General features: G+C 70.5%; 58 protein-coding genes (2 of these 58 only partly in view). 24 read left to right on the forward strand and 34 right to left on the reverse strand.

What is annotated here, in order from left to right; genetic code table 11:
• The 3 genes from ACYBYQ_RS10215 to ACYBYQ_RS10225 form a co-directional block, all read left to right on the forward strand.
• Window positions 1–239, forward strand: partial view of a Bug family tripartite tricarboxylate transporter substrate binding protein gene (locus ACYBYQ_RS10215; RefSeq protein ID WP_459618630.1) — the 3' end only. Its footprint begins 721 nt before the window's first position; the window shows 239 of its 960 coding nt (coding positions 722–960); its start codon lies off the left edge, out of view; it ends in the stop codon at window positions 237–239.
• On the forward strand, window positions 223–1,233 hold the full coding sequence (locus ACYBYQ_RS10220) for an NAD(P)-dependent oxidoreductase (protein WP_459618631.1): 1,011 nt from the start codon (window positions 223–225) through the stop codon (window positions 1,231–1,233). Before ACYBYQ_RS10215 ends, ACYBYQ_RS10220 begins: the two co-directional genes overlap by 17 nt.
• A gap of 148 nt (window positions 1,234–1,381) precedes the next feature.
• Window positions 1,382–1,858, forward strand: a complete 477-nt coding sequence (locus tag ACYBYQ_RS10225) for an ureidoglycolate lyase (RefSeq protein ID WP_459618632.1) — start codon at window positions 1,382–1,384, stop codon at window positions 1,856–1,858.
• A 31-nt stretch (window positions 1,859–1,889) separates the two neighbouring features.
• Here ACYBYQ_RS10225 and ACYBYQ_RS10230 read toward each other — a convergent pair whose 3' ends face one another.
• From ACYBYQ_RS10230 to ACYBYQ_RS10250, 5 genes are all read right to left on the reverse strand, one after another.
• Window positions 1,890–2,357 carry a DUF6644 family protein gene (locus ACYBYQ_RS10230; protein ID WP_459618633.1) on the reverse strand — a complete coding sequence of 156 codons (468 nt, stop codon included), beginning with the start codon at window positions 2,355–2,357 and terminating at the stop codon, window positions 1,890–1,892.
• 5 nt (window positions 2,358–2,362) lie between these two features.
• On the reverse strand, window positions 2,363–2,743 hold the full coding sequence (locus ACYBYQ_RS10235) for a DUF6152 family protein (RefSeq protein WP_459618634.1): 381 nt from the start codon (window positions 2,741–2,743) through the stop codon (window positions 2,363–2,365).
• Window positions 2,744–2,873: 130 nt separating this feature from the next.
• Window positions 2,874–4,967 carry an acetate--CoA ligase family protein gene (locus ACYBYQ_RS10240; protein WP_459618635.1) on the reverse strand — a complete coding sequence of 698 codons (2,094 nt, stop codon included), beginning with the start codon at window positions 4,965–4,967 and terminating at the stop codon, window positions 2,874–2,876.
• Entirely contained in the window at window positions 4,964–5,782 is an 819-nt protein-coding gene (locus ACYBYQ_RS10245) for an enoyl-CoA hydratase/isomerase family protein (RefSeq protein WP_459618636.1), read from the reverse strand. The genes ACYBYQ_RS10240 and ACYBYQ_RS10245 overlap by 4 nt, the downstream gene beginning before the upstream one ends.
• 20 nt (window positions 5,783–5,802) lie before the next feature.
• A complete protein-coding gene (locus tag ACYBYQ_RS10250) occupies window positions 5,803–6,729 on the reverse strand; it encodes a tripartite tricarboxylate transporter substrate binding protein (protein WP_459618751.1) in 927 nt (308 codons plus the stop codon).
• 181 nt (window positions 6,730–6,910) lie between these two features.
• On the opposite strand from ACYBYQ_RS10250, the gene ACYBYQ_RS10255 reads away from it, so the two are divergent.
• The 3 genes from ACYBYQ_RS10255 (at window position 6,911) to ACYBYQ_RS10265 (ending at window position 9,205) form a co-directional block, all read left to right on the forward strand.
• Window positions 6,911–7,684: an IclR family transcriptional regulator gene (locus ACYBYQ_RS10255; protein ID WP_459618637.1), complete on the forward strand. Its 774-nt coding sequence runs from the start codon at window positions 6,911–6,913 to the stop codon at window positions 7,682–7,684.
• A gap of 124 nt (window positions 7,685–7,808) precedes the next feature.
• Window positions 7,809–8,234, forward strand: coding sequence for a universal stress protein (locus ACYBYQ_RS10260; protein WP_459618638.1), 426 nt, complete (start codon window positions 7,809–7,811; stop codon window positions 8,232–8,234).
• Window positions 8,234–9,205, forward strand: coding sequence for an aldo/keto reductase (locus tag ACYBYQ_RS10265; RefSeq protein WP_459618639.1), 972 nt, complete (start codon window positions 8,234–8,236; stop codon window positions 9,203–9,205). Before ACYBYQ_RS10260 ends, ACYBYQ_RS10265 begins: the two co-directional genes overlap by 1 nt.
• Here the strand turns inward: ACYBYQ_RS10265 and ACYBYQ_RS10270 are convergent.
• Window positions 9,202–9,516 carry a protealysin inhibitor emfourin gene (locus ACYBYQ_RS10270; RefSeq protein ID WP_459618640.1) on the reverse strand — a complete coding sequence of 105 codons (315 nt, stop codon included), beginning with the start codon at window positions 9,514–9,516 and terminating at the stop codon, window positions 9,202–9,204. The genes ACYBYQ_RS10265 and ACYBYQ_RS10270 overlap by 4 nt on opposite strands.
• Window positions 9,513–10,529, reverse strand: coding sequence for a M4 family metallopeptidase (locus tag ACYBYQ_RS10275; protein WP_459618641.1), 1,017 nt, complete (start codon window positions 10,527–10,529; stop codon window positions 9,513–9,515). The genes ACYBYQ_RS10270 and ACYBYQ_RS10275 overlap by 4 nt, the downstream gene beginning before the upstream one ends.
• A 170-nt stretch (window positions 10,530–10,699) precedes the next feature.
• On the opposite strand from ACYBYQ_RS10275, the gene ACYBYQ_RS10280 reads away from it, so the two are divergent.
• The gene (locus ACYBYQ_RS10280; RefSeq protein WP_459618642.1) at window positions 10,700–11,101 is read left to right on the forward strand and encodes a DoxX family protein; all 402 of its coding nucleotides are present in this window, start codon (window positions 10,700–10,702) and stop codon (window positions 11,099–11,101) included.
• A 74-nt stretch (window positions 11,102–11,175) separates the two neighbouring features.
• On the opposite strand, the gene ACYBYQ_RS10285 is transcribed toward ACYBYQ_RS10280, so the two are convergent.
• Window positions 11,176–11,562, reverse strand: coding sequence for a hypothetical protein (locus tag ACYBYQ_RS10285; RefSeq protein WP_459618643.1), 387 nt, complete (start codon window positions 11,560–11,562; stop codon window positions 11,176–11,178).
• 175 nt (window positions 11,563–11,737) lie between these two features.
• Here ACYBYQ_RS10285 and ACYBYQ_RS10290 point away from each other — a divergent pair, with 175 nt between their 5' ends.
• Window positions 11,738–12,277, forward strand: coding sequence for a peroxiredoxin (locus ACYBYQ_RS10290; RefSeq protein WP_459618644.1), 540 nt, complete (start codon window positions 11,738–11,740; stop codon window positions 12,275–12,277).
• 33 nt (window positions 12,278–12,310) lie between these two features.
• Here the strand turns inward: ACYBYQ_RS10290 and arsC are convergent, their stop codons facing one another.
• From arsC to ACYBYQ_RS10305, 3 genes are all read right to left on the reverse strand, one after another.
• The gene (gene arsC / locus ACYBYQ_RS10295) at window positions 12,311–12,679 is read right to left on the reverse strand and encodes an arsenate reductase (glutaredoxin) (protein ID WP_459618645.1); all 369 of its coding nucleotides are present in this window, start codon (window positions 12,677–12,679) and stop codon (window positions 12,311–12,313) included.
• A gap of 58 nt (window positions 12,680–12,737) precedes the next feature.
• On the reverse strand, window positions 12,738–14,165 hold the full coding sequence (locus tag ACYBYQ_RS10300; RefSeq protein WP_459618646.1) for a CoA transferase: 1,428 nt from the start codon (window positions 14,163–14,165) through the stop codon (window positions 12,738–12,740).
• Window positions 14,166–14,252: 87 nt separating this feature from the next.
• Complete coding sequence (locus ACYBYQ_RS10305; protein WP_459618647.1) at window positions 14,253–14,576, reverse strand: tetratricopeptide repeat protein; 324 nt, start codon at window positions 14,574–14,576, stop codon at window positions 14,253–14,255.
• A 202-nt stretch (window positions 14,577–14,778) separates the two neighbouring features.
• On the opposite strand from ACYBYQ_RS10305, the gene ACYBYQ_RS10310 reads away from it, so the two are divergent.
• On the forward strand, window positions 14,779–15,954 hold the full coding sequence (locus tag ACYBYQ_RS10310; protein ID WP_459618648.1) for an MFS transporter: 1,176 nt from the start codon (window positions 14,779–14,781) through the stop codon (window positions 15,952–15,954).
• A gap of 31 nt (window positions 15,955–15,985) precedes the next feature.
• Entirely contained in the window at window positions 15,986–16,492 is a 507-nt protein-coding gene (locus tag ACYBYQ_RS10315) for a glutathione peroxidase (RefSeq protein ID WP_459618649.1), read from the forward strand.
• A 13-nt stretch (window positions 16,493–16,505) separates the two neighbouring features.
• On the opposite strand, the gene ACYBYQ_RS10320 is transcribed toward ACYBYQ_RS10315, so the two are convergent.
• On the reverse strand, window positions 16,506–16,979 hold the full coding sequence (locus tag ACYBYQ_RS10320; protein ID WP_459618650.1) for an Lrp/AsnC family transcriptional regulator: 474 nt from the start codon (window positions 16,977–16,979) through the stop codon (window positions 16,506–16,508).
• Window positions 16,980–17,102: 123 nt separating this feature from the next.
• Here ACYBYQ_RS10320 and ACYBYQ_RS10325 point away from each other — a divergent pair, with 123 nt between their 5' ends.
• The 6 genes from ACYBYQ_RS10325 to ACYBYQ_RS10350 are packed head-to-tail and all read left to right on the forward strand — an operon-like array spanning window position 17,103 to window position 21,133.
• The gene (locus ACYBYQ_RS10325) at window positions 17,103–18,077 is read left to right on the forward strand and encodes a DMT family transporter (protein WP_459618651.1); all 975 of its coding nucleotides are present in this window, start codon (window positions 17,103–17,105) and stop codon (window positions 18,075–18,077) included.
• A complete protein-coding gene (locus ACYBYQ_RS10330) occupies window positions 18,074–18,778 on the forward strand; it encodes a glutathione binding-like protein (RefSeq protein WP_459618652.1) in 705 nt (234 codons plus the stop codon). Before ACYBYQ_RS10325 ends, ACYBYQ_RS10330 begins: the two co-directional genes overlap by 4 nt.
• A 3-nt stretch (window positions 18,779–18,781) precedes the next feature.
• Window positions 18,782–19,261, forward strand: a complete 480-nt coding sequence (locus ACYBYQ_RS10335) for a GNAT family N-acetyltransferase (protein ID WP_459618653.1) — start codon at window positions 18,782–18,784, stop codon at window positions 19,259–19,261.
• Window positions 19,262–19,263: 2 nt separating this feature from the next.
• Complete coding sequence (lplB, locus tag ACYBYQ_RS10340) at window positions 19,264–19,539, forward strand: lipoate-protein ligase small subunit (protein ID WP_459618752.1); 276 nt, start codon at window positions 19,264–19,266, stop codon at window positions 19,537–19,539.
• Entirely contained in the window at window positions 19,536–20,312 is a 777-nt protein-coding gene (locus ACYBYQ_RS10345) for a lipoate--protein ligase family protein (RefSeq protein ID WP_459618654.1), read from the forward strand. Before lplB ends, ACYBYQ_RS10345 begins: the two co-directional genes overlap by 4 nt.
• A 20-nt stretch (window positions 20,313–20,332) precedes the next feature.
• On the forward strand, window positions 20,333–21,133 hold the full coding sequence (locus ACYBYQ_RS10350; protein WP_459618655.1) for an RsiV family protein: 801 nt from the start codon (window positions 20,333–20,335) through the stop codon (window positions 21,131–21,133).
• A 95-nt stretch (window positions 21,134–21,228) separates the two neighbouring features.
• Here the strand turns inward: ACYBYQ_RS10350 and ACYBYQ_RS10355 are convergent, their stop codons facing one another.
• From ACYBYQ_RS10355 to mltG, 6 genes are all read right to left on the reverse strand, one after another.
• Window positions 21,229–22,518: a Glu/Leu/Phe/Val family dehydrogenase gene (locus ACYBYQ_RS10355; protein ID WP_459618656.1), complete on the reverse strand. Its 1,290-nt coding sequence runs from the start codon at window positions 22,516–22,518 to the stop codon at window positions 21,229–21,231.
• A gap of 233 nt (window positions 22,519–22,751) precedes the next feature.
• Window positions 22,752–23,594 (reverse strand): ankyrin repeat domain-containing protein, encoded by an 843-nt coding sequence (locus tag ACYBYQ_RS10360; RefSeq protein ID WP_459618657.1) that lies wholly within the window; start codon window positions 23,592–23,594, stop codon window positions 22,752–22,754.
• A 75-nt stretch (window positions 23,595–23,669) separates the two neighbouring features.
• Entirely contained in the window at window positions 23,670–24,440 is a 771-nt protein-coding gene (locus ACYBYQ_RS10365; protein ID WP_459618658.1) for a TatD family hydrolase, read from the reverse strand.
• Window positions 24,441–24,492: 52 nt separating this feature from the next.
• Window positions 24,493–25,548 (reverse strand): DNA polymerase III subunit delta', encoded by a 1,056-nt coding sequence (gene holB, locus ACYBYQ_RS10370; protein ID WP_459618659.1) that lies wholly within the window; start codon window positions 25,546–25,548, stop codon window positions 24,493–24,495.
• Entirely contained in the window at window positions 25,545–26,177 is a 633-nt protein-coding gene (gene tmk, locus ACYBYQ_RS10375) for a dTMP kinase (RefSeq protein ID WP_459618660.1), read from the reverse strand. Before tmk ends, holB begins: the two co-directional genes overlap by 4 nt.
• Window positions 26,174–27,187, reverse strand: a complete 1,014-nt coding sequence (gene mltG / locus ACYBYQ_RS10380; RefSeq protein WP_459618661.1) for an endolytic transglycosylase MltG — start codon at window positions 27,185–27,187, stop codon at window positions 26,174–26,176. Before mltG ends, tmk begins: the two co-directional genes overlap by 4 nt.
• A gap of 119 nt (window positions 27,188–27,306) precedes the next feature.
• Between mltG and ygfZ the strand changes: the two genes are divergently transcribed.
• Complete coding sequence (gene ygfZ, locus ACYBYQ_RS10385; RefSeq protein ID WP_459618753.1) at window positions 27,307–28,320, forward strand: CAF17-like 4Fe-4S cluster assembly/insertion protein YgfZ; 1,014 nt, start codon at window positions 27,307–27,309, stop codon at window positions 28,318–28,320.
• A 74-nt stretch (window positions 28,321–28,394) separates the two neighbouring features.
• Here ygfZ and ACYBYQ_RS10390 read toward each other — a convergent pair whose 3' ends face one another.
• The 13 genes from ACYBYQ_RS10390 to ACYBYQ_RS10450 all read right to left on the reverse strand — a co-directional run bounded on the left by ACYBYQ_RS10390 (window position 28,395) and on the right by ACYBYQ_RS10450 (window position 42,795).
• Entirely contained in the window at window positions 28,395–29,084 is a 690-nt protein-coding gene (locus ACYBYQ_RS10390; RefSeq protein WP_459618662.1) for a VIT1/CCC1 transporter family protein, read from the reverse strand.
• A 71-nt stretch (window positions 29,085–29,155) separates the two neighbouring features.
• The gene (locus ACYBYQ_RS10395; protein WP_459618663.1) at window positions 29,156–29,617 is read right to left on the reverse strand and encodes a PaaI family thioesterase; all 462 of its coding nucleotides are present in this window, start codon (window positions 29,615–29,617) and stop codon (window positions 29,156–29,158) included.
• A 498-nt stretch (window positions 29,618–30,115) separates the two neighbouring features.
• Entirely contained in the window at window positions 30,116–31,003 is an 888-nt protein-coding gene (gene mmsB / locus ACYBYQ_RS10400) for a 3-hydroxyisobutyrate dehydrogenase (RefSeq protein WP_459618664.1), read from the reverse strand.
• A gap of 48 nt (window positions 31,004–31,051) precedes the next feature.
• The gene (locus ACYBYQ_RS10405) at window positions 31,052–32,218 is read right to left on the reverse strand and encodes an enoyl-CoA hydratase/isomerase family protein (RefSeq protein ID WP_459618665.1); all 1,167 of its coding nucleotides are present in this window, start codon (window positions 32,216–32,218) and stop codon (window positions 31,052–31,054) included.
• The gene (locus ACYBYQ_RS10410; protein WP_459618666.1) at window positions 32,215–33,369 is read right to left on the reverse strand and encodes an acyl-CoA dehydrogenase family protein; all 1,155 of its coding nucleotides are present in this window, start codon (window positions 33,367–33,369) and stop codon (window positions 32,215–32,217) included. Before ACYBYQ_RS10410 ends, ACYBYQ_RS10405 begins: the two co-directional genes overlap by 4 nt.
• A gap of 203 nt (window positions 33,370–33,572) precedes the next feature.
• Window positions 33,573–35,093 (reverse strand): LTA synthase family protein, encoded by a 1,521-nt coding sequence (locus tag ACYBYQ_RS10415; RefSeq protein ID WP_459614041.1) that lies wholly within the window; start codon window positions 35,091–35,093, stop codon window positions 33,573–33,575.
• Complete coding sequence (locus tag ACYBYQ_RS10420) at window positions 35,086–35,871, reverse strand: SDR family NAD(P)-dependent oxidoreductase (RefSeq protein WP_459614043.1); 786 nt, start codon at window positions 35,869–35,871, stop codon at window positions 35,086–35,088. Before ACYBYQ_RS10420 ends, ACYBYQ_RS10415 begins: the two co-directional genes overlap by 8 nt.
• 80 nt (window positions 35,872–35,951) lie before the next feature.
• Window positions 35,952–36,449, reverse strand: coding sequence for a Dps family protein (locus ACYBYQ_RS10425; protein ID WP_459614045.1), 498 nt, complete (start codon window positions 36,447–36,449; stop codon window positions 35,952–35,954).
• A 226-nt stretch (window positions 36,450–36,675) separates the two neighbouring features.
• A complete protein-coding gene (locus tag ACYBYQ_RS10430) occupies window positions 36,676–37,833 on the reverse strand; it encodes a porin (RefSeq protein WP_459614047.1) in 1,158 nt (385 codons plus the stop codon).
• A 361-nt stretch (window positions 37,834–38,194) separates the two neighbouring features.
• Window positions 38,195–39,145: a LysR substrate-binding domain-containing protein gene (locus tag ACYBYQ_RS10435; protein WP_459614049.1), complete on the reverse strand. Its 951-nt coding sequence runs from the start codon at window positions 39,143–39,145 to the stop codon at window positions 38,195–38,197.
• A 58-nt stretch (window positions 39,146–39,203) separates the two neighbouring features.
• Window positions 39,204–41,195, reverse strand: coding sequence for an ATP-dependent DNA helicase RecG (recG, locus tag ACYBYQ_RS10440; protein WP_459618754.1), 1,992 nt, complete (start codon window positions 41,193–41,195; stop codon window positions 39,204–39,206).
• A gap of 125 nt (window positions 41,196–41,320) precedes the next feature.
• Complete coding sequence (locus ACYBYQ_RS10445; RefSeq protein ID WP_459614051.1) at window positions 41,321–41,707, reverse strand: Rid family detoxifying hydrolase; 387 nt, start codon at window positions 41,705–41,707, stop codon at window positions 41,321–41,323.
• A gap of 197 nt (window positions 41,708–41,904) precedes the next feature.
• Window positions 41,905–42,795 (reverse strand): LysR family transcriptional regulator, encoded by an 891-nt coding sequence (locus tag ACYBYQ_RS10450; protein ID WP_459614053.1) that lies wholly within the window; start codon window positions 42,793–42,795, stop codon window positions 41,905–41,907.
• Window positions 42,796–42,903: 108 nt separating this feature from the next.
• On the opposite strand from ACYBYQ_RS10450, the gene ACYBYQ_RS10455 reads away from it, so the two are divergent.
• The 3 genes from ACYBYQ_RS10455 to ACYBYQ_RS10465 are packed head-to-tail and all read left to right on the forward strand — an operon-like array spanning window position 42,904 to window position 45,632.
• A complete protein-coding gene (locus ACYBYQ_RS10455) occupies window positions 42,904–44,262 on the forward strand; it encodes an acyclic terpene utilization AtuA family protein (protein ID WP_459614055.1) in 1,359 nt (452 codons plus the stop codon).
• Window positions 44,262–44,624, forward strand: coding sequence for an AtuA-related protein (locus ACYBYQ_RS10460; protein ID WP_459614057.1), 363 nt, complete (start codon window positions 44,262–44,264; stop codon window positions 44,622–44,624). The genes ACYBYQ_RS10455 and ACYBYQ_RS10460 overlap by 1 nt, the downstream gene beginning before the upstream one ends.
• 39 nt (window positions 44,625–44,663) lie before the next feature.
• Window positions 44,664–45,632, forward strand: a complete 969-nt coding sequence (locus tag ACYBYQ_RS10465; protein ID WP_459614059.1) for a Bug family tripartite tricarboxylate transporter substrate binding protein — start codon at window positions 44,664–44,666, stop codon at window positions 45,630–45,632.
• Window positions 45,633–45,741: 109 nt separating this feature from the next.
• On the opposite strand, the gene ACYBYQ_RS10470 is transcribed toward ACYBYQ_RS10465, so the two are convergent.
• A complete protein-coding gene (locus ACYBYQ_RS10470) occupies window positions 45,742–46,518 on the reverse strand; it encodes a ferredoxin--NADP reductase (RefSeq protein ID WP_459614061.1) in 777 nt (258 codons plus the stop codon).
• A gap of 292 nt (window positions 46,519–46,810) precedes the next feature.
• On the opposite strand from ACYBYQ_RS10470, the gene ACYBYQ_RS10475 reads away from it, so the two are divergent.
• From ACYBYQ_RS10475 to ACYBYQ_RS10490, 4 genes are all read left to right on the forward strand, one after another.
• Window positions 46,811–47,857: a Fe(3+) ABC transporter substrate-binding protein gene (locus ACYBYQ_RS10475; protein ID WP_459614063.1), complete on the forward strand. Its 1,047-nt coding sequence runs from the start codon at window positions 46,811–46,813 to the stop codon at window positions 47,855–47,857.
• 103 nt (window positions 47,858–47,960) lie between these two features.
• The gene (locus tag ACYBYQ_RS10480; RefSeq protein WP_459614065.1) at window positions 47,961–49,631 is read left to right on the forward strand and encodes an ABC transporter permease; all 1,671 of its coding nucleotides are present in this window, start codon (window positions 47,961–47,963) and stop codon (window positions 49,629–49,631) included.
• A gap of 5 nt (window positions 49,632–49,636) precedes the next feature.
• Window positions 49,637–50,413 carry an ABC transporter ATP-binding protein gene (locus ACYBYQ_RS10485; protein ID WP_459614067.1) on the forward strand — a complete coding sequence of 259 codons (777 nt, stop codon included), beginning with the start codon at window positions 49,637–49,639 and terminating at the stop codon, window positions 50,411–50,413.
• Window positions 50,414–50,507: 94 nt separating this feature from the next.
• Window positions 50,508–51,530 carry an alpha/beta fold hydrolase gene (locus ACYBYQ_RS10490; RefSeq protein WP_459614068.1) on the forward strand — a complete coding sequence of 341 codons (1,023 nt, stop codon included), beginning with the start codon at window positions 50,508–50,510 and terminating at the stop codon, window positions 51,528–51,530.
• Window positions 51,531–51,533: 3 nt separating this feature from the next.
• Here ACYBYQ_RS10490 and ACYBYQ_RS10495 read toward each other — a convergent pair whose 3' ends face one another.
• Window positions 51,534–52,445: a pirin family protein gene (locus ACYBYQ_RS10495; RefSeq protein WP_459614070.1), complete on the reverse strand. Its 912-nt coding sequence runs from the start codon at window positions 52,443–52,445 to the stop codon at window positions 51,534–51,536.
• 117 nt (window positions 52,446–52,562) lie between these two features.
• Window positions 52,563–52,896 carry the final stretch of a pirin family protein gene (locus ACYBYQ_RS10500; RefSeq protein WP_459614072.1) on the reverse strand. 374 nt of this gene lie beyond the right edge of the window, so 334 of the gene's 708 nt are visible here — the last part of the coding sequence; its start codon lies beyond the right edge, outside the window — the gene reads right to left on this strand; its stop codon occupies window positions 52,563–52,565.

Genomic DNA, 52,896 nt, shown 5'->3' on the forward strand with positions numbered 1-52,896 from the left:
TCCCGGGGTTCGACGCCGGATCCTGGTTCGGCTTCTTCGCGCCCAAGGGCACGCCGCCCGGCGTGGTCGACGCGGTGAACCGCGAAGTCAACGCCGCGCTGCCGGCGCTCAAGGAGCAGATGATCCGTGAAGGCGCCGAGCCCGTGGGGGGATCCCCGGAGGACTTCGGCAAGTTCATCCAGGCCGAATACGAGAAGTGGGCCGTACTGGTGAAGAAATTCGATGCCCAAGCTGAATGACCCCCTGAATGATCCCCTGCGCGTGATGTGCTCGCCTGCCGAGGCCCCGGCCCTGCGGCAGGCCCTGGAGGCCGAGCCCGGGCTGCCCCGCTGGACGCTGTGCCATCCGCAGGCCGGCGAGCCGCTGGCCGCCGACGTGGCCTTCGTGTCGCGCGACATCACCGGGCGCTCGACCAAGTTCGCCATCACGCCCGAGACGGCGCTGTACTACGAAGCCATGCGGCATTCGCCCACCCTGGCCTGGGTGCACGTGCATTCGGCCGGCGCCGACCGCGAGATCTACCAGAGCCTGCATGCGCGCGGGGTGGCCGTCACCACCTCGCAGGGCGCCAGCGACGCGGTGGTGGCCCACGCGGCGCTGGCCGGCCTGCTGGCGCTCGCGCGCCGCCTGCCGCTGCTGGCCGAGGCGCAGCGTGCGCGCACATGGAAGCCGCTGCTCGACGAACTGCTGCCGCGCGACCTCACCGGCCAGCATGCCGTGATCGTGGGCTGGGGCGGCATCGGCCAGCAGATCGGCACGCTGTTGCGCGCGCTGGGCATGAAGCTGTCGGTGGTGCGCCATACCGCCACGCCGGTGGAAGGCGCGCTGCGTACCGGCAGCTATGGCGAACTGGCAAGCCTGCTGCCGGATGCCGACTGGCTGGTGCTGGCCTGTCCGCTCACTTCCGTCACGCAAGGCCTGGTGGACCGCCAGGCTCTGGACGCGCTGCCGGCCCGCGCCATGCTGGTCAACGTGGCCCGCGGCCACGTGATCGACGAAGCCGCCCTGGTCGAACGGCTGGCGTCGGGCCGCCTGGCTGGCGCCTACCTGGACGTGTTCCAGCAGGAGCCGCTGCCGCCGGACTCGCCGCTCTGGGGCCTGCCCAACGTCATCGTCACCCCGCACAGCGCCGGCTTCTCCGACGGCAACGCACCCAGGGTGCGGCGCCTGTTCGTGGAGAACCTCAAGCGCTGGGCGGCGGGGACGGAACTGGCCAACAGGTTGAAAAGCTAGCGGCTGAAAGACCGGCCGCAGCACCGGAGGCCCCGCATGCCGGCATGCCGGGGCGTCTGGCTGCGATGGCCGGCCATGCCCGCTTCTGCCTACAATGCCGGCGGGTCGCAGCGCATGGGCGCTGCGCGCACGGATGCGGAGAAGACGCATGCTCCCCACGATACTGGCCCGGCCCCTGACAGCCAGCGCTTTTGCGCCGTACGGCGAGGTGCTCGAGATCCCGCGCACGCCAGGGCGGCGTTATTTCGACGACACCCTGGCCAACCTGCGCGAGCAGGCGCGGGCCAGCCTGTCGCTCATCCATTGCGAGCCGACCCCGCTGCCGCTGCGCGTGACGGCGCTCGAGCGGCACCGGTACTCGTCGCAGAGCTTCGTGCCGCTGGCCGTGGACCGCTGGCTGATCGTGGTTGCGCCCCATGCCCCGGACGGCGGGCCCGACGCGGCGCGGGCGCAGGCCTTCGTGGGCGGGCCCGGCCAGGGCATCACCTACAGGGCCGATACCTGGCATCACGGTCTCACGGTGCTGGGGCAGCCCGCGGATTTCGCGATCTTCATGTGGCGCGACGGCAGCGAGGGCGACGAGGAATTCGCCGCCGTGACGCCTTTCGCGGCAACGCCGGCCTGAGCCCTGCGCGGGCGTCGCTGCTACAGGAATGCTAAAGGAACCCGATCCAGCGCCCCGCCACGATGGCGCAAGGCCACAGCGCCAATGATGCCAGGGCATGCGCGCGCGCCGCAGCCGGCACGCCATCGCCGTGCAGCGCGCCGCGCCAGTGGCGGCCGGCGTGCAGCCACAGCGCATTCAGCACGCCCAGCCCCACCAGCCCCAGCTTCGCCAGGAACGCCGCATTGCCGGCATATTCGCCGGGCCGCACCGAGAACAGCCAGACGCCCGACAGCACCGCCGCGGCCAGGCCGCAGGCGGCCAGCCGCGAAAGAAACGGGCCCAGGGCGGCCAGCGGCACGGCGCGGGCCGCGCCGAGCAGGCGCAGATCCAGCGCGACGATGGCGCCGAGCAGCACGCCCAGCGAGGCTATGTGCAGCGCGTTGACCAGCAGGTAGGCGGTGCCCGAGTGCCGCAGCAGCACGGCGGGCGGCAGGCCGCCCAGCCATTCCAGCACCATGGAGGCTATTTCCGGATCCGGTCGGGATAGATGTCGTAGGTCTTGTCGCCCACGGTGATCTGCACGGCCTTCATGCGCTTCTCGGCGTGGTCCGAGGCACGGTTGCCGGTGGCCACGATGGCATCGCCGGGCTTGGCCGAGCCTTCGGTGAAGCCGGCGCGGCTGGTCTGCGTGGGGTTGCCCAGCTCCACGCGCCACGTGCCGTCGTCGGTCTGGACGTCCAGCCAGGGATGGGGCGGCGCGATCTGCACCTTGGCGACGGTGCCGCGCAGCTGGATCTGCTCCGCGTCGGCCCAGGACCATCCGTGGTGCGCCGACGCAACGGGCGCCAAGGGCCCGGCAAGGGCCAGCCCGAGCACGCCGGCGGCCAGGGTTCGATAGGACATGATGACACCTCCCGCACGATGTGGAATCGATCGTCCTGCCCGGCCGGACGGTGCGTCGCGGCCGGGCCTGCAGGCCACTATACCCCGGGCGCGGCGCAGGATACAGGCGCCGGCGGATACAGGCGCCGGCTCAGGCCAGCACGGCCACGGCATCCACTGCGCGCACGCCCTGCCCCGCCTCCAGCACGAAGAGCGGATTGATCTCGGCCTCCACCAGCCGGTCGCCCAGGGCCTGCGCCAGCTGCGCAAAGCGCAGCACGGCCTCGACCAGGGCCGGCACGTCGGCGCGCGGCCGGCCGCGATAGCCGTCCAGCAGCGGCCAGGCACGCAAGGCCTGCAGCATTTCCAGCACTGTGTCGCGATCCACCGGCAGCAGCCGCAGGCTGGTGTCGCGGAACAGCTCGGCGGTCACGCCGCCGAAGCCCAGCAGCAGGCTGGTGCCCAGCGCGGCGTCGCGCCGCAGGCCGAGGATGATCTCCACGCCGTCCTGCACGCGCTCCTGGATCAGGAAGCCCTCGGGCGCCACGCCGGCGCGCTCGCGCACACGCCGGTCCATGGCCTGGATCTCTCCCGCCACGCGCTCGGGCGGCACGTCCAGCGCCACCCCGCCGGCCTCGGTCTTGTGCGTGATGTGGGGCGACACGACCTTGACGACGACCGGCTGGCCGAGTTCCCGGGCGTAGCGCGCGCCGTCTTCCGGCCCATGCACCACGGCCTCCCTGGGCCCCGCGATGCCGCAGCTCGCGAACAGCGCCCGCGCGCGCACTTCGTCGAGGCTGCCGCGCCATTGTGCGGGCGGCGCCGGTACGTCGCCCGGAATGGGCTGCGGGGCGGCAACCGGGGCCCTGCCTGCCTGGTGCAGGGCGTGGAGCACCGTCCCTATGCTCTCCGGCGCGGCCAAGGCAGGCACGGCAATGCGGTTCAGGTGGGCCAGCACTTCCGGCGCGTGCGGGCTCACATAGGCCAGCAGGGGCTTGCCGGTATGGGGCAGGCAGGCGGCAATGGCGTCCGCCGCCAGTCGCGGCCGGCCCAGCGCCGAGGAGCCCACCACCGTGACCACGGCATCGTAGTCGTCGCTCGCGGCCAGCGTGGCCACGGCCCGTGCGAGCAGGTCGGGCTGCAGGCCGGCCAGCGTGACGTCGATCGGGTTGCGGTCCAGCACCATCTGCGCATCGTCGTGCAGCGCGCGCAGGGCCTGCGCGGTGTCCGGGCCGGGAGGCGGCGCGTCGAAGCCGGCCGCGCCCAGGCTGTCGGCCACCAGCGTGCCGGCCCCGCCCGTGGACGTCAGGATGGCCACCCGGCGGCCGGCGGGCCGGCGGCGGGCCGCCAGCGCATTGGCGATGTCGAGCAGGTCTGCGTAGCGTTGCGCGCGGATGGCGCCCACCTGCCGGAACAGGGCCTCGTACATGGCGTCGCCGCCGGCCAGCGCGCCGGTATGCGAGGCGGCGGCGCGGGCGCCGGCCTCGGACCGGCCCACCTTGTAGACGACCACGGGCTTGCCCTGGCTGCTGGCCTGCCGGACGGCCTGCCGGAAGTTCTCCGGGTGCCGCAGCGTTTCCAGGTACAGCGCGATCACGGCGGTGTGCGGATCGCGCGCGAAATGCGCCACGAAGTCGGCAACCTCGAGGTCAGCCTCGTTGCTGGTCGAGACCAGGGCCGAGAAGCCGATGCCTGCCGCGGCGCCGCGCGACAGCGTGGCCCCCAGGATGCCGCCGCTCTGCGACACCAGCGCGATGTTGCCGGCCGGCAGCTCGGCCATTTCCAGGGCGCCGCTGGCGCTGAGCACGATGCGGTCGCGCAGATTCACCAGCCCTATGGTGTTGGGGCCGAGGAGGCGCATCGCGCCGGCGGCCCGCTTCAGTTCTTCCTGGCGCTGCGCGCCCTCGCCGCCCACCTCGGCGTAGCCGCTGGCCAGCACGATGGCTGCCGCCGTGCCGCGTTCCGCGAGTTGCGCCACGGCTTCGGTGGCGCGGCCGGCCCCGAGCAGCACCAGCGCCACGTCGGGCGCCTCGGGCAGCGCGGCGATGTCCGGATAGCAGCGCAGGCCGCCGACTTCGTCCGCGCGCGGGTTCACGGGGTAGATCGCGCCCGCATAACCATGGCGCTGCAGGTAGGCCACCGGCCGGCCGGCGGTCTTGGACGGGTCCGCCGAGGCGCCCACGACGGCGACGCTGCGCGGGCGCAGCAGGCGTTCGATGGGGTTCTGTGCGATGGGATCGTTCATGCCTGCCCCTTGCGCGAACGCGCCTGCAGGAATGCTTCGACACTGGCGCGGTGCGCGTCGGTGCTGTAGCAGATGGCCTGGGCCTGGCTGCCCAGCGCGAAGATCTGTTCCACGCTGGACTCGAACGTGCGGTCCAGGATGGACTTGCTCAGGGCGAGCGCGGCAGCCGAGCCGCCGGAAAGCGAGCGGGCCCAGTCGAGCGCCGTGTCGAGCAGCGCTTCGGGCGGCGCAAGCCGATCCGCCATGCCCAGGCCCAGCGCTTCCTGCGCCGCCACGGTGCGGCCGGAGTAGATGAGCTCCTTGGCCCGCGGCAGGCCCACGCGGCGCGGCAGGAAATACATGCCTCCGCCGTCGGGTATCAGGCCGCGCAGCACATAGGTCATGGCGAACGTGGCCGTGTCGGACGCCAGCACGAAATCGCAGCAGAACGCCAGGTCGGCCCCCAGGCCGGTTGCCGGCCCGTTGACCGCGGCGATGACGGGCTTGGGCAGCTGGTGCAAGGCAAGCACGGCGTGGTGCGTCCGCTGCTGGCGGCTCCATCCATTGAAGGCGACTTCTCCCGGTGGCGCCTGCATGCGCTCCTGCATGCCACGTACGTCGCCGCCGGCGCAGAACGCCTTGCCGGCGCCCGTCAGCACCACGGCGCGCACCGCCGGGTCGCGGCCGGCGCGATCCAGGATGTCGACCAGCACCTGGCGCGTGGCGTCGTCCAGCGCATTGCGCACGGCGGGCCGGTTCAGTGTGATGAGCCCCGTGCCATCGCGGACTTCGTACAGCACGGGAGCTTCTGCATTCGTGTCGGGTTTTTCGCGCATCTTGTTTTCCTGGTGGGGTATCACTGGTCCTGGATGCCGGTGCGGGAGATCAGGTCGCGCCAGCGCTGCGCTTCCTCCTGCACGTAGCGGCTCAGCTGCGCAGGCGGGCCGGCGTCGACCACCAGCCCTTCCTGCTCGACGTTGCGGCGGAATGCGGGCGCCTGCACCGCTTCGCGCAGGGCCGCATTCAGGCGGTCGACGATATCGGGCGGCGTGCCGGCGGGCACGAACAATCCGTACCAGCTGTCCACGCGATAGCCGGCCACGCCGGCTTCCGCCACCGTGGGCAGGTCGGGCTGCGCCGGCGAGCGTTCGGCCGTGGTCACGGCCAGCCCTCGCAGCTGCCCGCTCTTGATGTGCTGCGCCACGCTGGCCATGGTGGAGAACATCATGTCGATCTGTCCGCCCAGCAGGTCATTGAGCGCCGGGCCCGAGCCGCGATACGGCACATGGGTGATATCGACCTGGGCCATTGTCTTGAACATCTCGCCGGCAAGATGCGCCGACGTGCCGTTGCCGTACGAACCGAAATTGAGCTCGCCGGGGTGGGCGCGCGCGTAGTCGATCAGCTCCTGCAGGTTGCGGAATGGCCGCTTGGGCGAGACCACCAGCACATTGGGCGAGCGCCCCACCAGCGCCACGGGGGCGAAGTCGCGGTCCGTGTCGTACGGCAGCTTGCCAGGCCGCAAGGCCGGGTTCACTGCATGCGCGAACGTGGCCAGCACCAGCGTGTAGCCGTCCGGCTTGCTGCGCGCCACGGCCTCGGTGCCTATGATGGTGCTGGCGCCGCCGCGGTTCTCCACCACCACCGGCTGGCCGAGCGAACGCGCCATGCCTTCTGCCAGCTGGCGCCCTATCAGGTCGGTGCCGCCGCCCGGCGGGAACGGCACCACCAGCGTCACGGGGCGTTCGGGATAGGCGGCAGCAGCCGCGGCGCCGGCCAGCATCGGGATAGTTGCCAGTGCCGCGATCGCGGCGCGGCGCAGTTTGCGCAGGCTATGCACGATTGTCTCCTTCTGCGGTCATGGCCGCATTCGTTGTATTTGCATGGACACGGCCAGTTTAGGACGGCGCGCCGCCGGAACGGCGCTACCATTTCCATCTGGTGGAAATGACGGGAGCATCGGCATGGAACGCACGGCAACGCGCCGCGGGGCTGCATCGCCCACGAATCGTTCGCTGGAACGCGGCATCGCCATCCTGCGCGCGTTCCGGCCGGGCTCGGAACTGCTGGGCAATGGCGAACTTGCCGAACGCACCGGCCTGTCGCGCGCAACGGTGAGCCGCCTGACGCAGACCCTCGTGAAGACCGGGTTCCTGCAGCATGAACCTGCGCTGCGCGCATACCGGCTGGGAGCGCCGGTGCTGAGCCTGGGACATGCCATGCGCAGCAGTTCGCCGGTGCTGCGCATTGCCGCGCCCATGATGCAGGCGCTGGCGCAATCGCGGCGCATCAACGTGGGCCTGGCGGTGCCCGATGGCGAAGACATGGTCTATCTGGAATCCGTGCGCTATGCGCGGCGGGCCTCGCTGCGCACCGTCGTCGCCGGCCAGCGCGTGCCGATCGCCTTGACGTCGCTGGGACGGGCCTATCTCGCCACCCTCGACGACGCAGCGCGCGAACGCCTGCTGGCCCCGATGTATGCCCGCAAGCCGTCGGCCGGCCGCCGGCTGCGGCGCGAGATCGCCGCGGCCGTGGCAGACGTGCGGCGCCAGGGATGGTGCCTGGCCAGCTGGCAGCCCGAGGTGGTGGCGCTGGCCACACCCCTGGCGCTGGGCGGCGGACCGGTGCACGTGCTCAACGTCAGCACGTCCGGCCTGGCCGAGCCGCTGCGGGCCGCGCCCGACCTGGCCCAGGCGCTGCTGGAGCTGGCCCGGCGCATCGAGCGCGCGGCGGCGTGAGGCGCACCCGCCGCACGCCGCACGCCAGGTTGCGCAATTTCATATGTGCTTGCGATCTATCAATGCGCTGCGCAAGCCGTTGGCCTATGCTGTCGGTACGCCTTCCCCACTCAAGGAGATGATCATGCTGAAGATACTCGTCCCGGTCGATGGATCCGAATGCGCGGTGCGGGCGCTGCATGAGGCCATCCGCATGGCCAAGCTGGTGGGCGATGCGGAACTGCATGTGCTGAACGTGCAGATACCCATCGTGTCGGGCCATGCGCGCATGTTCCTCAACAAGGAAGACGTGGATGCGTACTACGAGTCCGAGCACAAGGCCGCGCTGGACTCGGCTCTGCCGCCGCTCGAGCAGGCCGGCGTGCGCTACCTGCTCGCCAAGCGCCTGGGCCAGTACGACGAAGAAATCGTCGAGTACGCGCGCTCGGAGAAATGCGACCATATCTACATGGGCACGCGCGGCCTGGGTGCGGTGAGCGGCCTGCTGCTGGGTTCGGTCACGCGCAAGGTGATCCACCAGGCCGAGGTTCCCATCACGCTGGTGAAGTGATGCCGCGTCCGCCCGCCACGTCCGGGTCCGGCGGCGCGCCCGCCGATGCCGGCCGGGCAAGGCTGCTGCGCGCCGGGGCGGCGGCGGCCGCGTGGGCCTGCCTGCCCGCGATGGCGCAGGCCGCCGGCAGCGCACAGCGCGCCGCGCCCCGCATGGGAACCCGTCCCATCCTGTCCAGCGGCGAAGCGCTGCCCATGGTGGGCTGCGGCACGTACATCGGTTTCGACGTCGCGCCAGACGGGCCCGAATACGCGGCCCTGGCGGGGGTGCTGCGCGAGCTGCAGGCGGCTGGCGGCAGCGTGCTGGACTCCTCCCCCATGTACGGCCGCGCGGAAGAGATCACGGGCAGGCTGCTGGCCGACAGCGGCACGCGGGCGCAGGCCTTCCTGGCCACGAAGGTCTGGACCCGCGGACGGCAGGCGGGGCTGGCGCAGATGGCCGAATCCATGCGCCGCCTGCGCACCGACCGCATCGACCTGCTGCAGGTGCACAATCTGCTCGACTGGCGCACGCAGCTGGCCTCGATACGCGCGCTGCAGGCCGAGGGCCGCGTGCGCTACGCGGGCATCACGCACTACACGTCATCGGCCTACGATGACGTCGAGGCGGTGCTGCGCGCCGAGCGGCTGGACTTCCTGCAAATCAACTACGCCTTCGACGACCGCGATGCGGCGCTGCGGCTGCTGCCGCTGGCCGCCGACCGCGGCGTGGCCGTGCTGGTGAACCGGCCGTTCGGCGGCGGCGGCCTGCTGCGCCGTCTTTCCGATCGGCCGCTGCCCGCCTGGGCCGGCGAGATCGGGGCGCGCACCTGGGCCCAGGTGCTGCTGAAATTCGTGCTGAGCCATCCGGCGGTCACGTGCGTGATTCCGGGCACGCGGCGCCCCGAGCACATGCGCGACAACGCCGCTGCCGCCATGGGCCCGCTGCCGGATGCCGCGTACTGGCGCGACAAGCCGGTCGAGCTGGCCTAATGTCCTGTCTTCCAGAGCTGCACCAGGGCCTTGGGCATGCGGGTTTCCGGGATCCGGAAGGTCACCTGCTGCGGCCCGGCCTGCGGATCGAACAGGATCTCGACATGGTAGTAACGCTGGTCGGCGCCGCCGCCCGGCCCGGCACGGCCGGCAGCTTCGGCCAGCGCATCGCACACGGCGCGGCGCTGCGGCTCGGGGCAGCTGCGCAGGTCGAGTTCGCGCGGCAAGGCGCGCGTGGGCAGGTGCACCAGGCCGCCCTCGCGACGGATGCATACGCGCAATGCGGCGTCCAGGGGCGGCAGCGTGATCACGCCAGCACCCCGACTTCCTGCCAGGCCCGCCTGGCGGCATCGCGCAATTCGGCCTCGCTGGCGGCCGCCAGCGTCAGGCCGGCGAATTCCGCGAAGTCCATGTCCGGCCGCAGCCGCCCGCCGGTGAGCGCGCCGTACCACAGCCGCCCGGCATGCTCCCACGCATGGCCGCCCAGCGCGCTGGCTGCCAGATAGAAGGCGCGGTTGGGTATGCCGGAATTGATGTGGACGCCGCCGTTGTCCTGCGCGGTGACCACGAAGTCGCGCATGTGGGCCGGTTGCGGGTCGCGCCCCAGTGCGGGGTCGTCGTAGGCCGTGCCGGGCTGCGCCATCGAGCGCAGCGCGCGGGCATTGACCGCATCGGTGAACAGGCCCTGGCCCACCAGCCAGTCGGCCTCGTCGACGCGCTGGCCTGCGGCGTGCTGCTTCACGAGCGAGCCGAACACGTCGCAAAGCGATTCATTCAGCGCGCCCGACTGGCCCTGGTAATGAAGGCCGCCCGCCCGGTCTATCACGCCGTGCGCCAGCTCATGGCCCACGATGTCCACGGCCACCGTGAAACGGTTGAAGATCCCGCCGTCGCCATCGCCGAAGACCATCTGCGCGCCGTTCCAGAAGGCGTTTTCGTAGTCTTCTCCGTAGTGCACCGTGGCCACCAGCGGCATGCCCGCGCCGTCGATGGAGTCGCGCCCATGGACGGTCCAGAAATACGCGTGCACGGCGCCGAGGTGCGCATAGGCTTCGTCGACGGCCGGATCGCCCCGCGGCCCCTGCCCTTCGCTGCGCACCAGCTCGCCGGGCAGGTCGGTGCCGTTGGCGGCGTCGTGCACCTGCCGCGTCGGGCGTCCGGGCGTATGCCCGGGGTCCGGCAGCGGCGCGGCAGGCGCCGTTGCCGCGAGGGCGCGGCGCTGCTCGAGCTGCAGCGTGTAGGCGGCGCGGGCGGCGGCATGGCCACGCCGGCTGGCCAGGTGGTCCAGCAGGTACGGAGGAATCAGGGTGCGCGGCGCGGACATGGTCGATCTCCTTGCACAGGCGGGAACGTGCTGTACGGCTTGCAGGCGGGCGGCTGTACCGGGGCGTCGGTATTTGCCATAATGGCGCGGCCCCGCGGCACTCGCGCCCGGGGCAGGAGCCTGCGCAGCGCGCGGGCGTTCATCCCCGCATCCCAACGAGAACACCAACGATGAAATCCGACGACACTGGCAAGCTGATCCTGCGCCTCAGCCTCGGGATCATGATCCTCCTGCATGGCCTGGCCAAGCTCAACGGGGGCGTCGGCGGCATCGCCGGCATGCTGTCCTCGCACGGCCTGCCCGGCTTCCTGGCCTATTTCGTGTACGTGGGCGAGATCATCGGCCCGCTGCTGGTGATCCTGGGCATCTACGCCCGCCTGGGCGCCCTGCTCATCGCCGGCAACATGGTGGTGGCCACGCTGCTGGTCCACATGGGCGAGATCGCCAGCCGCAACAACACGGGCGGCTGGGCCCTGGAGCTGCAGGGCATGTTCCTGTTCGGCGCGCTGGCCGTGTTCTTCCTGGGCGCGGGCCGCTTCAGCCTCGCGGGTTCCGGTGGCCGCTGGAACTGACGCCACCCCACCACGTCGCTCCGGGGGCCGCGCAAGCGGCCCTCGCCACATCCGGGCTGCGTTGCGGCCGGTGTTCATCGCAGCAGCCCGCCCCGCGACGGCGCGGTAGGGCCGGGCCGGGTGCCCGGCTGGCGCACCGGCGGCACGGCGCCGCGCGGCGCGGCAGGCTCGGGCGGCGAGATCCTGGGCATGGCCGGGGCCGGCGTCACCGGCTGCGGCTGCGGCCGCGGCATGGGCGGCACGGCCGGCCGCGTGGGTTGCGGCATGGGCGGCAGCGCCCGGTTGGCCCCGGGCGGCGCCGTATACGAAGGCATGACCGGACGCTCGGGAGGCGTTGCCGGCCGCGCCGGCAGGATGCCTTCCTGGGCCGTGGCGGGCGCCGCCAGGGCTGCGGCGCACAGCGCCAGGGCCCGCAAGGCCGGCATGCCGCGACGGCGGCTCGGCGCAAGATACTCGGACAAGTTCCGCTCCTGATGGGATGGGCATGCATCGTCCCGCATGCCCTTAGGCTCGTCCAAACCGCCGCCGGCCGTCAACCGGCAGCAGTAAGCAAATGTGCCGGTGGCGGCGTGCCCCTGGACTGCGGCGGCGCCGATGGCTATAACGGTAGCCATTGTCCTGCGCACGGAGATTGCCATGACCCCGCTCTCACGCATCGCCCTGGCGGCCTGCCTGTGGGCCGCCGTGCCCGCGGCGCGCGCCGTGCTTCCCGTCGGCGCGCCGGCTCCCGACTTCCGTGCGCCGGCCGCGCTGGCGGGCGAACCCTATACGTTCGACCTCGCCGAGGCGCGCGCCCGCGGCCCCGTGGTGCTGTATTTCTATCCGGCTGCCTTCACCCAGGGCTGCAGCCTCGAGGCGCGCAGCTTCGCCGAAGCCATTCCGCAATACCAGGCCCTGGGCGCCACGGTGGTGGGCATGTCGGGCGACGACATGGACACGCTCAAGCGCTTTTCGGCGGCCGATTGCGCCGGCAAGTTTCCCGTGGCGGCCGACGCCGACGGCGCCGTCATGCGCAGCTACGACGCGGCCAGCCAGCGCCGTCCCGATGCCGCGCAGCGCGTGTCGTACGTCATATCGCCCGAAGGCCGCATCCTCTATGCCTACGGCGACGCCAATCCCGAGCACCACGTCACGCGCACGCTCGAGGCGCTGCGGGCCTGGAAGGCCGGCCGCTGAGGCGCCTGCCGCGATCCGGCGGCGCGCACGCTTTCAGGAGCGCGCGGCAGGCAGGATCTCCCGCACCGTCTCGGCCGGCCGGCACAGGCGCGCGCCGCGCTCGGTGACCACGAAAGGCCGGTTGATCAGGATGGGGTTCTCCACCATGGCGTCCAGCAGGGCCTGGTCGTCGACCTCCGGCGCGTCCAGGCCGAGTTCGGTGTAGAGGCTTTCCTTGGCGCGCACGGCCTCGCGCACCGTGAGGCCCGACTGCTGGATCAGCCCCGCCAGCGTCTGGCGCGACGGAGGCGTCTTGAGGTATTCGATCACCGTGGGTTCGATGCCGGCGTCGCGCAGCATCTGCAGCACCGTGCGCGAGGTGCCGCAACGCGGGTTGTGGTAGATGGTGGTGCTGGCTGACATGGCGTGGAACTCCCGGCCCCGCGGGCCTCGATGAAGACATGGCTCGATCTGGCGCAGTCTACCGCGTCTGCGCTCGATGGAAGGGCCAGACCGGCGGATCCGTGCCGGGCGGCACGGACGGGCGGCTCCAGCGGGCGGGCGTGGCCGAGAATCTTGCGGCGTGGCGCACGGCCTGCAATTGGCCGAAACCCGAGGCCTCGGTATAGAGCAGGTCGTCGATCGACGGCATGGGGCACGCCAGCCCGTCCGGCACCCTGCCCAGTCCGCGTATCCATGCTGCGGTGCGTGCCAGCGACACGCGCACGTGCCAGCTGCCGCCCTCCCGGGCCTGCCGCCCCAGCGCAGCCAGCGCGCCGAACGCCATCAGGTAGCCGGAGGCATGGTCCAGCAGCTGCACGGGCAGCGGCTTGGGGGCATCCTGGCCGGCCGCCTGCGCTTCCGCATGGTTGAAGCCGCTGGCTGTCTGCACCAGCGAGTCGAAACCGCGCCGCCCTGCCCAGGGCCCGGCATGGCCGTAGGCGGAAAGGGATACGTAGACGATGCCCGGCCGCAGCGCCGCGGCCTCCACCGGGCCGAAGCCCAGCGCCTGCAGTCCGCCCGGCCGATAGCCTTGCACGAAGACGTGGGCCTGCTCCAGCAGGTGGCCGAGTGCCTGGCGCCCTTCGGGCGTGCGCAGGTCCAGGTGCGTCGAGAGCTTGCCGCGGCTGGTGTCGGCGATGTTCTCGATGTTGGGCAGGTGCGGCGCATTGACCAGCATGACGTCGGCGCCATAGGCCGCGAGCGCGCGGCCGCAGACCGGCCCGGCGATGATGCGGGTCAGGTCCAGCACGCGCAGCCCCGAAAGCGGCATCGGCGCGTCATCCAGCCGCGGCAATGGCCGGGGCGGCGCGTCGCCGATGCACTCGATGCCGACCAGCGGCTGCGCCGCCACGGCGGCTGCCTGCGGGTGGGCGTCCCATTCGTCGAAGCTGCGCATCGCTGCCGCGACCAGGCCGGCCTCGGCCGCGGCCGCCTCGAAATCCAGGGCGCTCCAGCTGGCCAGCGCCTGGCTCACCGCCTCGCGCGGGGTGTCCGGGCCGGTGGGGCAGCCCAGCAGCGCCAGCGCCCCGTCGCGGTGGTGCGCAAAGTTGGCGTGGATGCGTACCCAGCCCCCGTCGCCACAGGGGTAGGCGCCGGTGATCTTGTCCCAGATGTGGGGCGTGACGCCGTCGATCTTGAAATGACTGCGGCACTCCTGCGCGGCATGCAGCATGTCCACGGCCACCCGCTGGCGCGCCTGCCCGCGCAGGTGCCAGAGCTCGGCCGCGGCCAGCGCGGCCGCGGCGATGCTGGCCTGTGCTGCGGTGCCTACGGCGAAGGACGACGGCAGGACGGGCTCCGCGCCGCTCAGGTCGACCCAGCCCAGGGCCTCCCGGGCCATGTGCGCGCCCAGCCAGATTTCGCTCAGGGCCTGCGCCGCAGACTGTACCGCCGCAGGATGATTCATGGCACCTCCGCTGCTGCCGGAATCCACACCGGCACTCCGTTGATTACATGGCCCCCGGCCGTGGCCGTCAAGCCGCCCTGCCAGCCGTCACGGCCGGGGCCGGTCCAGTCGGCGCAGGAACACCTGCAGCGTCTTGACGACCTGCTGGTCGCCGCGCGATTGCGCGGCCTGCAGCCCGGTCGCCCAGGCTTCACGGGCGCCGGCTTCGTCGCCCTGCGCCAGCAGTGCCTTGCCCAGCCATTGCCATGCCACCGAATAGCCGGGGTCGTGGGCCAGCGCGGCACGCAGGTGCACCACGGCCGTGGCGGCATCGCCCTCCTCCGCGTGGGCCTTGCCCAGCGAGAAACGCAGCAGCATGTTGTCTTGCCCGCGGTCCAGCATGGCCTGCAGGCGTTCGATAACGGGGTTCATCGCAACCTCCCGGGGCATGGCCCCCACGCCATGATAGCGGCTGCGCGATACCCCGGTCGCAGACCCGGTTATCCCGTGCAAGCCGCCAACGCCGGCCCTAAAATGCACGCCGCGGCGCAACATGCCCCGCGCACGATCAAGCTGTACGCATTGCCTTTTCTGTTCTTCCTTTATGGCACAACGTTTCCGTGCCCTCCCGACCATGCCTCTGCACCTGCTCTCCCTGGCCGCCGCCGCGTTCGGCATCGGCACCAGTGAGTTCGTCATCATGGGCCTGCTGCCCAACGTCGCCGCCGACCTGCACATCACCATCGACACGGCCGGGCTGCTGATTTCCGGCTATGCCCTGGGCGTGGTGGTGGGCGCGCCCATCATGGCGGTGGCCACGTCCCGCCTGCCCCGCAAGGCCACGCTGATCGGGCTGGCCAGCACCTTCGTGCTGGGCAACCTCCTGTGCGCGCTGGCGCCCGACTATATGCTGCTGATGGCGGCACGCATCGTCGCGGCCTTCTGCCATGGCGCGTTCTTCGGCATAGGGGCCGTGGTGGCCGCCGAACTCGTGCCGCGTCACCAGCGCGCCCGCGCCATCGCGCTCATGTTCACCGGCCTGACCCTGGCCAACGTGCTGGGCGTGCCCCTGGGCACGGCCCTCGGCCAGGTGGCCGGCTGGCGCGCCACGTTCTGGGCCGTGACCGGCATAGGCCTGGCCGCGGTGCTGGCCCTGGCGGCCTGGCTGCCGCGCGCCATTCCCATGCAGTCGGGCAACGTGCTGCGCGAGTTCCGGGTGCTGCGCCAGCCCGCGGTGCTCTGGCCGCTGGCGGCCAGCGTGCTGGCCTCGGGCGCGCTCTTCTGCACTTTCACGTATATCGCGCCGCTGCTGCAGCAGGTCACCGGCGTTTCCGAGCGCGGCGTCACCGGCGTGCTGCTGCTCTTCGGCGTGGCGCTCACCGTGGGCAGCACCCTGGGCGGCCGCCTGGGAGACGGCAATCTCGAGCGCGCGCTGCGCCGGGTTTTCCTCGGCCTGCTGCTGGCGTATGCCCTGCTGGCCGAGGTGGCCGGGCTGCGCCTGCCCATGCTGGCGGTCCTGTTCGCTTGGGGCATGCTGGGCTTTGCGGTGGTGCCGCTGCTGCAGACCCTGATCGTGGACCAGGCCGCCGACGCCCCGAATCTGGCCTCCACCCTCAACCAGGGCGCCTTCAACCTGGGCAACGCCGCGGGCGCCTGGCTGGGCGCCATGGCGCTGCGCCACGGCGCCCCGCTGTCCGACCTGCCGTGGCTGTCGGCCCTGCTGGGCGCCGGCGCGCTCGCCATTACCGTGTGGGGCACGCGCTATTACGGCCGGCGCGGCGCTACACTGGTGGAATCGTCGCCCGCCTGACCAGGCGCGGTGCTTCCGGACCGGAGACAGCATGACGACGCTCTATGATTTTTCGGCGCGCGACATCGACGGCAACGAACGCAGCCTGTCCGACTATGCCGGGCAGGTGGTGCTGGTGGTGAACGTGGCATCGAAGTGCGGCTTCACGCCGCAGTACTCGGGCCTCGAAGCCCTGTACCGCGACTACCGCGAGCAGGGCTTCACGGTGCTGGGATTTCCCTGCAACCAGTTCGGCCGCCAGGAGCCGGGCGACGAGGCCGAGATCCGCGAATTCTGCGACACGCAGTACGGCGTGACCTTTCCGCTGTATGCCAAGGTGGACGTCAACGGACCCGACGCGCATCCGCTGTACCGCTGGCTCAAGGAGCAGAAGCCCGGGGTGCTCGGCACCGAGGGCATCAAATGGAACTTCACCAAGTTCCTGATAGGCCGCGACGGCCGGGTGATCGAGCGCTACGCGCCGACGGACGCGCCCGACGCCCTGCGCGAAGACATCGCCGCCGCCTGCGCCAGCCCCGCGCCGTCCGCCGCGCCCTGAGGCAGCCCGGCATTCAGCGCAGCGGCGGCAGCCGCCTGCGCAGGGGGCTGGCCTTGACGATGGCCGTGTTGGTTTCCGCATATTCGGTGATCCGCTCCAGCACGGCGTCGAGCTCGCCGATGTTGCGCAGCACCAGCCGGGCATGGAAGCAGTCGTCGCCGGTGACCTTGTCGCATTCCACGAAGGCTTCGATGCCGGTGATGAGCTTCTCCACCTTCCGCAACTGCCCGGGCAGCGGGCGGATGCGCACGATCGCCTCCAGCGCGTAGCCCAGCGCCGCGGCGTTGACCCGCACGGTATAGCCCTCCACCACCCCGCTGTCCTCCAGGCGCCGCAGCCGGTCGGCCACGCTCGGCGCAGACATCCCGACCTGCCGCGCGAGGTCGGCCACCGTGGTGCGCGCATGGCTGGCCAGCAGCGTGACGAGGCGCCGGTCGATGGCGTCGAGCGGGCTGGTTTCGTTTGAAAGGCTCTCTGCAGTTTTCATCGATGATCCTTAGGTTTCTGCGGCGATATTCCGATCATATCGTCTGTATCGGACTGGGCCTGGCTGGGATACTGGTGTCCAGCATGGCGCCGGCCGGGTCGGCGCCCCGACGGAGTGCTCATCATGCAGAAATCCCTTGCCGGCGTGGGCGCGGCCCAGATGGCCGCCGCCATGACGCTTTCCGGGACCCTGGGCGTGTTCGTCCTGGCTTCCGGCCAGAACCCCTGGAACGTGGTGTTCTTCCGCTGCCTGTTCGGCGCCATCGGCCTGCTGGCCTATTGCCTGGCGCGCGGCCTGCTGCGGCCCGGGCTGTTCACCCGGTGCAATCTCATCCTGGCGCTGCTGGCAGGCGCAGCCCTGGTCATGAACTGGGTGCTGCTGTTCTCGGCCTATCGCCTGGCCTCGATCTCGCTTGCCACGGCGGTCTACAGCGTGCAGCCCTTCGTGCTCATGGGCCTGGGCGCCTGGTTCCTGGGCGAGCGGCCGTCGCGCCGGCAGCTGGCCTGGGCCGTGGCGGCCTTCGTGGGCGTGCTGCTGGTGCTGCGCGTCATCCCTGGCGGGGCGGATGCAGGCTCGCTGGCAGGCATGGCGCTGGGCCTGGCCGCGGGTTGCCTGTATGCCGTCACGGCCCTGCTGGTGAAGCGGCTGCAGGGCGTGCCGCCGCAGGTGCTGGCCCTGGTGCAGACCGCGCTGGGCGTGGCCATGCTGCTGCCGCTGGCCGATTTCGGCGCGCTGCCCCAGGCCCCGCTGCAATGGGGCTGCCTGGTGCTGCTGGGGCTGGTGCACACCAGCCTGATGTACATCCTGCTCTACGCGGGGCTGCAGAAACTGACGAGCGCCGCGGCGGCGCCGATCAGCTTCATCTATCCCGCCGTCGCCCTGCTGCTCGACGCGCTGGTGTACGGGCAGCGGCTGGCGCCTGGCCAATGGGCGGGCATGGCGCTGATCTTCATGGCGGTGGCCGGCGTCAGCCTGCGCGGCGCAATCCCGCACTGGCGCCCGGGCCATGCCCTGCGCCCGCGCCCCGACCCGCTATCATGGAAACCTTCCGGGACGCCCCGGCATCCGAGAACGCCTGAGACCAGGGATTGCGCATGATAGACCTCTACTACTGGACTACGCCGAACGGCCACAAGATCACCTTGTTCCTCGAGGAAACCGGCCTGCCCTATACCATCCACCCCGTGAACATCGGCAAGGGCGAGCAGTTCCAGCCCGACTTCCTGCGGATCGCGCCCAACAACCGCATCCCGGCCATCGTGGACCGCGCCCCGGCAGACGGCGGCGAGCCCGTGTCGCTGTTCGAATCCGGCGCCATCCTGCTGTACCTGGCCGAGAAGACCGGCCGCTTCATCGCCCAGGACCTGCGCGGCCGCGCCGAAGTGCTGCAATGGCTGTTCTGGCAGATGGGCGGGCTGGGTCCCATGGCCGGCCAGAACCACCATTTCTCGGGATACGCGCCCGAGCGCATTCCCTACGCCATCGAGCGCTACGTGAAGGAAACCAACCGGCTGTACGGCGTGCTCGACAAGCGCCTGTCCGACCGCGAGTTCGTGGCGGGCAGCGAATACTCCATCGCCGACATGGCCGCCTACCCCTGGATCGTGCCGCACGAGCGCCAGGGCCAGGACCTCGCCGACTTCCCGAACCTGCAGCGCTGGTTCGAGGCCATCCGCGCCCGGCCGGCCACCGTGCGGGCCTACGAGAAGGCGGCGCAGATCAATACCACGCCTTCGGTGAGCGACGAGGAATCGCGCCGCATCCTGTTCGGCCAGACGGCCGACACGCTGCGCCGCTGAACCATGCCGCAGGCCAGCACGACATTCCGCCGTGCCACGCAGGCCGACCTGTCCGCCATCGTCGGGCTGCTGGCCGACGACGTGCTGGGCAGCGGCCGCGAAGCGGCCGGCAGCACGCCGGACCCCGCCTATCTGGACGCCTTCCGCGCGATCGACGCCGACGCCAACCAGTACCTGGCGGTTGCCGAGCGTGCGGGCGAGGTCGTCGGCTGCATGCAGCTGAGCTTCATTCCCGGCCTGTCGCGGCGCGGCATGTGGCGCGGCCAGATCGAAAGCGTGCGGGTGGCTGCCGCGGCGCGCGGCAGCGGCCTGGGCCGGGCCTTCTTCGAATGGGCCTTCGAGCAATGCCGCATCCGCGGCTGCGGGCTGGTGCAGCTCACCACCGACAAGCGGCGCACCGGCGCCCATCGCTTCTATGCTTCGCTGGGGTTCGTCGCCAGCCACGACGGCATGAAGCGCGATCTTTCTCCTACCGATTCATGAGCATGCACGCAGAATACAAGGTGCCCGGCGGCAAGCTGGTCGTCGTCGACCTGGACGTCATCGACGGCCGGCTGGCCGACGTGCGCGTCAGCGGCGACTTCTTCCTGGAACCGCCCGAGGCGCTGGAGGCCATCAACCGCGGGCTGTGCGGCCTGCCCCGCGACGCCACCGACGTCGAGATCGCGCAGGCCGTGGCCGCGGCCCTGCCGCCCCAGGCGGAGCTGTTCGGCTTCTCGCCCGAGGCGGTGGCCGTGGTGGTGCGGAGGGCCCTGTCATGACTCGCAGCGCATGGAACGACTACACCTGGGCGCTGCTGCACGAGCCGCCGCAGCCGCCGGCGCTGCACATGGCGCTGGATGCCGTCATCACCGACCAGGTGGGGGCCGGCCAGCGGCCGCCCACGCTGCGCATCTGGGAATGGTCGGCGCCGGCGGTCGTCATCGGCCGCTTCCAGTCGCTGCGCAACGAAGTGGACCCCGAAGGGGCGCGGCAGCATGGCATCGCGGTGGTGCGCCGCGTGAGCGGCGGCGGCGCCATGTTCGTGGAGCCCGGCAACACCATCACGTATTCGCTCAGCGTGCCCGAGGCGCTGGTGCAGGGCATGAGCTTCCAGGAGTCCTACGCCTATCTCGACGCCTGGGTGCTGAAGGCGCTGCAGGAACTCGGCATCCGCGCCTGGTACCAGCCGCTCAACGACATCGCTTCCGACGCCGGCAAGATCGGCGGCGCCGCGCAGGCGCGCCGGCGCGGGGCGGTGCTGCACCACGTCACCATGTCCTACGATATCGACGCCGAGAAAATGGTGCAGGTGCTGCGCATCGGCCGCGAGAAGCTCTCCGACAAGGGCACCACCAGCGCCAAGAAACGGGTCGATCCCTTGCACAGCCAGACCGGCCTGGCGCGCGAGGCCATCATCGCGCGCATGCTCGATACGTTCTCCGGCATGTGCAGCGTGCAGCCGGTCCGGCTCGACGAGGCCACGCTTGCCGAGGCCACGCGCCTGGCCGCCGAGAAATTCTCCAGCCCCGAATGGACGGCGCTGGTGCCTTGAATCTCCAGGGAGGTCCATCCATGCCCATCGTCCTGCAGCAACTGCGCGCGGCTGTCCTCGCAACGGCGGCCGCCGCCCTGCTGGCCGCCTGCGCCGGCGGTCCGCCCGCCAACATCAGCCTGTCGCCCGACGCGCGGCAGGAGGCCGCCGCCTCGGCCGTGCCCACCGAGCCCGTGCGCTGGTCCGGCAGCAAGCCCGGCTGCAGCGGCGAGTGCCCGCGCATCGAGATCGACAGCATCGCGTTTCCCGGCATTCCCGCGCTCACCGAGCGTGTCGACCAGAGCCTGGCCGCCATGACCGGCGTGGACGCCAACCTGCGCGGCCGCTACCAGACGCTGGCGGAATTCATCCCCTACTTCTGGGCCACTGCGCAGCCGCGCGACGTGACGATATTCAACGCCAAGGTCAAGGACGTGGTGGGCGACGTGATCGGCGTGGAGCTGGTCACCGGGCAGTACCTCACCGGCGCGGCCCACGGCATCCCGGCCACCCACTACCTCAACTGGCAGCGCAGCACCGGACGCGAGCTCACGCTCGAAGACCTGCTGATCCCGGGCCGGCGCGACGGCTATGTGCAGGCCTTGCGCGATGCGCACCAGCGCTGGCTGGCCACCAACGAAGACGCGCGCCGCGACCCCGCCGCCTACGACCGCATGTGGCCGTTCCAGGAAACCGACAACGCCACCCTCACCCGCGACGGCATGGTCGTGAAATACGACGCCTACGCCATCGCGCCATACTCCCACGGCCAACCCGAACTCACCATCGGCTACGACGCCCTGCGCGGCATCCTCCGCCCCGAATTCCTGCCCGCCCCCTAGAGGTGTCAGACACCAGCCTTCACTAGCCAGTGAAACATGGTGTCTGACACCAGCTTTCAGTAATCAGTGAAACGTGGTGTCAGACACCGTGGGGATCAGGGGTACAGGCCGCGCACTTGGCGGGCCTGGAGGATGCGGGTGCAGGCGACGATGAAGGCGGCGGTGCGCAGGGAGACTTTTTGTTCGCGCGATACCTGCGCCACTGCGGCGTAGGCTTCGCGCATGAGGCGCTCGAGGCGCTGGTTGATTTCGTCCTCGCTCCAGAAGAAGCTGGAGAAGTCCTGCACCCATTCGAAGTAGCTCACCGTGACGCCGCCGGCGTTGGCGAGCACGTCGGGCACCACGTATACGCCCTGGTCGCGCAGGATGTCGTCGGCCTCGGGCGTGGTCGGGCCGTTGGCGCCCTCCACCACCACCTTGGCGCGCACCTTGCTGGCGTTGGCCAGATTGATCTGGTTTTCCAGCGCGGCTGGAATCAGGAAATCGGTTTCGAGCTCCCAGAACGCGGCCGGATCCATGGCCTCGCCGGCGCTGAACCCGCCCACGCCGCCGCGCGAGGACACATGCGCCAGCAGCTTGTGCACGTCCAGTCCGGCCGGGTTGTAGACCGTGCCGGTATGGTCCTGCACCGCGATCACGGATGCGCCCGCTTCGTGGAACAGGCGCGCCGCCGTGCCGCCGACGTTGCCGAAGCCCTGCACGGTGACCTTGGCGCCGTTCAGGTCTATGCCCAGGTCGCGCGCGGCCTCGCATGCCACCACGAAGACCCCGCGGCCCGTGGCTTCCACCCGGCCCAGGCTGCCGCCCAGCGAGATCGGCTTGCCGGTGACCACGCCGGTGGCGGTGGCGCCCTCGTTCATGGAGTAGGTGTCCATCATCCACGCCATGATCTGGGCGTTGGTGTTGACGTCGGGCGCCGGGATGTCCTTCGACGGCCCGATGATCACGCCGATCTCGGAGGTGTAGCGGCGCGTCATGCGCTCGAGCTCGCCCTGCGACAGCTTGCGCGGATCGACGCGGATGCCGCCCTTGGCGCCGCCGTAGGGCAGGTTCACCGCGGCATTCTTGATCGACATCCACGCAGCCAGCGCCATGACTTCGGAGAGCGTGACGTCTTGATGGAAGCGCACGCCGCCCTTGCCCGGTCCGCGCGAGGTGTTGTGCTGCACCCGGTAGCCCTCGAAATGCGCGATCGTGCCGTTGTCCATCTCGATGGGCACGTCGACGACCAGCATGCGCTTGGGCCGCTTGAGCGTCTCGACCCAGCGGGCCAGCGAGCCCAGGTACGGCGTGACGCGATCCACTTGCTGCAGGTAGATGCCCCAGGGGCCGGGATTTTCGGGATCCAGATACGACGGCAAGGCGTGGTCGGGAGCTTGGGACATGGAGCGACTCTCCTGTAGGGATGTTGGCGCCATTGTAGCTGCGAAAATATTCTGCGTCCCTATTAAAATTTTAATCAGTTTATTAGGGACGCACTATAGGACGGCCATGCATGGCCAGAGCCCATTCTGAGCCGGCAGCCGCCCCGCGTCCACTCTCCCTCGCCCCACGCGCAAAAAAGCCCGCCGGCGGCGGGCTGGGGGACGCGAGGCCGCACAGGCATGGGCCGGCGCGTTCAGTCGTAGTTCTGCAGGCGCACGCCCGAGAGTCCCTTGACCCCGGACGGCTCCTCGGGTGCGGCCGTCGCTGCCGGCGCAGCGGCCGCCGGGGGCGTCGCAGCAGCCGGCGCGGCTGGCGCTTCTTGTGGCGGCGCAGCCCGGGTGCCGGTGCGCTGCTGTTGGCGCTCTGCCTGCGCGCGCGCGATCAGGTCGCGCAGCGATGCCGCCAGCCGCGTGTGCTTGCCGGCCTCCGCCCAGTCGACGACGTCCCGTCCATCGACATCCTGGGTGAGCGGGTCCGCGCCCGCCGCGAGCAGCAGCTCCAGCATGGGGCGGCTGCCCGCGTACGCCGCCATCATCAGCGGCGTGGTGCCCTTGGGCGACGGCGCATTGGGCATGGCCCGGTGCTCTAGCAGCAGCCGGGCCGTGTCGACCTGCCCCTTGGATGCGGCGTAGTGCAGCGGAGTCCAGCCCAGCCGGTTCACCTGGGCGCCACGTGCGATCAGCTTGCGCGCGCGGTCCGTCTGGCCTGCCACCGCCAGGTACATGAGCGGGGTCTCGTCTGCCGGATTGCGGGCCTCGACGTCGGTGCGGGGATCTGCGGCCAGCAGGTCGAACACTTCCCACGCGCCCTCGACCACCGCCCGCATGATGGCGGGCTGGCCGTTGCCGTAGCGCACGTTGGGGTCGGCGCCGCGGGCCAGCAGTTCGCGGACGTTGTCGACCTGATCGTTGTGCACGTAGACCCACCAGTCCCGCGCTTCGGCTGCCCCCCATGACGCGCCGGCTGAGCCCAGGCCCAGCGCGAGCGCAAGGCATACCGCCCGGGATCTTCTGCGGGAAAAAATCTTGTAGGTCATATGCTTACGGCCTATACCTGAGAATACATTCTTAATAAATCACTTCAAGTTTCTATAAGTGAAAACAACTTTAACTTACCGATCTATCTTGCTGAAAAGACTGAAGAAATTCTCGGTTGATGCTTCAGCAACACGGGCTACCGGCAGGCCTTTCAGCTCGGCCACTTTCTCGGCCACGTGCACCACTTTGGAGGGATCGTTGCGCTTGCCGCGATGCGGCACCGGCGCCAGGTAGGGAGAGTCGGTCTCGATGAGCAGGCGGTCCAGCGGCACCTTGGTCGCCACTTCCTGCACCACCTGGGCGCTCTTGAAGGTGACGATGCCCGAAAGCGAGATGTGGAAGTTGAGGTCCAGCGCCTGGCGCGCGACCTCCCAGGATTCGGTGAAGCAGTGCATCACGCCGCCGATGTCCTGGGCGCCCTCCTCGCGCAGCATGCGCACGGTGTCTTCGGCCGACGCCCGCGTATGGATGATCAGGGGCAGGCGCGCTTCGCGGGCGGCGCGGATGTGCCGGCGGAAGCGGTCGCGCTGCCAGTCCAGCGGCTCGCTCAGGCGGTAGTAGTCCAGGCCGGTCTCGCCTATGGCCACTACCTTGGGGTGGGCCGCCAGGCGGACCAGCTCCTCGGGTTCGGGCTCCGGCGTGTCTTCGGCATCCGGATGCACACCGACCGAGGCCCAGAGGTTGGCATGCGGCTCGACCAGTTCGATCAGCCCTGGCCAGTCGGGCAGGTTCACGCTCACGACCAGCGCGTGCGTGACCTGGTTGGCCTGCATGCGGTCCAGGATGTCGGGCAGGTCTTGGGCGAGGTCGGGAAAATCCAGGTGGCAGTGGGAATCGACGTACATGGGATTGAGCGAGACGAAATCGGCGGCGGCGGGCAGCAGGCCGGCCGCCGCCTCATTCCAGGCAGGATAGCACTACGCGCTGCAGCGCTGCGTGCACGAAGAGCTTGGCGTTGAGGGGATGGCCGGCGACGGCGCGCTGCGCAACCAGCCAGTGCGCCAGGTCGGCCAGGCGGGCCGGCCGGGCCCGGGCGGCGAGCCGCCCGGACTCGCCTGCGAGCGCCGGGAAATAGCGTACCGGCGCGCCCGCGGCGGCCAGCATCAGGTCGGTGGACAGGCGCTGGAGGGCGTCCAGCCATTGCGCAGCAGGGACTTTCTCGAGCGTCTCGGCCAGGCCACCCACGTCGGCGGCGCGCCCCGCGGCCAGCGGCGCAAGCAATTGACCCAGCCAGGCGGGACACGGCTGGTCGTGCTGCTGTGCCAGCCGCAGCGCGGCCAGCGGCGCGCCTCCCGCGGCTGCCAGCCATGCCTCGGCATCGGCCACGCCCTGCTCGCGCAGCCAGCCGAGCGACCGGGCGGCATCGGGCGCGGCCAGCGGCAGGCGGCGACAGCGCGACACCAGCGTGGGCAGCAGCCGGTCGGGCGCATCGGCCACCAGCAGGAATACGGTGTGGGCCGGCGGCTCTTCCAGGACCTTGAGCAGGGCATTGGCGGAGATGGCGTTCAGCGCCTGGGCGGGATACAGCAGCGCCACGCGCCAGCCGCCACGGTGCGTGGCGGTGTTGAACCACGACTCCAGCGCGCGGATCTGGTCGATACGGATTTCCCGCGATGGCGCGCGCTTGGCAGCGGTGCCGCCGGCGGCCTCGGCCTCCTCGCCGCCCTCGGCCGCCGCGTCGGCGCCCTCTTCCAGCGCCACCGCCTCCGGCCGGATGCGCCGCAGGTCCGGGTGGTTGCCGGCGGCAATCCAGGCACAGGCCGCGCACTGGCCGCAGGCCAGGTTGTCTTGGGGCGATTCGCACAGCAGGCTGGCCGCCGCCGCCGCGGCGAACTCCAGTTTGCCGATTCCGGCCACGCCGTGCACCAGCCAGGCATGGGCGAAGCGTTCCCGGCTGCCGAGCCAGGCCTGCGCCGTCTCGCGCTGCCAGGGCAGGAACCCGGCGCCGCTCATGGCAGGCGCGCCTCGTCGAGCAGCGCCTGTACCTCCGCCTCCAGCTGCAGGCGTACCTGCGGCGCCGGCTGGCTGCTGTCTATGACGTGGATGCGCTGCGGATGCGCCTGGGCTCGCACCTGGTAGGCCGCGCGCGTGCGCTCGAAGAAGGCAGCGGCCTCGCGTTCGAAGCGGTCGGGGTCGCGGCTTGCTGCCAGGCGCGCGCGCGCCACGTCCAGCGGCACGTCGAAGAGCCAGGTCCGGTCGGGCTGCAGGCCCGGGTGCACCCATTGCTCCAGCGCGGCCACGGCCGCTGCGCCAAGCTGGCGTCCGCCGCCCTGGTAGGCATAGGTGGCATCGGTGAAGCGATCGCACACGACCCAGTCGCCCCGCGCCAGGGCCGGCTCGATGACGGTGCGCACGTGCTCGGAGCGCGCGGCGAACATCAGCAGGGTCTCGGTCTCGAGCGCCATGGCCTCGGCCAGCAGCAAGTCGCGCAGTCGCTCGCCCAGCGGCGTGCCGCCCGGTTCCCGGGTGACGACCACTGCGTGGCCGGCCGCCCGGATCCGTTCGGCCAGCCATTCCAGGTGGGTGCTCTTGCCGGCACCGTCCACGCCTTCCAGCGTGATGAATCTTCCGCGCGCGCTCATCGATCCTGCCTCAGTACATAGCGCGCCACGTTGCGGTTGTGCTCGGCCAGGGTGGCCGAGAATTCGCTGGTGCCGTTGCCGCGCGAAACGAAGTAGAGGAACTTGTGCGGTTCTGGCCGCACCGCGGCCATGAGCGCGGCGCGGCCGGGCGCGGCGATGGGCGTGGGCGGCAGGCCCGGCCGTGTGTAGGTGTTCCAGGGCGTGTCGGTCTGCAGGTCGCGTTTGCGGATGCGGCCATCGTAGGCCTGCCCCATTCCGTAGATCACGCTGGGATCGGTCTGCAGCAGCATGCCGATGCGCAAGCGGTTGGCGAACACGCCGGCGATGCGCGCGCGCTCGGCGCCGTGGCCGGTTTCCTTCTCGATGATGGATGCGAGGATGAGCGCCTCGTAGGGCGTGGCCAGCGGCAGGTCGGGCGCCCGCTCGGCCCAGCTTTCGGCCAGCACCTGACGGCCGGCCTGGTAGGCGCGGCGCAGGATGTCGAAATCCGTGCTACCCGGCGTGAATACGTAGGTATCCGGGAAGAACATGCCTTCGGGGTGCGCGATGTCGGCGCCCAGCCGCCGCATCAGTTCTTCGTCGCTCACCCCGTCGAGGGTCTGGCGGACGTCGGGATGCGCAGCCAGGGCCGCGCGCATCTGGCGGAAGGTCCAGCCCTCCACGAAGGTGATCTGCCGCTGCGACATGTCGCCGCGCGCCAGGCGCTCGAGCAGGCGCCAGGGCGTGTCGCCGCGGGCGACTTCGTAGCCGCCCGCCTTGATGTGCTTGTCGAGCTTGCTCACGCGCGCCATCCACGCGAAGCCCTCGTCCCACAGGGGCACGCCGGCTTCCGAGAGGGTCCGCGCGATCTGGCGCGGCGTGCTGCCGGGCTCCACCACGAAATCCACGCGGGGCGCCTGCAATGCCAGCGGTTCGTGGGCCCAGCGCCAGGCCAGGCCGGCTGCGACCGCGGCCGCGATCAGCCCGAGCGCGAGCACCGTCAGGACCAGGAAACGGAATCGGATCTTCATAACTGGCGCAGTGTAATGGATAGCCCGGTGACGCGCCGGACGCCGGAGTATCATGCGTGGATATCCCGAGCAACCCGCGCGCGCTCCAGCGCGTCCGCGACCCAACATCCCTGGTATCGATGCACGCTTTCTACGATTCGATTCCGGCCGGCGCCGAAGGAACGCCCCTCTGCGCTCCCCTGTCCGGCCTGCGCGTCCTGGCCGCAGCCGGCGACGATGCCCTGCCCTTCCTGCATGGCCAGCTCACCCAGGACGTCTCCGGCCTGCCCCCGGACCAGGCCCGCCTGGCGGGCTACTGCACCGCCAAGGGCCGCCTGCTGGCCACCCTGGTCATGTGGCTGGCGGCCCCGCAGGCGCCGGCCGACGCGCGCCTGTATGCGCTGGTGCGCGCCGACGTGGCCGAGGCCCTGCTGAAGCGGCTCTCCCTGTTCGTGCTGCGGGCCAAGGTCAAGCTGTCGCTGGCGGCGCTGAACGTGGCCGGCGTGCAGTGCGGGCCGGGGCAAGCGGCCGCCCTGCAGGAAGCCGCCGGCGGCGCGCTGCCGGCCACGCCGTGGCAGCGTGTGGAACTGCCCACGGGCACCTGGATCGCCGCCCCGGCCGCCGCGGGCGATGCCGGCCGCCGCTGGTGGTGGATCGCCGACGACGCGCAACTCGACGGCGCGGCCGCCCTCGCGCGGCACCTGGGCCGCGGCGATGCGCAGGCCTGGCAGGCGGCCGACCTCGCCGCCGGGCTGCCCTGGATAGCCAGTGCCACCCAGGACCTCTTCATTCCCCAGACCGTCAACCTGGACCTGATCGGCGGCGTGAGCTTCACCAAGGGCTGCTACCCCGGCCAGGAAGTGGTGGCGCGCAGCCACTACCGGGGCACCGTGAAGCGCCGCATGGCCTACGGCCAGCTGCATACGCCGGCGGCTGCCCCGCAGCCGGTGCTGCCGGGCACCGACATCTACGATGCCCGCCATCCCGACGAACCCTGCGGCCGGGTCATCGACACGGCCAGCCACCAGGGCGTGGCCCTGCTGTTCGAGACCACGCTGGCCGCCCTGCCCGACGGCGACCTGCGCCTGGGCGCGGCAGATGGCCCGCGCATCGGCGTGCTGCCGCTGCCCTACGCGCTGTCGGCCGAGAGCTGAGCCGCTGAGCCGGGCAGCCGGGAGGGCGTTCGCCACCCCGGGGGATGGGCGCAGCGCGCCGACGGCATTGCCCCCTACACCGCCACGCCGAAGAGCGCGCCCACGGCGGCGGTCAGGCCCATGGCCAGCGCGCCCAGCACCATCACGCGCAGGCAGGCCGGCAGCATCCGGGCCCCGCCTGCGCGCGCCGCGATGGCGCCCAGCAGCCCCAGGCAAAGCACCGAAGCCACCACCACCGTGCCGATCAGATGCGGCAGCGGCGCGGCCGCCGAGACTGCCAGGGGCAGCGCCGCGCCGGCGGCGAAAGACGCGGCCGAGGCCAGGGCTGCCTGCAGCGGCCGGGCGCGATTGTGCATCGAGATGCCGAGCTCGTCGCGCGCATGCGCGTCCAGCGCATCGTGGCGCGTCAGTTGCCGCGCCACTTCGTCTGCCAGGTCCGGTGTGAGCCCGCGCTTGACGTAGATGCCCGCGAGCTCCTTCAGTTCCTGGGCCGAATTGCCCAGCAGCGAGCGCTGTTCGAGCGCGAGATCGGCGGCTTCGGTATCGGCCTGGCTGCGCACGGAGACGTATTCCCCCGCCGCCATCGAAAGCGCGCCGGCGGCCAGGCCGGCCAGGCCCGACGTGATGATCGCGCCATGGCTGGTCTGGGCCGCCGCCACGCCTGCGATGAGGCTCGCGGTGGAGACGATGCCGTCATTGGCGCCGAGCACGGCGGCGCGGAGCCAGCCGGTACGGAAGATGCGGTGATATTGGCGTGCAGGCATGGGGTGGAACGTGGGGGATGAGGCGGGACTGGACCGGTGGCGCGAGTATAGCGAGCGCTGCGGATGGCCGGTCAGCGCGGCGTCATGCGCACCAGGGTCATCATGCCCGCCACGCACAAGGTGGCTGCGCCGTCCCGCCAGGCGTGCACCTCGGCCTGGCACACCGCCAGCCGCCCGCCCGCCTTGAGCACGCGGCCCGTGGCCACGAATGCCTCGCCGGCGGCCGGGGCCAGGAAGTTCATCTTGAACTCCGCCGTGAGCACGTCGTCCTGCGGCCCGAAGACGCTGAGCGCGGCATAGCCCCCTGCGCTGTCGGCGATGGTGGTCACGATGCCGGCGTGCAGGTAGCCGTTCTGCTGGCAGAGATCGGCGCGGTACGGCAACCGGATCTCCACGCGCCCGGGCGCGAGTTCTCCCAGCGCTGCGCCGATCAGGCCCATCACCGTCTGGCGCGCGAAACTGGCGCGCACGCGGTCGAGCGCGCCGTCTTCCCCGACGGGAAGTTCGCCCTCGAGGCGGCTCGGCGGGGTCATGGTGCCCCCTTGGCGCTGCGCGCCGTCCCCCCGAGGGGGATATTCGCCCTTGAGGCGGCTCGGCGGGGTCATGGTGCCCCCTTGGCGCTGCGCGCCGTCCCCCCGAGGGGGATATTCGCCCTTGAGGCGGCTCGGCGGGCTCATGGTGCCCCCTTGGCGCTGCGCGCCGTCCCCCCGAGGGGGATATTCGCCCTTGAGGCGGCTCGGCGGGCTCATGGTGCCCCCTTGGCGCTGCGCGCCGTCCCCCCGAGGGGGATATTCGCCCTTGAGGCGGCTCGGCGGGCTCATGGTGCCCCCTTGGCGCTGCGCGCCGTCCCCCCGAGGGGGATATTCGCCCTTGAGGCGGCTCGGCGGGGTCATGGTGCCCCCTTGGCGCTGCGCGCCGTCCCCCCGAGGGGGAATTCGCCCTTGAGGCGGCTCGGCGGGGTCATGGTGCCCCCTTGGCGCTGCGCGCCGTCCCCCCAAGGGGGAATTCGCCCTTGAGGCGGCTCTGCGGGCTCATGGCTCGCGGCGGTAGAGCCGCAGGATGCTGGAGAAGTCGAGCTGGCCGTTGCCGTCCTGGCTGTGCAGGGCGTAGAGGTTGCGGGCGAGTTCGCCCAGGGGCACGGCGCTGCGGGCGGCCAGTGCGGCTTCGGCCGCCAGGCCGAGGTCCTTGAGCATGAGGTCGGTGCCGAACCCGCCGGCGTAGCCGTTCGAAGCGGGCGCATGCGGCATCACGCCGGGCCAGGGGTTGTAGAGTTCGGTGGCCCAGTTGCGCCCCGAGCTCTTGGCGATGATGTCCGACAGCACCTGCGGATCCAGGCCGTTGGCGGCGCCCAGGGCCAGCGCCTCGGCGGTGCCGGCCATGAGGATGCCGAGCAGCATGTTGTTGCAGATCTTGGCCACCTGGCCCGCGCCGGCTTCCCCGGCGTGGAAGATGTTCTTGCCCATCTGGGCCAGCACCGGCCGCGCGCGCTCGAGGTGGGCGGCTTCGCCGCCCACGATGAAGGTCAGCGTGCCGGCCGCGGCGCCGCCGGTGCCGCCGGACACGGGGGCGTCCAGCATGGCCAGGCCGCGGGCCTGCGCCGCCGCGGCCACCTTGCGCGTGGACGCCGGCGCGATGGTGCTGCAGTCGATGACGAGGGCGCCCTGCCCGATGCTGCCCAGCAGGTCCGCCTCGAGATACAGTCCCTCTACGTGCTTGCCGGCGGGCAGCATGGTGATGACGATCTCGGCGCCGGCCACCGCGGACTCGGCCGAATCCGCGGCCTGCGCGCCGGCCTCGGCGAGCCGGGCCACGGCCGCCGGGACCAGGTCGTGCACGGCCAGCTCGTGCCCTGCCTTGACCAGGTTCAGCGCCATCGGGGCGCCCATGTTGCCCAGGCCGATGAATGCGATACGCGCCATGTGTGTCTCCTCGTTGATTGTGTGCGCGGTGCGGGTGCGTTCTACGTTCTACGTGTGTCCCAGGTCGGCCAGCGGATGGGCCTGCCCTTCGGGCCATGGCGGCTCGAAGAAGCGCTGCACCCATTCGGGCGTGGCCTCCTGCAGCGTGGCGGGATTCCAGCGCGGCCGCTTGTCCTTGTCGATCAGCAGCGCGCGGATGCCCTCGGCCAGGTCCCCGTGGGCCGTGCAGGCCAGGGCCGCGATGTATTCGATGCGGAACACGTCTTCCAGGCCGCGCAGCCGGGTCTGCTGCTGCAGCGCATACGAGAGCCGCGCCGAGCCCGGGGAGCCGGCAAGCAGGGTGGCGGCCGCGCGCGCCAGCCAGGGATCCGCGTGGCCGGCAAGCCCCGCGATCTGTTCATGGATCGCCTCGAGCCGCGTCTCGCCGCAGATCCCGTTGATCAGGAAAGCATGCTGGCGCAGCGGCCCGGGCTCGAGGGGGGCTGCGGGCTCGAACTTGAGCAGCGCCTGGCGCAGCAGGCCGTCGTTGATGGAGCGCGGGGCCGCGGCGCCGCGCTGCCCGGCCGGGCCGCCCGCCCACGGCTGGTGCAGCAGCGATTCGCAGAACGCGGGCCAGTCGGCCGCCTCCAGGCGGAAATCGGCCAGGCCGGCATAGAAGGCATCCGACACGCCCAGCTGCGCGCCGGTGAGCGCGAGGAACAGGCCGGTGCGTCCCGGCATGCGGTTGAGCGCCCAGCTGGCGCCCACGTCGGGAAACAGGCCGATGCTGATCTCGGGCATGGCGACGCGCGCGTCGGTGCTCAGCACGCGGTGGCTGGCGCCCATCATCAGCCCCACGCCGCCGCCCATGACGATGCCGCGGCCCCAGCACAGCAGCGGCTTGGGATAGGTATGGATGAAGTAGTCGAGACGATACTCGTGCTCGAAGAACTGCCGGGCGTACGGATTGGCCCAGGCGCCCTGCCCGGCGTGCTCGCGCATGCTGCGGTACAGCCCATGGAGGTCGCCGCCGGCGCAGAAGGCTTTCTCGCCGGCGCCCTGCAGGATCACCATGGCCACGGCACTGTCGTCGGCCCAGGCGCGCAGCCGCGCATGCAGCAGGTCGACCATTTCGAGCGACAGGCTGTTCAGGGCCTGCGGCGCGTTGAGCGTGGCCACGCCCAGCCGCATGCCGGTGTCGGTGTAGCGCTCTTCGAACAGCACGGGGGCATTCATCGGATGTCGGCTCCTTTTTCGAGCAGTTGGCGGGCCACGATCACGCGCATGATCTCGTTGGTGCCCTCCAGGATCTGATGTACGCGAGTATCGCGCACCAGGCGCTCCAGCGGATAGTCCCGCAGGTAGCCGTAGCCCCCGTGGATCTGCTGCGCGTCCAGGCAGACCTGGAAGCCCATGTCGGTGGCGAAGCGCTTGGCCATGGCGCAATAAGTGGACGCGTCCGGGGAATCGCCGTCGAGCTTGCAGGCGGCCAGGCGCACCATCTGGCGCGAGGCAACCAGGTGGGTGGCCATGTCGGCCAGCTTGAACTGCAGCGCCTGGAACTCGGCCAGCCGGCGGTTGAACTGGCGGCGCTCGCCCATGTAGCGGCGCGCGGCGTCCAGGGCGCCCTGTGCCGCGCCCACCGAGCAGGTGGCGATGTTGATCCGGCCGCCGTCCAGGCCCTTCATGGCGATCTTGAAGCCTTCGCCCTCCTCGCCCAGCATGTGCCCGGCCGGCACGTACACGCGCTCGAAGGTGATGGGCCGGGTCGACTGGCTGTTCCAGCCCATCTTGGTTTCCTTGCGGCCGTACGAGATGCCCTCGCTGTCGGCGGGCACCGCAAAGGCGCTGATGCCGCCCGGACCGGGCCCGCCGGTGCGGGCCATCACCACCAGCAGGTCGGTGTCGCCGCCGCCCGAGATGAAGGCCTTGGCGCCCGAGATGCGAAAGCCTGCGCCGTCGCGCTCGGCCCGGGTGGCCAGCGACGCGGCGTCGGAGCCCGCCCCGGGCTCGGTGAGGCAGTAGGAAGCCAGCTTGCGTCCGCTGGACAGCGCCTCGCCCCAGGCCTCGCACAGTTCCGGCGTGCCCCAGCGCCCCACCATCCAGGTGGCCATGTTGTGGATCGTGAGAAAGGCCGTGGTGGACGGATCGACCGCCGCCATTTCCTCGAACACCAGGGTGGCGTCCAGGCGGGGCAGCCCCAGCCCGCCTATCGCCTCGCTGGCGTAGAGTCCGCAGAAGCCCAGTTCGCCCGCGCGGGCAAAGGCCTCCCGCGGAAAGATGCCGGCCTCGTCCCAATGGGCGGCGTTCGGCGCCAGCTCGCCCTGCGCGTACTCGCGCGCGGCCTGCGCGAAGGCGCGCTGCTCCTCCGTGAGTTCCAGATCCATGGCGGTCTCCTCGTTGCCCCGGCGTGCGGAGTGGCCCGCCGACCGGCGTTGGCGTGCCTCTGGGCGCGCCCTGGTTTTATACCTTACGTTGACGTAAACGTCATGCCTGCAATGCTACGCCCGGATCATTGCAGCTTCTGTCCTGCCCGCGACAATGTCGCCGGATGCGGACACGGTGCGTACGGCGATCGGGGTAAGCAGGTCTAGAGCCGCTGCGCCAGCTGCAGCGCCAGCTCCTCCACCCGGACATCGACGGCCTGGCCATGGCCGGGCGCATCGGACTGCCACACCAGGTAGTCGGTCGCGCCGTCGGGCGCCCCCAGGCGCCGGTAGACGTCGGCCATGATGGGCACGTGGTCGCCATAGATGCATAGCACGCCGGGCCGCGCGCGGGCCCGCAGGCAATCGGCCAGCGCCGCGAAGCTGCGGTCGGCGTTGACCAGGTGCCTGGCATACGCCACCAGGTCCTCGCAGCCCGGCGGCATGGGCGCCTGCAGCACCCGGGCGGCATCTTCGTCGGAAACGTCTTCGAGATGCAGCGGCCCGTGGTTCTCCATGGTGATCACATGGACGTACAGCGGCGGGCCATCGGCATGCGCGTCGAGCAGTTGCCGCACGTAGTCCGCCACGGCCTGGTCGCCCACGTAGGGGCCGCAGCAAGGCGCATCGCCGAAAGCCGAGATGTCGATGAATTCGTCGAAGCCCAGCCGGGGCAGCACGCGGTCGCGCTGGTAGAAGCTGCCGTGGTAGGGATGCACGCAGACGGTGCGGTACCCCTGGCTCCTGAGCCAGGAGGCCAGCGTGGCTATCCCGTGCCCTGCCAGCCGGCGATAGGGGTTGTAGCGGTGCACGCCCAGTTGCCCCTCCGCCAGGCCCGACAGGAAGGCGAACTCGGTGCGCACCGTATTCGCGCCCCATACCGCGACCTGCAGGCGCCCCTGCGCCACGGCCTGGGCGCGCAATGCGTCGAAGTTCGCCAGCACCGACTGCCGCACCAGCGCGGGATAGGCGCGCCGCGCATCGAAGAACGACTCGCTCTGGATGCAGACCAGGTCGCGCCGCGCCGCGGTCGGCAGCATGCGCCGGGGGCCTGCGCCGAAGGGCGCGGCCGCGGCGAGGTGATCGACCGGCTCGCGTTCGCTGCGGCCGTACCACCAGAGCGCCGCCAGCAGGCCCAGCCTGCGCAGATCGCCGGCCGCATCGAACGTGAGCTGCGGTTTGCGGCGGGCGGCGGCGCAGGCCAGCGCCAGGCCGGCCGCGGCCAGCGCGGCGACGGCCAGGTAGAACGGCCCCGCCGCCGCCACGATGGAGGGCTCCAGCGTGAAGCCGAGCCACAGGGCCGCGCCATAGCTCGCGATGCCAATCACCACCGGTGCGGGGCTGAGGAACGGCAGGTACAGCCTGGGATGCCGCACGGCATCCCAGAAATAGTCGAAATCGGGATAGACGAAGGGCTCGTTCAGCACCCGGTGCTTGGCGTTGTTGACCACCACCAGCACGATTTCCAGGGCCAGCACGTTGGCCACGGCGAAGTACGGCCGCTGGAACAGCGCCAGCGCCAGCGCGTAGGCCAGCGTCCATGTGCCGGCATGTATGCCCAGCGCCGCGACCGGGCGGCGCCATGGCGCCTGCGGGCGCGGCGCAAGAAAGGCCTCCACCAGCCACGACAGCGCGCAGCCGCCGAAGTACGACAAGGCGAGGCCCGGCCAGAACACTTCAGGCACCGCCGTAGCCCAGCAACCTGAGGATGCGGCCCGAGGCCGCCGGCGGCAGCACCGACAGCAGGAAGCACCCCAGGTTCAGCGGAAAGGGAAAGCTGATGCGTGCGCGATCGCGCGCCAGGCCCAGCCGGATCGCCCGCGCCGCGCGCGGCGCCTGCCACAGGAAAGGCTTGGGCCCCGGCATGGCGGCGCACATCGCCGACTCGACGTAGCCCGGCATGATCACGTTGATCTTCACGCCGGTGCCCGCCAGCGCGTCGCGCATGGCTTCGCCATAGGCTTTCACCGCGGCCTTGCTGGCACTGTAGCTGGGCGTCTCGGGCAGGCCGCGCCACGCCGCCAGCGAGCTCACCAGCGCGATCTGGCCGCTGCCGCGGGCCCGCATGGCAGGCAGGCTGGCCTGCACCGTGGCCATGGCCGCCCTGATGTTGACCTCGTACAGGCCCAGCATGTCGTCCCAGGATTCGCCCTGGCGGCCGGGGCCGGTACTGATGTTGACGCCGGCGTTCACCACCACCAGCTCGGGCGCTTCGCTGGCGCCCATCTCGCCGAGCCACTGCATCAGCGCCTGGTGGTCGCGCACGTCCAGCACCTGGGTGAGCACGCGCGCGCCCAGCGCCCGGCAATCGCCGGCCAGCGCCTGCAGCACGTCGGCGTTGCGGCCCTGCAGGATCAGCGTGGCCGTGCCTGCGCGGGCATATTCCTGCGCCAGCGCCCGGCCTATGCCGCCGGTGGCGCCCGTGATCAGGACGCAGCCCGGGACCATCGGGGAAGGAGTCATGGAGGCATCAAAAAAACCGGCCGATGCTCCGGCCCCGTTCGGGGCGGGAGGCATCGGCCCGTCATGGGCTGCCGGAAGGCTTACTGCAGCAGGCTGCGCAGCATCCAGGCGTTCTTTTCGTGGATGTCCAGGCGCTGCGTGAGCAGGTCGGCAGTGGGCTGGTCGTTGGCGGCGTCGGCCTTGTCGAAGGCGGCGCGCGCGGTCTGGGCGACGGCTTCATTGCCTTCCACCAGGATGCGCACCATTTCCAGGGCCTCGGGAATCGACTTGGGTTCCTCGATGCTGCTCAGCTTGGCGTATTCGCGATAGGTGCCGGGCGCGTAGTGGCCCAGGGCACGGATGCGTTCGGCGATGCTGTCGAGCGCGTTCCACTCCTCGGTGTACTGCTCCATGAACATGGTGTGCAGCGTGTTGAAAAGCGGGCCGGTGACGTTCCAGTGGAAATTGTGGGTCGTCAGGTACAGCGTGTACGAGTCGGCCAGCAGTTTCGACAGCTCGGCTGCCACGGCCGCGCGATCCTTCTCGGAGATGCCGATGTTGATGCGCGGCGCGGCGTTGTTCTTGGAGGGCTTTGCCATGTAAGACTCCTTCTGGTGAGGACGGGGACACAACTAAGGATACCACTGCACAATGCGGTTTTTGCAGCAAACTCCGGGCAGACGATGGGATCGACGCTGCGGCGTTCTTGCATGGCGGCGGCGCTGCCCGCGCATGGCGAAAAAAAGCCACCCTGGAAACCAGGGTGGCAAATGGAATAGGCGCCCGGACTCTGCTCAAAGCGGGACGCCAGCCACAATGGACGCGTCAGAAGCGGTGGCGGATACCCATGCCGACCGTGTACATCTTGTTGCCCTCGATGAACGAGTAGGCATCGGCGTAGGAACCGAAGGCATACAGGTTCGTGCGCTTGGACAGATCGTAGGTTGCGCCCAGGCTGTAGACGTCCATCGTCTCGAGGCCCTTGTTGGGATCGGCGCGCTGCCACGACACATACGCCTTGCTGGCGCCGCCGATCGGGGCGCTCAGGCCGACCATGTACGAGTTGATCTTCAGGCCGTCCCAGCTGAAGCGGTCGGCGGTGTAGCCGTCGCCGCGCGAGGGGGGATCGTTCGGCGCCAGGCCGTAGTCGAAGGTCGTGCCGGCACCCAGGGCGTAGTCCTGGCCCCAGATGACGCCGTCTTCGGTGCGGCCGTAGGCCAGCGCCAGCTTGACCACTTCGAAGTCGTAGGCGCCGCCCAGGATCAGCTGCTTGGGCTGAGGCTGGCTCGGATACAGGAACTGGTGATCGTAGGTCAGGGCCACGGTGAGCGGACCGTTGCCGTACTTCAGGCCTGCGGTGATGGCGCGGTTGTTCTCGTCGTCTTCGAAGTTGTTCGGGCCGTTGACGGTGTCGAACGAGAACGCGTAGCCCACGCCGGCCTGGAAGCCGCCGAAGTTCGGCGTCTGGTACATGATCATGTTGTCGTAGCGGACCGTGTTCGCGGCGCTGAAGGCGCTGCCCATCGACGCGGTGCTGAAGTCGGTGCCGAACGGATCGATGTCGCCGAAGTAGTCGGACGCGAGGTTGGTGCGGCGGCCCAGGTCCAGCGAGCCGAAGGACGCGTTCGACACGCCGATCGTGGCCTGGCGGCCGAACAGGCGGCCATCCTGGTCGCGGGTGCCGTCGTTGGCGGCAAAGCCGCTTTCGAGCACGAAATTCACATTCCAGCCGTCGCCCAGGTCTTCGACGCCGCGCAGACCCCAGCGCGAACCGCTCTGGAGACCGCTGCCCATGCCGATGTGGCTGCGATAGTCGCCGCCGTACAGCGGACGGTTGGCGTCCTCGGTGCCGACCTTGCCGCGCTGGTAGGTCAGACCCAGATCGATCAATCCGTATAGCGTGACCGAAGTTTCAGCATATGCGGCCGTGCCGGTCATCATTGCGAGCACGGCGGCCGTCAACAGGGTTTTTCTTGGTTGCATGGCAGTCAGTCCCAGAAATTGGTCGAAGTTGCAGTTCCGCGCTGTCTTGACGCGGAACTTAATCGCTAGCCTAGCAATATGGAAGACGGCGGTACTTCTGAAATTTTCCGGTCACGACAAGTTGATACCGAAACTGCAACCAAATCGTGCGTTTCCCGGGGAAGACCGCTTCGGAATGCAACCAGCCTGTTACTGCTGAATTCATCGCCGCGCAGTGTAGATATGGCGGGCAAACAACACGTACCCCTGGAGATGGCCCTGCCGCCGGGCATGACGGGCGCCGTGGCCCGCATCGCGCAGACCCGTGGCATGGACATCATTGGTCGGGATGCGACACGTTATGGCACGTCGCGACGCATTTTCAGGCGTCGACCGGCTGGGCTTGGGCGTCCAGCATCTTCACGCCGGGAAGCCCGCAGGCATACACGGCCTCGGCCAGCGCCTGCACGGCCGCCATGCGCGGGAAGCTGCGCCGCCACGCCAGCACCACCCTGCGCTCGGGCGTCTGGCGCGCGAAGGGAATGTAGCGCAGCAGCGGCTTCTCCGGCGGGTTCTCGGGGATGGCGGTCACCGGCAGCACCGTCACGCCGATGCCGGCCGCCACCATGTGGCGTATGGTCTCCAGCGAGGAGCCCTCGAACGTGCGCTGGATACCGTCGCTGGCCGCGGAGAAGCGCGACAGTTCCGGACAGACCTCCAGCACCTGGTCCCGGAAGCAATGGCCGCTGCCCAGCAGCAGCATGGTCTGCTGCTTGAGGTCCTCGGCGTCGATGGCCTTGGCGTCGGCCCAGGGGTGGTCGTGCGGCACGGCCACCACGAAAGGCTCGTCGTAGAGCGGCTGCATCACCAGTCCCGCCTCCGGCAGCGGCAGGGCCATGATGGCGCAGTCGATCTCGCCCTGGCGCAGCAGTTCCACCAGCCGCACCGTGAAGTTCTCCTGCAGCAGCAGCGGCATCTGGGGGGTGCGCTCGATCTGGGTGGGCACCAGCCGCGGCAGCAGGTAGGGCCCGATGGTATGGATCACGCCCACGCGCAGCGGCCCGGCCAGCGGATCATGGCCCTGCCGCGCGATCTCCTTGATGCTCGCGCTTTCCTCCAGCACCTTCTGGGCCTGGGCGACGATGCGCTGGCCGATGGGCGTGACGCCCACCTCGCTGCCGCCGCGCTCGAACAGCGTGACGCCGAGCTCGTCCTCGAGCTTGCGTATGGCCACCGAGAGCGTGGGCTGGCTGACGAAACAGGCCTCCGCGGCGCGGCCGAAATGGCGTTCGCGCGCGACCGCAACGATGTATTTGAGTTCTGTGAGAGTCATGGCTGGGGCGGGTGGACGAGGGTCGGAAGGGATGGGACGCAGCAGGTCGGACGGGAGTTCATGTGCGCAGGAAGTCTTCGCGCCCGCGCATCCAGCGGGCCAGATGGGCCTCGACTGCCGCCGGATGCGCTGCGCGCAGCCATGCGGCCGCCTCGCGCGCCTGTTCGGCGATGGCGGCATCGACTTCGAGGTCGGCAAAACGCAGCAGCGCCAGGCCCGATTGGCGCGTGCCGAGGAATTCGCCAGGGCCGCGCTGGGCCAGGTCGCGCCGGGCGATCTCGAAGCCGTCGGACGTCTCGAACATGGCGCGCAGGCGCTCGCGCGCCACTTGCGACAGCGGCGTGGCATACAGCAGCACGCACACCGATTCGGCGCTGCCCCGCCCTACCCGGCCGCGCAGCTGGTGCAATTGCGCCAGCCCGAAGCGTTCCGCATGTTCGATCACCATCAGCGAGGCGTTGGGCACGTCGACCCCGACCTCGATCACGGTGGTGGCCACCAGCAGGTCGATCCCGCCGTCGCGGAATGCCTGCATCACCGCGGCCTTCTCCGCCTGCGGCAGGCGTCCGTGCACCAGCCCGATGCGCAGGTCGTGCAGCGCGACGCGCAGGGTTTCATACGTGTCGACCGCGGTCTGCAGCTCCAGCGCCTCGCTCTCCTCCACCAGCGGGCAGACCCAATAGGCCTGCCGCCCCTGGCGCGCAGCCTGGGCGATGTGGGCGATGACCTCGTCGCGGCGGGCGTCGGAGACCAGCTTGGTGACGACCGGCGTGCGGCCCGGCGGCAGTTCGTCGATGACCGACACATCCAGGTCGGCGAAGAAGGTCATGGCGAGCGTGCGCGGAATGGGCGTGGCGCTCATGTTGAGCTGGTGCGGCACGACGACGCCGTCGGCGGCCTCGCCCTTGCGCGACAGCGCCAGGCGCTGGCCCACGCCGAACCGGTGCTGCTCGTCGACGATGGACAGGCCGAGCCGCTGGAAAGAGACGTGGTCCTGGATCAGGGCCTGGGTGCCGACCACAAGCTGGACTTCCCCCGCGGCGGCGGCGGCGGCCGCCTCGCGCCGCGCCCGCGCTGGCAGGCTGCCGCTGAGCCAGGCCACCGAGACGCCCAGCGGCTCGAGCCAGCTCACCAGCTTGCGGAAGTGCTGCTCGGCCAGGATCTCGGTGGGCGCCATCAGGGCCACCTGGGCGCCGCAGGCCATGGCCTGTGCCGCGGCCACGGCGGCCACCACGGTCTTGCCGCTGCCCACGTCCCCCTGCAGCAGCCTGTGCATGGGATACGACTGGCCCATGTCGGCCGCGATCTCCTCCACCACGCGGCGCTGCGCGGCGGTGAGCGCGAACGGCAGCGCGGCATAGAGCCGCTCGACCAGGTTCCCCGGCTCCCGCGGCATGGGCAGGGCCTGCGCCCGCTTGCTGCGCCGGCCGGCGCGGGCCGCGGCCAGCGAGAGCTGCTGGGCCAGCAGTTCGTCGAACTTGATGCGGCGCCACGCGGGATGCGCGCGCTCGATGAGCTCATGCTCGGAGACCCCCGGCGGCGGCGCGTGCAGCATCCGTATGGCGGGCTCGAAGGGCATCAGGTCGTAGCGCTCGCGCGCCGCCTCGGGCAGCGTGTCGGCCAGGCTGGCCTGGGCCAGCGCCTGCGCCACGGCCTTGCGCAGCGTGGGCTGCGGCAGGCCGTCGGTGCTGGGATAGACCGGCGTGAGCGCGGTGGGCAGCGGCGCGTCGGCGCTGCTCATGCGCGGATGCACCATCTCGCGCCCGAACAGGCCGCCGCGCACCTCGCCGCGGGCCCGCAGGCGCCGTCCTGCGGCCAGCTGTTTCTGCTGGCTGGGATAGAAATTGAGCCAGCGCAGCTGCAGCTCGCCGCTGTCGTCGGCCATCACGGCCGTGAGCTGGCGGCGCGGGCGGTACAGCACCTCGCTGCGCAGTATCTCGCCCTCGACCTGCGCGGCAAGGCCGGGCCGCAGCTGCCCGATGGGCGTGATGCGGGTTTCGTCTTCATAGCGCAGCGGCAGGTGCAGCACGAAATCATCGGGCGCCGCCAGGCCCAGGCTGCGCAGCTTGCGCTCGGTGTCGGACAGGGCCGGCTGCGCCGACCGGGGCGGCGCAGTGCGCGGCTTGCGGGCCACGGCGGAGTTCGCCATCACGGATGGAATCGCGCCTGCGGGCGTCAGAGCACCAGCACGGCTTCGACTTCGAACTGTGCGCCCTTGGGCAAGCTGGCCACGCCGACGGTGGAGCGCGCCGGGAAAGGCTGGGGAATGATCTCGGCCATGATGGCATTGGCCGCCGTGAACTTGTTGAGGTCGGTGAGGAACAGCGTGAGCTTGACGATGTTGTCGAGCGTGCCGCCAGCCTCCTCGATCACGGCCTGCATGTTGGCGAAGGCCTGGCGCACCTGCGCATCGAAGTTCTCGGAAACGAGCTCGCCCGTTCCGGGCTCCAGGCCGATCTGGCCCGAGAGATAGACGGTCTTGCCGCCCGTGGCGGCCACCGCCTGCGAGTAAGGGCCGACCGCGGCCGGGGCGGCATCGGTATGGATGATCTGCTTGCTCATGGGGAGTCCTTGGAAAGGAAAACGGTGAATGACTGACTATCGGAGTGTAGCGACCAATAGCCCAACGTCCAAGCACATCGCGGCACGATGCGCGATGCGTCGATCATAGAGGCTCTGCGTGCTGGCCGACAGCCTCCGACACCGCCCGAAATGCCGCGTGACACCTCGCATTGAAGGTGCGCCGGGGCGGCTGCGGTTCAGCCCAGGCTGGCGCGATGCGCCAGCAGCAGATCGTAGAACGCCTGCGCCGCAGCCGACAGCGTCCGGCCCTTGCGCCGCACCAGGTACAGCGGACGCGTGAGCGCGCGGCCCTGCAGCGGCTTGATGGCCAGCCCGGGCCGCTGGAAATGGAACAGGGTCATGGCCGGCACCACGCTCACGCCCAGCCCTGCGGAGACCAGTCCGGTGACGGTGGCCAGGTGCTCCACCTCCAGCAGCGGCGCCACGGCGTCGGCGCCCAGGGCTTCGTCCAGATGCTTGCGCACGCTGCTGCCGCGCGCCAGCTGTATGACGGGCCAGCGGCCCAGCTCGCGCAGCGGCACCCGGGCGCGCAAGGCCAGGGGATGGTCGTCGCGGCAGACCAGGTAGAAGCGGTCGGCGTGCAGGAACTCGCTGTCCAGCCCCGACATGTCGGCGCGGCGGGCCGCCACGGCGAAATCCACCTCGCCCCGCTGGACCATGTCCAGGCAGGGGTCCAGCAGCGCATCGCGCAGCTGCAGCACGATGCCCGGGTACTCGGTGTGGAAGCGCGCCAGCAGGCCCGGCAGCCAGCCGGCGGCCAGCGACGGCAGCGCCGCCACGGCCAGCCGCCCGCGGCGGCGCGCGGCATAGTCGCGCAGGTCGTCCATGACCAGCTCGAATTCACCCAGCAGGCGCCGGGCGGAGGTCTCCAGCACGCGGCCTTCGGCCGTGAGCTCGACCCGCCGGGTGTTGCGGTCGAAGAGCCGCACGCCGGCCGTGTCTTCCAGCGTGCGGATCAGGGCGCTGAAGGCGGGCTGCGTGAGGTGGCAGCGTTGCGCGGCGCGGGTGAAATGCTTCTCCTCGGCCAGGGCCACGAAGGCGCGCAGTTGGCGCGATGACAGATTCATAGAGAACTTGGATTAATTGATCCCATATTTCTATTTTACGTATGAAGCGGCCGTGCCTATAGTGCCCGGCATCAGACATAGAATCAGGCGCCGCGCGCCAGGAGACACATGCCCGCCCTGCCCCCACCCTGCCTCGTCGGCTGCGCCACGGGCTTTTCCGGAGACCGCACGGATGGTGCGCCGCCGCTGGTGCGCGCGCTGGCCGAACGCGGCGGCGGCACGCTGATATTCGAGACGCTGGCCGAACGCACGCTCGCCCTGGCCCAGCTGGCGCGCAACCAGGACCCGGCGCAGGGCTACGAACCGCTGCTGGACGAACTGGTGGGGCCGGTGCTGGGCGACTGCCTGCGCCACGGCATCCGCATCGTCAGCAACTTCGGCGCTGCCAATCCGCCCGGGGCGGCGCGCCGCATCGCGGCGCTGGCGGCCGAACAGGGCCTGCCGGCCCCGCGCATCGCCACGATCCATGGCGACCAGCTCGACACGCCCGAGCAGCGCGCGCTGCTGCGCGAGCGCCTGGGGCCCATGCTCGACGGGCTGGACGTGGTCAGCGCCAATGCCTACCTGGGCGCGGCCGAGATCGCCGACGCGCTGCGTGCCGGCGCACAGATCGTGGTGGCCGGCCGCGTGGCCGACCCCTCGCTCACCGTGGGCCCGGTGCTGGCCCACTACGGCTGGCGCGCCGACGACTGGCCGCGCCTGGGGCGCGCCACCATGGCGGGCCACATGCTGGAATGCGGCACGCAGGTCACGGGCGGCTATTTCGCCGTCCCGGGGCTGAAAGACGTCGAAGGGTTGCATGAAACCGGCTTTCCCATTGCCGAGATCGATGCCGACGGCGGCTTCGTCATCGGCAAGCCCCCGGGCACCGGCGGCAGGGTCGACGCGCGCACCGTCAAGGAACAATTGCTGTACGAAGTGCACGATCCGGCGCGCTACCTCACGCCCGACGTGGTAGCCGACCTCAGCCAGGCCCGGGTGGAAGAGCCGGCCCCCGATCGGGTGGCGGTGCACGGCATCACCGGCCATCCGCGGCCGGACGAGCTGAAGGTGAATGTGTGCTATCGCGGCGGCTGGCTGGCCGAGGCCGAGATCTCGTACGCCGGGGTCCAGGCCGAGGCGCGGGCGCGGCTGGCAGGCGAGATCGTGGCCCGGCGCATCGGGCCTGCGCTCAGGCTGCGCATCGACCTCATCGGCGCGCTCAGCATCCTGGCCGACGACGGCGGCGCCATGCAGCGCGAACGCCGCCCCACGCAGGCCCCCGACGTGCGCCTGCGCGTGGCCGCCGAACATGCGGATCGCCACGTCGCCGAGCGCGTGCTGCGCGAGGTCACGGCGCTTTATTGCTGCGGCCCGGCCGGCGGCGGCGGCGTGCGCACGGCGCTGCGCCCGCGGCTGAACATGGTGTCCTGCACCATCCCGCGCGACGCGGTGGCGGCCGGCTGGACCCTGCTGGAGGAACACTGATGGCAGACACGCTCATGGTGCCGCTCTACCGCCTGGGCCACAGCCGCTCCGGCGACAAGGGCGACACCTCCAACCTCAGCCTGATCGCCTGGGACAGCGCGTGCTATGCCGTGCTGCAGGCCGAGGCCACGGAGGCCCGCGTGGCCGAGTGGTTCGCATACCGGCGTCCGCGGCGCGTCACCCGCTACCTGCTGCCCGGCCTGCAAGCCATGAACTTCGTGCTCGAAGGCGTGCTCGACGGCGGCGTGAACGACGCGCTCAACCTCGACGCCCATGGCAAGAGCCTGTCCTTCCATCTGCTGGCGCTGGAAGTTCCGGTGCCGGCGCAGCTTGCTGCACGCCTGCCCGACATACCGGGCTGATCTTTCCCCTACCCATAACGACACACAGGAGACTCGACCATGCCATTTCCCAGCCTGCACCGACTGGCCGCGCTGTGCGCTGCCGCCGCCCTGCCGTTGGCGGCCGCTGCGCAGGATTTCCCCGCCAAGCCCATCACGTTCATCGTGCCCTTCGCGGCAGGCAGCGCCACCGACCAGATCGGCCGCGCCATCGGCCAGGGCGTCACCGAGCAGACCGGGCAGGCCGTGGTCATCGAGAACCGCTCGGGCGCCAGCGCCATGATCGGGGCCCAGGCGGCGGCGCGCGCGCGCGCCGACGGGTATACCGTGCTGATCACGACCAACACCACGCATGCGGCCAACGAGCATCTGTACAAGACGCTGCAATACGATCCCGTGAAGGACTTCGCGCCCCTCGCCCTGCTTGGCAAGGGCGGCCAGATCATGGTGGTGAATCCCTCATCCTCCGCCACGACGGTCACGGAATTCCTGGAGCTGGCGCGCAAGCAGCCCGGCAAGCTGAGCTTCGGCAGCGGCAGCTCCAGCAGCCGCATCGCGGGCGAACTGCTGCAGCAGATGACCGGCGTGCAGCTCCTGCACGTGCCCTACAAGAGCAATCCGCTGGCCGTGACCGACCTGCTGGGCGGGCAGATCGACATGATGATCACGGACGCGGCCACGGGGCTGCCCCAGGTGAAGTCGGGCAAGCTGCGCGCGCTGGGCGTCACGGGCCTGAAGCGCTCGCCCCTGGCGCCGGACGTGCCCACCATCGACGAGGCGGGCGTGAAGGGTTATGAAATGGGGTATTGGTTCGCCGCCTATGCGCCGGCCGGCACGCCCGAGCCGGTGATCGAACGCCTGAACCAGCTGCTGGTCAAGGCCACCGAGAGCCAGGCTGCGCGCCAATTCTACGAGTCCACCGGCACCGAGCCGGCCACTTCCACGCCGGCGGAACTGGCAGCCTTCCAGCAGGCCGAATCGAAAAAGTGGGGCGAGATCATCCGCAAGGCGGGCATTCAGCCCGAATAGGCGGATGCCAACAGGCGGCAGGCGCTGCCACGCGCCCGCCCCGAATGGCAAGGCGCCAGGCACCCGACGGGTGGCTGGCTCCTTTTTTCGTGCGGCCGGCGGCCCGCGCCTATTTCTCGACGAACGCCCGTTCGAAGACGTAGTCGCCGGGCTCGCCCACGCCGGGCGAGACCACGAAGCCACGCTGGTCGAGCAGCGCGCGGATGTCGGCCAGCATGTGCGGGCTGCCGCAGATCATGGCGCGATCGGTCTCGGGGTTCAGCGGCGGCAGGCCCACGTCTGCGCACAGCTTGCCGCTTTCCAGCAGGTGCGTGATGCGCCCCTGGTTGCGGAACGGCTCGCGGGTGACGGTGGGATAGTAGACGAGCTTGTCGCGCACCACGTCGCCGAAGAATTCGTTCTGCGGCAGTTCCTTCTCGATGAAGTCGGCGTAGGCCAGTTCGCTGACCCAGCGCACGCCGTGCACCAGCACCACCTTCTCGAAGCGCTCATAGACTTCGGGATCCTTGATGATGCTCATGAACGGCGCAAGGCCGGTGCCGGTGCCGAGCAGGAACAGGTTCTTGCCGGGCTTGAGATCGTCGACCACCAGCGTGCCCACGGGCTTGCGGCTGACCAGGATGGTGTCGCCTTCCTTGAGGTGCTGCAGGCGCGAGGTGAGCGGACCGTCCTGCACCTTGATGCTGAAGAACTCGAGGTTCTCCTCGTAGTTGGCGCTGGCGATGCTGTAGGCGCGCAGCAGCGGCTTGCCCTCGACTTCCAGGCCGATCATCACGAAGTGGCCATTGTGAAACCGCAGGCTGGCGTCACGGGTGGTGGTGAAGGAAAACAGGGTGTCGTTCCAGTGGCGCACGCTGAGCACGCGCTCGGTATTGAAAGCTGCCATGTCGTTCAGAAGGAGTGCGACGGCGTCGCCGCGGCTGGGCCGCGCGGCGGAAAAGTCGCGCGCGGACGAGGGAGACAAACCCCGATTCTACCCCATCCACTTGATAACCGATCTCATTAATCGGTAATACCCTTATGCCTTTCCCCGGGGTTGCCGCCCCGGCGGGCGCGGCGGACCGAATGCTGTCGGGAAGTTGAATGCGCCCGGACTTCCTGTTATTGTCGCTGCCTCAGTTGATAATCATTTGCGTTAACCGGCCGCCCTGAACCGGCCCCTTCCTAGCGGAGTTCCCATGACCGTCAAGCGCACCCTCCTGCCGCTCCTGCGCGCCCTGGCCCTCGCCGGCGCTGCCGCGCTGCCGGCCGCCCAGGCCCTCGCGGCCGACGAGGTCAGTCTCTACACCACCCGGGAGCCCAAGCTGATCCAGCCGCTGCTCGATGCGTTCACCAAGGATACCGGCGTCAAGGTGAACACGGTGTTCGTGAAGGACGGCCTGCTGGAACGCGTGAAGGCCGAAGGAGACAAGTCGCCTGCCGACGTGCTCATGACCGTGGACATCGGCAACCTGATCGACCTCGTCGACGGCGGCGTGGCACAGCCCGTCCGGTCGGAAGCGCTGAACAGCGTGATCCCGCAGAACCTGCGCGGCGCCGACGGCTCCTGGTACGCGCTGTCGCTGCGCGACCGTGTCCTGTACGTCGAGAAGGACCTGGATCTCTCCAGTTTCCACTACGAAGACCTGGCCGATCCGAAGTGGAAGGGCAAGGTCTGCATCCGCTCGGGCCAGCATCCCTACAACACCGCGCTCGTCGCCGCCATGATCGCGCACGACGGGGCCGAGGCCACCGAGAAATGGCTGCGCGGCGTCAAGGCCAACCTGGCCCGCAAGGCTGCCGGCGGCGACCGCGACGTGGCGCGGGACATCCTGGGCGGCATCTGCGACATCGGCCTGGCCAATGCGTATTACGTGGGCCACATGAAGAATGCCGAGCCCGGCACCGACGCGCGCAAATGGGGCGACGCCATCAAGGTGGTGCGCCCCACTTTCGCCAACGACAAGAGCGGAGGCACGCACGTCAACGTCAGCGGTGCGGTCGTCGCGCGGCACGCGCCCCACAAGGACAACGCGGTCAAGCTGCTCGAGTACCTGGTTTCCGAGCCGGCCCAGACCCTGTACGCGCAGGCCAACTACGAATATCCCATCCGCAAGGGCGTGAAGCTGGATCCGGTGGTGGCCAGCTTCGGCGAGCTGCGCATCGATCCGCTGCCGGTTGCCGAGGTGGCCAAGTACCGCAAGCAGGCCAGCGAGCTGGTCGACAAGGTCGGCTTCGACAACTGACGCGCCGGCAGCCGGATGCGCGGGCGTTCCCACGGACGCCCGCGCACCGCCGCCCCACAAGTCCCGAAGGCGGCCGGCAGGCCGCCTGGTGTTTTCAAGACGCATGCATACCCTTACATTGCCGCGCGCCCTGCGTCCCCGCTCGGCCGAGCGCGGCACGGGATGGCTGGCCGGCGCGCTGCTGATCGCGCTGGCCGTGCTGTCGCCGCTCGCAGCCCTGGCCTGGTGGGCCCTGGACGCAGACCTGGCGCACTGGACGCACCTGGCGGCCAACGTGCTGCCGCATGCGCTCGCCAACACCGTCGTGCTGCTCGCGGGCGTGGGCGTGCTGGTGACCCTGCTGGGCACGGGCGCCGCCTGGCTGGTCGCCGCCTACGAATTCCCGACCCGCCGCGTGCTGACCTGGGCCCTGTTGCTGCCGCTGGCCGTGCCCACGTACATCATCGCCTTCGCCTACCTCGACCTGCTGCATCCCATCGGGCCCGTGCAGACCGCGCTGCGGGCCATGCTGGGCTACGACAGCCCGCGCCAGTTCAGGCTGCCCGATCTGCGGTCGATCTACGGCGCCATCTTCGTGCTGGGCTTCGTGCTGTATCCCTACGTGTACCTCAGCACGCGCGTCATGTTCATGACCCAGGCCGCCAGCCTGCTGGAAGCGGCGCGCACGCTGGGCGCCGGACGCGCAGGCGTGTTCCTGCGGGTGGCGCTGCCCCTGGCCCGCCCGGCCATCGCCGTGGGCGTCAGCCTGGCCCTGCTCGAGACCCTGAACGACATCGGCGCCTCGGAGTTCCTGGGCGTGCAGACGCTCACCGTCTCGGTCTACACCACCTGGATCACCCGCTCCGACCTGGCCGGCGCGGCGCAGATCGCGCTGACCATGCTGCTCATCGTCGTCGGCCTGATCCTGCTGGAGCGCCGCGGCCGCAAGCGCCAGCGCTATGCCAACACGCAGCGCATGCGGCCCATGCAGCCGCATCGCCTGCGCGGCGCGGCCGCGCTGCTGGCCGTGGCGCTGGGATGGATCCCGGTGCTGCTGGGCTTCGTGGCACCGGCGCTGTACCTGGTGGCGGAAACGGCCAAGCGGCTGCACCTGGTGGGCGGCGTGTCCGACCAATTGCTGGCGGGGTTGGGCAACACCCTGGCATTGGCCGCGGCCGCCACGGTGACCACGCTGCTGTGCGGGCTGGTGGTGGCCTGGGCCGGGCGCACGCTGCGCGAAAGTGCCCGGTTCAACCCGGGCCGGGCCTGCGCCCGCGTGGCCAGCCTGGGCTATGCGGTGCCCGGCACCGTGCTGGCCATCGGCCTGCTCACGCCCTTCACCCTGATCGACCACCTGGCCGCCGACCTGTTCTCGCTCGACCGGCTCATCCTCATGGGCTCGATGGGCGCGCTGGTGATTGCCTACACGCTGCGTTTCCTGGCGATTTCCGCCGGCGGCATCGAAGCCGGCCTGGCGCGCATCCCGCCCTCGCTGGAACAGGCGTCGCGCCTGCTGGGCGAATCCGCCTCGGGCACGCTGCGCCGCGTGCACCTGCCGCTGCTGCGCCCGGCACTGGCGGCCGCGGCCCTGCTGGTGTTCGTCGATGCCATGAAGGAGCTGCCCGCCACCCTGCTGCTGCGCCCCATGAATTTCGACACGCTGGCCACCTGGCTGTATGCCGAGGCCGCGCGCGGCACCTACGAGGAAGGCGCCGTGGCGGCGCTCGCCATCGTGGCCGCGGGCCTGCTGCCCGTGGTGCTGCTGGCGCGCACCAACCTGAAGATAGGACATTGACATACGTGGCCGACCTGCTCGAACTCGATCGCATCAACCTGGGCTACGACACGCCGCAGGGCCTGAAGACCGTGGTGCAGGAACTCTCGCTGGGGCTGCCTGCGGGCCACATAGGCTGCCTACTGGGGCAGTCCGGCTGCGGCAAGACCACGGTGCTGCGCGCCATCGCCGGATTCGAGCCCGTACGCGCCGGCCGCATCGTGCTCGACGGCGTGGAGATCTCCTCCGCCGCCGTGCACCTGGCGCCGGAGAAGCGCCGGGTGGGCATGATGTTCCAGGATTACGCACTGTTCCCCCACCTCACGGCGGCCGAGAACGTGGCCTTCGGCCTGCGCCGACTGCCGCGCGCGGAGCGCGCGGCACGCGTGGCCGGGATGCTGGAGCTCGTGGGCCTGTCCGCCGCGGCGGACAGCTATCCCCACGAAATGTCCGGCGGGCAGCAGCAGCGCGTGGCGCTGGCGCGGGCGCTCGCGCCCTCGCCCGACCTGCTGCTGCTGGACGAACCCTTTTCCAACCTCGACGTGGACACCCGCGAGCGCCTGGCCTTCGAGGTGCGGGAGATCCTGCAGCGCACCGGGCATACGGCCATCCTGGTCACGCACAACCAGGCCGAGGCATTCGCCATTGCAGACCGCATCGCGGTGATGGCCAACGGGCGCATCGAGCAATGGGACACGCCCTACAATCTGCATCATCATCCCGCCACCGACTACGTGCGCGACTTCATCCGCCCGCAGGCGCTGGCCGAGCAGCGCCAGCAGGCCTACGCCCGCGGCCGCTGAATCCGGCGCCGCGAGGAACCGCCGGCGCCGGCCGGCGGTCGCATGCAAGGCGCAACCGCGCGCCCGATCCACCCTGCAACCAAGAGAGGACCGCATGCCCCGATACCGATACGCCTTTGCCGCCGCTGCCGCCCTGCTGTGCGCCGCCGCTGTCCATGCCCAGCCTGCCGTGCCCGACTACGGTCCCATGCTGGAGCGTTTCGACTATCCCTATCCGGTAGGCCGGTTCGCCCTGCAGAGCCAGGGCCAGTCGCTGTCGATGGCCTACATGGACGTGCGGCCCGCCCAGCCCAACGGGCGCACCGTGGTGCTGCTGCACGGCAAGAACTTCTGCGGGGCCACATGGGAAGGCACCATCGCCGCCCTGGCCCGGCACGGCTATCGCGTGGTGGCGCCCGACCAGATCGGCTTCTGCAAGTCCAGCAAGCCGGCAGGCTACCAGTACAGCTTCCACCAGCTGGCCCGCAACACCCATGCCCTGCTGCAGAGCCTGGGCATCGAACGCGCCGTGGTGATGGGACACTCGATGGGCGGCATGCTGGCCTCGCGCTACGCCCTGATGTATCCGCAGCAGACCGATGCGCTGGTGATGGTGAACCCCATCGGCCTGGAAGACTGGAAGGCCAGGGGCGTGCCTTACCGCAGCGTCGACGAATGGTATGCGCGCGAGCTCAAGACCAGCTTCGACGGCATCAAGCGCTACCAGCAGCAGACCTATTACGCCGGAACCTGGAAGCCCGAGTACGACCGCTGGGTGCAGATGGCGGCGGGCATGTACCAGGGCGCCGGCCGCGAGCAGGTGGCCTGGAGCCAGGCCCTCACCTACGACATGGTGTACACCCAGCCCGTGGTGCACGAGTTCGGCCAGATCCGGGTGCCCACGCTGCTGCTGATCGGCGAGCGCGACAACACGGCGCCGGGCAAGGATGCGGCAACGCCCGAGGTTGCGGCCACGCTGGGCAATTACGCCGAACTGGGGCCCGCGGCGGCGCGCGCCATCCCCGGGGCGCGCCTCGTCACCTTTGCCGACCTGGGCCACTCCCCGCAGATCCAGGATCCGCAGCGCTTCCACGAGGCGCTGCTGGAGTCGCTGCGAACCCTGCTGCCGGCGCGTTGACGCTCAGGCGCGCGGCGCCGGCAGCGGGATGAACTCGGTCTCGTCGCCCGGCACCGTCTGGCCGAACCTGTCGCGCGTCCAGTCCTGCTTGGCCTGCTCGATGCGGTCGGCCCGGCTCGACACGAAGTTCCACCACACGAAGCGGGGCCCGTCCAGCGGCTCCCCGCCCACCACCGCAAAGCGTGCCGGCGCGCCGCCGGCTGCGGTGAGGGTGACCGGCCGGCCTGCGGCGAACACCAGCAGCCGCCCTGCCTCGTGTTCCACGCCTTCCACGCTGACCCGGCCTTCTGCCAGATAGGCGGCGCGCTCTTCGTGCTCGGCCGGCAGCACCACGCTGGCGCCCGGCTGCAGCTGGATGTCGCCGTAGAACAGCGGCGACAGCGTGCGCACGCCGGAGGTCCGGCCGAACAGGGTGCCGGCCACCACCTGGGCGCGCACGCCCTCGCCCTCCACGACCGGCTGCGCCTCGGTGCCGTAATGCACGAACCCGGGGTCGGTTTCCTCATGCTGCTGGGGCAGCGCCACCCACATCTGCAGCCCGTACAGCCGTTCCGCCACCGCGCGCCTCTCGGGTGAGGAGCGTTCCGAATGCACGATGCCGCGGCCGGCCGTCATCCAGTTCACTTCGCCGGGCAGTATGGTCTGGGTATTGCCCGCGCCGTCGCGGTGCACCAGCGAACCGTCGAACAGGTAGGTCACGGTGGCCAGCCCGATGTGCGGGTGGGGCCGCACGTCGATGCCCGCGCCGGCCGGCAGCACCGCAGGGCCCATCTCGTCCAGGAACACGAAGGGTCCCACCGTGCGCCGCTGCGCCGAAGGCAGCGCCCGCCGCACCTCGAAATTGCCGATGTCGCTGGTACGCGGCACCACCAGGGTCTCGATTGCGCCACCGGGCGCCGGGGATAGCGTCGTCATGCGGATTCTCCAGTGAAAACTGCGGCGATGCGCCGGGCGCCGCATCGGGCGCCCGGGCATCTCATACCTTACATCCGAGGCATGGCCCCGAGGTGTCCGACACCTCGTTGCCCTGCTTCAGGCGCCCGGCGCCATGTCGAAGACCAGCACTTCGGCGCCGCTGCCCTGCCCCAGCACGACGGCGGGCTCGTCCTGCAGGGCCAGGCCGTCGCCCGCCGTCATGGCATGGCCATTGACGGTGAGCGTGCCGCGGGCCAGGTGCACCCACGCGAGGCGCCCGGGGGCCAGCTTCAGCTCGGCCTGCTCCGCGCCGTCGAACAGACCGACATAGAGCCGCGCATCCTGGTGTATGCGCATGGAGTCCTCGGCGCCGTCGGGCGAGACCACCAGGCGCAGGCGCCCGCGCTTCTCGGCCTCCGGCACCGGCTTCTCCTCGTACTCGGGCGTGATG

Source organism: Bordetella sp. 2513F2 (genome assembly GCF_054642735.1).

Excerpts from the sequence above, each read along its gene's own strand:
- ACYBYQ_RS10220 (WP_459618631.1), top strand. The coding sequence starts at position 223 with ATGCCCAAGCTGAATGACCCCCTGAATGATCCCCTGCGCGTGATGTGC.
- ACYBYQ_RS10225 (WP_459618632.1), top strand. The coding sequence starts at position 1,382 with ATGCTCCCCACGATACTGGCCCGGCCCCTGACAGCCAGCGCTTTTGCG.
- ACYBYQ_RS10230 (WP_459618633.1), bottom strand. The coding sequence starts at position 2,357 with ATGGTGCTGGAATGGCTGGGCGGCCTGCCGCCCGCCGTGCTGCTGCGG.
- ACYBYQ_RS10235 (WP_459618634.1), bottom strand. The coding sequence starts at position 2,743 with ATGTCCTATCGAACCCTGGCCGCCGGCGTGCTCGGGCTGGCCCTTGCC.
- ACYBYQ_RS10240 (WP_459618635.1), bottom strand. The coding sequence starts at position 4,967 with ATGAACGATCCCATCGCACAGAACCCCATCGAACGCCTGCTGCGCCCG.
- ACYBYQ_RS10245 (WP_459618636.1), bottom strand. The coding sequence starts at position 5,782 with ATGCGCGAAAAACCCGACACGAATGCAGAAGCTCCCGTGCTGTACGAA.
- ACYBYQ_RS10250 (WP_459618751.1), bottom strand. The coding sequence starts at position 6,729 with ATGCTGGCCGGCGCCGCGGCTGCTGCCGCCTATCCCGAACGCCCCGTG.
- ACYBYQ_RS10255 (WP_459618637.1), top strand. The coding sequence starts at position 6,911 with ATGGAACGCACGGCAACGCGCCGCGGGGCTGCATCGCCCACGAATCGT.
- ACYBYQ_RS10260 (WP_459618638.1), top strand. The coding sequence starts at position 7,809 with ATGCTGAAGATACTCGTCCCGGTCGATGGATCCGAATGCGCGGTGCGG.
- ACYBYQ_RS10265 (WP_459618639.1), top strand. The coding sequence starts at position 8,234 with ATGCCGCGTCCGCCCGCCACGTCCGGGTCCGGCGGCGCGCCCGCCGAT.
- ACYBYQ_RS10275 (WP_459618641.1), bottom strand. The coding sequence starts at position 10,529 with ATGTCCGCGCCGCGCACCCTGATTCCTCCGTACCTGCTGGACCACCTG.
- ACYBYQ_RS10280 (WP_459618642.1), top strand. The coding sequence starts at position 10,700 with ATGAAATCCGACGACACTGGCAAGCTGATCCTGCGCCTCAGCCTCGGG.
- ACYBYQ_RS10290 (WP_459618644.1), top strand. The coding sequence starts at position 11,738 with ATGACCCCGCTCTCACGCATCGCCCTGGCGGCCTGCCTGTGGGCCGCC.
- arsC (WP_459618645.1), bottom strand. The coding sequence starts at position 12,679 with ATGTCAGCCAGCACCACCATCTACCACAACCCGCGTTGCGGCACCTCG.
- ACYBYQ_RS10300 (WP_459618646.1), bottom strand. The coding sequence starts at position 14,165 with ATGAATCATCCTGCGGCGGTACAGTCTGCGGCGCAGGCCCTGAGCGAA.
- ACYBYQ_RS10305 (WP_459618647.1), bottom strand. The coding sequence starts at position 14,576 with ATGAACCCCGTTATCGAACGCCTGCAGGCCATGCTGGACCGCGGGCAA.
- ACYBYQ_RS10310 (WP_459618648.1), top strand. The coding sequence starts at position 14,779 with ATGCCTCTGCACCTGCTCTCCCTGGCCGCCGCCGCGTTCGGCATCGGC.
- ACYBYQ_RS10315 (WP_459618649.1), top strand. The coding sequence starts at position 15,986 with ATGACGACGCTCTATGATTTTTCGGCGCGCGACATCGACGGCAACGAA.
- ACYBYQ_RS10320 (WP_459618650.1), bottom strand. The coding sequence starts at position 16,979 with ATGAAAACTGCAGAGAGCCTTTCAAACGAAACCAGCCCGCTCGACGCC.
- ACYBYQ_RS10325 (WP_459618651.1), top strand. The coding sequence starts at position 17,103 with ATGCAGAAATCCCTTGCCGGCGTGGGCGCGGCCCAGATGGCCGCCGCC.
- ACYBYQ_RS10330 (WP_459618652.1), top strand. The coding sequence starts at position 18,074 with ATGATAGACCTCTACTACTGGACTACGCCGAACGGCCACAAGATCACC.
- ACYBYQ_RS10335 (WP_459618653.1), top strand. The coding sequence starts at position 18,782 with ATGCCGCAGGCCAGCACGACATTCCGCCGTGCCACGCAGGCCGACCTG.
- lplB (WP_459618752.1), top strand. The coding sequence starts at position 19,264 with ATGCACGCAGAATACAAGGTGCCCGGCGGCAAGCTGGTCGTCGTCGAC.
- ACYBYQ_RS10345 (WP_459618654.1), top strand. The coding sequence starts at position 19,536 with ATGACTCGCAGCGCATGGAACGACTACACCTGGGCGCTGCTGCACGAG.
- ACYBYQ_RS10350 (WP_459618655.1), top strand. The coding sequence starts at position 20,333 with ATGCCCATCGTCCTGCAGCAACTGCGCGCGGCTGTCCTCGCAACGGCG.
- ACYBYQ_RS10355 (WP_459618656.1), bottom strand. The coding sequence starts at position 22,518 with ATGTCCCAAGCTCCCGACCACGCCTTGCCGTCGTATCTGGATCCCGAA.
- ACYBYQ_RS10360 (WP_459618657.1), bottom strand. The coding sequence starts at position 23,594 with ATGACCTACAAGATTTTTTCCCGCAGAAGATCCCGGGCGGTATGCCTT.
- ACYBYQ_RS10365 (WP_459618658.1), bottom strand. The coding sequence starts at position 24,440 with ATGTACGTCGATTCCCACTGCCACCTGGATTTTCCCGACCTCGCCCAA.
- holB (WP_459618659.1), bottom strand. The coding sequence starts at position 25,548 with ATGAGCGGCGCCGGGTTCCTGCCCTGGCAGCGCGAGACGGCGCAGGCC.
- tmk (WP_459618660.1), bottom strand. The coding sequence starts at position 26,177 with ATGAGCGCGCGCGGAAGATTCATCACGCTGGAAGGCGTGGACGGTGCC.
- mltG (WP_459618661.1), bottom strand. The coding sequence starts at position 27,187 with ATGAAGATCCGATTCCGTTTCCTGGTCCTGACGGTGCTCGCGCTCGGG.
- ygfZ (WP_459618753.1), top strand. The coding sequence starts at position 27,307 with ATGCACGCTTTCTACGATTCGATTCCGGCCGGCGCCGAAGGAACGCCC.
- ACYBYQ_RS10390 (WP_459618662.1), bottom strand. The coding sequence starts at position 29,084 with ATGCCTGCACGCCAATATCACCGCATCTTCCGTACCGGCTGGCTCCGC.
- ACYBYQ_RS10395 (WP_459618663.1), bottom strand. The coding sequence starts at position 29,617 with ATGACCCCGCCGAGCCGCCTCGAGGGCGAACTTCCCGTCGGGGAAGAC.
- mmsB (WP_459618664.1), bottom strand. The coding sequence starts at position 31,003 with ATGGCGCGTATCGCATTCATCGGCCTGGGCAACATGGGCGCCCCGATG.
- ACYBYQ_RS10405 (WP_459618665.1), bottom strand. The coding sequence starts at position 32,218 with ATGAATGCCCCCGTGCTGTTCGAAGAGCGCTACACCGACACCGGCATG.
- ACYBYQ_RS10410 (WP_459618666.1), bottom strand. The coding sequence starts at position 33,369 with ATGGATCTGGAACTCACGGAGGAGCAGCGCGCCTTCGCGCAGGCCGCG.
- ACYBYQ_RS10420 (WP_459614043.1), bottom strand. The coding sequence starts at position 35,871 with ATGACTCCTTCCCCGATGGTCCCGGGCTGCGTCCTGATCACGGGCGCC.
- ACYBYQ_RS10425 (WP_459614045.1), bottom strand. The coding sequence starts at position 36,449 with ATGGCAAAGCCCTCCAAGAACAACGCCGCGCCGCGCATCAACATCGGC.
- ACYBYQ_RS10430 (WP_459614047.1), bottom strand. The coding sequence starts at position 37,833 with ATGCAACCAAGAAAAACCCTGTTGACGGCCGCCGTGCTCGCAATGATG.
- ACYBYQ_RS10435 (WP_459614049.1), bottom strand. The coding sequence starts at position 39,145 with ATGACTCTCACAGAACTCAAATACATCGTTGCGGTCGCGCGCGAACGC.
- ACYBYQ_RS10445 (WP_459614051.1), bottom strand. The coding sequence starts at position 41,707 with ATGAGCAAGCAGATCATCCATACCGATGCCGCCCCGGCCGCGGTCGGC.
- ACYBYQ_RS10450 (WP_459614053.1), bottom strand. The coding sequence starts at position 42,795 with ATGAATCTGTCATCGCGCCAACTGCGCGCCTTCGTGGCCCTGGCCGAG.
- ACYBYQ_RS10455 (WP_459614055.1), top strand. The coding sequence starts at position 42,904 with ATGCCCGCCCTGCCCCCACCCTGCCTCGTCGGCTGCGCCACGGGCTTT.
- ACYBYQ_RS10460 (WP_459614057.1), top strand. The coding sequence starts at position 44,262 with ATGGCAGACACGCTCATGGTGCCGCTCTACCGCCTGGGCCACAGCCGC.
- ACYBYQ_RS10465 (WP_459614059.1), top strand. The coding sequence starts at position 44,664 with ATGCCATTTCCCAGCCTGCACCGACTGGCCGCGCTGTGCGCTGCCGCC.
- ACYBYQ_RS10470 (WP_459614061.1), bottom strand. The coding sequence starts at position 46,518 with ATGGCAGCTTTCAATACCGAGCGCGTGCTCAGCGTGCGCCACTGGAAC.
- ACYBYQ_RS10475 (WP_459614063.1), top strand. The coding sequence starts at position 46,811 with ATGACCGTCAAGCGCACCCTCCTGCCGCTCCTGCGCGCCCTGGCCCTC.
- ACYBYQ_RS10480 (WP_459614065.1), top strand. The coding sequence starts at position 47,961 with ATGCATACCCTTACATTGCCGCGCGCCCTGCGTCCCCGCTCGGCCGAG.
- ACYBYQ_RS10490 (WP_459614068.1), top strand. The coding sequence starts at position 50,508 with ATGCCCCGATACCGATACGCCTTTGCCGCCGCTGCCGCCCTGCTGTGC.
- ACYBYQ_RS10495 (WP_459614070.1), bottom strand. The coding sequence starts at position 52,445 with ATGACGACGCTATCCCCGGCGCCCGGTGGCGCAATCGAGACCCTGGTG.